Here is a 47,127-nt window from a genome sequence, read left to right as displayed (position 1 = left end):
GAACCGCTTCGACGCCAAAACAGAAGCGGACAGATCATGTGCTACCAAACCGGACAACTTGATTAGCTACCGACAGGCAAACGGCCAGATTCTCAGGGCAACGAATCCGGGCTAACGGGTTCCTTCGGAGCCTTCGTCGGGGCGCTGGTGATGGAGCCTTGAACGGAAAAACCCGCCTGTGCGGCGGGTCCCTGGCGCAACCCAGCACCATGACCAGATATCTACCATAGTTGCCTTCACCCCGTCAAGAAAAAATTCCTATTAGGAGGTCGCCGGCACTGCCGGACTGGCGTCCTCAGGCCTCGTTAACCCGAGTTCGAAATCTTGGCCGGATTGCTGGCCGGCGAAGTGGCTGACATTGTCTACCGCGGTCGGGACCGCGTCGCTCCGGGCCAGCCTCTGACGCAAGCTGACTTTCCGGCGGATTTGGCCTTGTAACCTGCCCGTTCAGCCGTTATCTAGTGCGCCGCGCCGGCAACGGCCGACCATGACCGCGGAGAGGTGGCAGAGTGGTCGAATGCACCGCACTCGAAATGCGGCATGGGTGCAAGCCCATCGGGGGTTCGAATCCCTCCCTCTCCGCCATCCTGCTTCTGTATAGCCCGGAGACATGGGTAACAGTTTGCCCGCTGTAGCCAAGGCGTGACGCGCCAACCGGTTCAGCTCAATTCGGATGATGTCCCGCGATTGCGCCCAGAAAAATTTCCCCGAATTCCCTAAGCTTTGCCGCTCCCACGCCATTCACCTCGGCGAACGCGTCGAGATCGCGCGGGCGGCGTTCGGCCATGTCGATCAGCGTGCGGTCGGAGAACACGACATAGGCCGGCACCTGCCGCTCCTTGGCCAGCCGCAGCCGCAGCGCCTTGAGCGCGCCCAGCAGCGATGCATCCACACCCTCGGCGCCGGCGGCGGAGCCTTCCCCGGATCGCTTCCTGCCGCGCGCGAGAGGGTCCCGCATCTCGACGCGATAATGGAACGCAACCTCGCCGCGCCCGAGGGCGCGGCCGCTTTCGGAAATGGCGAGGCCGCCATGGCCGTCCGGATCCGGCACAAGGAATCCGCCGGCGACCAGTTGCCGGATAAGCGACAGCCAGACCGTTTTCCTATGCGCCGCGCCGGCCCGGAAACTGGTCAGCGTTTGATGGCCTCTCGCCAGTACTTTCTCCGTCTCGTGGCCGAGCAGTATGTCGATGACATGGGCGGCGCCGAAGCGCTCGCCGGTCTGCGCGACGGCCGTCAGGATGATCCGCGCTTCCGCTCCGCCATCGGCGCGCGGCGCCTGGTCGAGGCAGTTGTCGCAATTGCCGCAGGGCGCTGCCTGTTCGCCGAAATAGCCGAGCAGGATCTGCCGACGGCACTGTACCGCCTCGCAATAGCCGATCAACGTATCGAGCCGGCGATGCCCGCGCCTCTTGTGCTCAGGTGATGATTCTTCGTCGTCGATGAACAGGCGCCGCATGCGGATATCGCCGAGCCCGTAGAGCATATGCGCCTCGGCTGCCCGCCCGTCGCGGCCGGCGCGGCCGATCTCCTGATAGTAGGCTTCGAGGCTGCCCGGCAGGTCGGTGTGGAAGACATAGGCGACGTCGGGCTTGTCGATGCCCATGCCGAAGGCGATGGTCGCCACCATGACGACGCCGGAGAGCGTCATGAAAGTGTTTTGGTTCGCCTCACGCGCCTCCTTGCTCATCCCGGCGTGATAGGCGAGCGCGGTCACGCCGTTCTTCTCGAGAAAAGCCGCCATCTCCTCGGTCTTCTTGCGCGACAGGCAGTAGACGATGCCGCTTTTGCCCGCGTGACGCTCGACGAAGCGCAGCAACTGGCGCTTGCTGTCCTGCTTGGCCTCAAGGGCAAGCTTGATGTTCGGCCGGTCGAAACCCAGCACCACGGTTTCGGCGCGCCCGGCGAACAGACGCGCTTCGATATCGGTGCGGGTAGCCTCGTCCGCCGTCGCCGTCAGCGCGATGATCGGCACTCGCGGGAAAATGGAGCGCAGCCGCGACAGATCCTCATATTCGCGCCGGAACGCCGGGCCCCATTGCGAGATGCAATGCGCCTCGTCGACGGCGATCAGGCTGACGTCGAGCCTGGCCAACGCCTCGAGCATCCGCTCCGTCATCAGCCGCTCCGGCGCGAGGTAGAGCAGGCGCGTCTGGCCGGAGGCGACACGGCGCCATGCCGCGACATTGGCCTCGCGCTCGATCGAGGAGTTGATCGTATCGGCCGCCACGCCGGCAAGGCGCAACGCCGCGACCTGATCCTGCATCAGCGCAACCAGCGGCGAGACAACGATGGCAAGGCCGCCCAGGACCAGCGCCGGAACCTGGTAGCAGAGCGATTTGCCCGCACCCGTCGGCATGACGGCCAGCACATGGCGTCCGCCCAGCAGCGCGTCCATGATTTCGGCCTGGCCGGGACGAAAATCGTCGAAGCCGAACACGTCCTTCAACACGCGTTGCTTGGGGTCTGGTGCATCCGGCGGAACGCTCGCCGTCGATATTGGCATCTCGCAGTGGTCCCCGTTTGGCTGAGGCAACGTTCTTAAAGCGAAGATCGCCGGAACGCTATCCGCGGATGCGCGGGGTGGCATGTCCACCGGCCCCAATTCGTGCCTTCCCTTGCGACATCAGCACCCCTGCTGGATTCTCTCACGTGCTGCGATGTAAGCTTGCCCGGGACGACCAGGGAGAGAGCGATGCTGCAGACCAGACAGGATGCTCTCGGCGAACGCTTCAAGCAGCAGCGCGCCGCCTTCGAGGCGCAGCCCTTTCCGGGCCTCGATGTCCGCAAGGATCACCTCGCCCGGCTGCTGGCGCTCACGGAGAGGCATGAGGCCGACATCTGCGCGGCAATCGACACCGACTTCGGCGGCCGCTCGGCGCATGAGACCCGCCTTGCCGAACTGTTCGTGGTGCGGGCCGGCATCCGCCACGCACTGTCCCACCTAAAAGGCTGGATGCGGGAACGCGGCGTCGCCACCACCTTGCCGTTCCTACCGGGCAGGAACCGGCTCGTCGCGCAGCCGCTCGGTGTCGTCGGCATCGTATCGCCCTGGAATTACCCTTTCCAGCTCGCCGTCGCGCCGGTCATTGCGGCGCTCGCCGCCGGCAATCGCGTGCTGGTCAAACCATCCGAATTGACGCCCGCCTTTTCAGCACTGCTGGCGCGCCTGGCCGCCGAGCATTTCGCGCCGGACGAACTCAGCGTCATCACCGGCGACGCTGAGGTCGGCAAGGCATTCGTGTCGATGCCTTTCGATCACCTGCTGTTCACCGGCTCGACGGCCGTCGGCCGCCAGGTCGCATTGGCCGCCGCGGCCAACCTGACCCCGGTCACGCTGGAACTCGGCGGCAAGTCGCCGGCGATCTTCGACCCCTCATGCGACCTCGATGCGGCGGCGGCCAGCGTCGCCTATGGCAAGCTCCTCAATGCCGGGCAGACCTGCATCGCGCCGGACTACCTGCTGGTGCCCAAGGGACAGTCAGGCATCGTGGCAGAGAAACTCGCGGCGGCTATGGCGAAGCTCTACCCCAGCCTGCGCGACAATCCGGACTATACCGCCATCGTCAGCGACCGGCATTATCAGCGCCTGCGGGCCATGATCGCGGAGGCCCGAGACGCCGGCGCCGATGTCATCGAAATCAACCCGGCCGGCGAGGCGTTCGGCGCCGCAGACCGCAAATTGCCGCCGACCCTGGTCAGGAACGCCGATCCCGACCTGCGGCTGATGCGCGAAGAGATTTTCGGGCCGGTGCTGCCGATCCTCGAATATGCCGGGATCGACGACGCCATCGCCCATGTCAACCGGGCCGACCGGCCGCTGGCGCTCTACTGGTTCGGGCGAGACGGCGGCAACCAGCAACGCATCCTGCACGAGACCATCGCCGGCGGCGTCACCATCAACGATTGCATGCTGCATCTGGTGCAGGAGAACCAACCCTTCGGCGGCGTCGGCGCCAGCGGCATGGGCGCCTATCACGGGGAATGGGGCTTTCGCACCTTCAGCAAGGTGAAGCCGGTTTTCCTGCAGTCGCGCTTGAGCGCGGGGAGCCTTCTGCGTCCGCCCTATGGCAGGACCTTCGAACGGCTTTTCGGCCTGCTCAGGCACATCACTTGAACGCCGTGCGGCGCCCGCCGCCGGCGACGCGATCACATGGCGGCGCTATCACATGGCGTCCGCGCGTTAAGCCTATCTTCACCATGATTCGGCAGGCTCCATTTCCTGCGGCCACGTTTCGAGTACCGCGGCGCGCAAGCGCCCAGGCAACAGACCCGCGCCTCTCCGGAGGCGCGGGTTTTTCATTTGGAAACAGCGCGCCGAAACGAGCGTCCATCGCTCATCGCATGGCCGGCCCTCAGGCGAGGAAATCGGCGCGGTGCGGCGTAAAGCTGTCGACCAGCCGGCCGGCTTCGAGCGCCTTGACGCCATGCACCAGGCCTGACGGCACGATGAAGCTGCCGCCTGTCTCGATGATTTCGGTCCGGCCGTCGATGGTCACCTCGAAGCGGCCCTCGGCGACGTAGCTTGCCTGTACATGCGGATGCGAATGCAGGGCGCCGACGCCGCCCTTGTCGAAGGCGAACTCGACCATCATCAGTTCATCCGTGTGCAGGAGAACGCGCCGCCTGTTGCCATCCGGCGTCGCCGTCCAGGCGCCCGCGCCGGCCTGGGAGAAGATTTTCGTTTCGCTCATCGCAATATCCTCATCGCGCCAGCCAGCCGCCGTCCACTGGCACCACCGCGCCATGCATATAGTCCGACGCCGACGCCAGCAGGAAGGCCGCCGCATCGCCAATGTCTTCCGGCCGGCCCCAGCGGCCGGCCGGAATGCGCGCCAGGATCGAGGCGCTGCGGTCGGGATCGGCGCGCAGCGCCTGCGTATTGTTGGTTTCGATATAGCCCGGCGCGATGCCGTTGACGTTGATACCTTTCGCTGCCCATTCGCAGGCGAGCAGCCGGGTGATGCCGAGCACGCCGTGCTTCGAGGCGGTGTAGGACGCGACGCGGATGCCGCCCTGGAAACTCAGCACCGAGGCGATGTTGACGATCTTGCCCCTGCGTCCGCCGGCAAGGACGCGCCTGGCGAAGCCTTGGCAGAGCAGAAAAGCCGTCTTCAGGTTGAGGTCGAGCACCTCGTCCCAATCGGCTTCCGAGAGATCGACGGCGTCGGCGCGCCGGATGATGCCGGCATTGTTGACCAGCCCGTCGAGCGGCCCGCTTTCGTCCCAGACGCGCTCCAGCATCGGACCTGCGGCGGATGTGTCGGCAAGGTCGGCCGCGACCGCCTCGAACCGACCGCCCGCCGCGGCGATCCTTGCGGCCGTCTCATCCATCGAGGAGCGGCCGACGCCGACGACCATGCCGCCGGCGCGCGCGATCGAGACGGCAATGCCTTGGCCGATTCCGGTGTTGGCGCCGGTGACGAGGATGCGCCGACCGGTCAGGCTGAAGGCGGAGAAATCGCTCACCGCAGGTCTTCCATCGCAACCGGATCGACATCGGTGTAGTCGACATTGTCGCCGGCCATCGCCCAGATGAAGGCATAGCTGGAGGTGCCGGCGCCTGAATGGATCGACCAGCCGGGCGACAGCACGGCCTCCTCGTTGCGCATGACGATATGGCGGGTCTCGTCCGGCTCGCCCATGAAATGGAAGACGCGCGCCGCCTCCGGCAGGTCGAAATAGAGATAGGCCTCCATGCGCCGGTCGTGCACATGGCACGGCATGGTGTTCCAGATGGAGCCCGGCGCGAGTTGCGTCATCCCGACGACGAGCTGGCAGGTCCTGGCCCCGTCGGCATGGATGAACTGGAAGATCGAGCGTTCATTGCAGGCCTCCTTGCTGCCGAGATCGAGACGCCTGGCGTCACCGATGCGGATCAGCCGGCTGGGAAAGGTTTGATGCGCCGGCGCGCTGAGCAGATAAAACTTTGCCGGCGCCGCCTTGTCGACTGAGGCAAACGACACATCCTGCGTGCCCATGCCGAGATAGAGCATGTCGCGTACCTGCAACTCATGGAGCTGGCCTCCGGCTTCGATCGTGCCGGCGCCGCCGATATTGACGGCGATCAACTCGCGGCGCTCGAGAAAGCCTTTCGTTCCAGTCGGCTTGATTGCCTCCAGCCGAAGCGGCGCGCCGGCCGGCATCGCGCCGCCCACGATCATGCGGTCGTAATGTGTGTAGGTCAGGCTGACGCGGCCGGGCTGGAACAGGTCTTCGATGTGGAAATTGTGGCGCAACTCGTCGGTCCCCATGGCCGCGGCGGCGGCGGGGTCGATGGCAAAGCGCGATGTGTAGTCGGTATGGTTCTGGCTCATTGCTGTCCTGACTTGAGATGGATCATTCGCCGCCGGCCGCCTTGACCGAGTCGGAATAATAGACCTGCCGCGCATGCAGGCGCTCGCGATAGCGCTGCTGGCTGGCCGAGAGGTGCGTGCGCATCGCCTCGCGCGCGGCTTCGGCATCGCCCGATGTGATCGCGTTCAGGATCACCAGGTGCTCACGCTGCAGCCCGCGCTGATAGCTGTCGGACTGCACAAGCTCGGTCGACCAGGGCGAGGTCACATCGCACGGAATGGCGCGCCGGCCGAGCACGTCGAGCATCTCGACATAGAACGGGTTATTGGTGGCGCTGGCGATGGCGCGATGGAAGGCGAGATCGGCCGGACCGGTCGGCTCGCTGGCGAGCAACAGCCGCTCGAACTCGAAGAAGGCTTCCTGGATCGCCGCTTCCTGGGCCGCGTTGCGGCGGATAGCGGCGAGCCCGGCCGATTCGATCTCGATGGCGAGCCGCACTTCGAGCACGTTGAGTGCGATCGAATCCTTGCTGCCCATATCGGCCGCGAGCGCCCCGAACATCGTCGAGATGTGCTCTGTGACGAAGACGCCGGCGCCCTGCCGCGGCTCGACCAGGCCATCGGCGGCGAGCTTGGCCAGGGCTTCGCGGATGACGGTGCGGCTGACGCCGAAGGTTTCGGTCAACTGGCCCTCGGTCGGCAGTTTGTGGCCGGGCAGGATCTCGCCTGCCTGAAGCTGCCTGCGAATTGCCGCGACGACGGTCTCCGACAGTTTGGGTTTTCTCTCGACCCTGAGGTCGGTTGCGCTATCCAATGCCATGTCGTCCTCTATTTGAACACGCTCGGCAACCAGAGCGAGATGGCCGGAATATACGTCACCAGCCCGAGAACCACGATACCGGCGCCATAGAACGGCCAGATCGAGCGCATCGCTTCCCAGACCGTGATCTTGCCGACGGCGCAGGCGACGAACTGCACCGTGCCGACCGGCGGCGTGTTCAGCCCGATGCCGAGATTGAGGATGGTGATGACGCCGAAATGCACGGGATCCACGCCATAATGCGTGACCAGCGGCAGGAAGATCGGCGTGCAGATGATGATCATCGGTCCCATGTCCATGAAGGTGCCGAGCACCAGCATCAGGACATTGAGCAGCAGCAGCACGACGAGCGGATCGGTGGAGATCGCATTCATGCCGGCGATCAGCAGCACCGGCACTTTGAGATAGGCCATCAGCCAGCTGAAAGAAGCCGCCGTACCGATGATCAACAGCACCATCGAAGTGGTGCGCACGGCGCCCTTGGTGGCGTGGACGAAATCGCTCCAGCCCATCGAACGGTAAACGAGGACGGTAACAAGCAAGGCGTAGAGAATGGCGATGCACGAACTCTCCGTCGCTGTGAAGATTCCGGAGCGGACGCCGCCGAAGATGATGCCGATCAGGAGCAGTCCGGGAATAGCGATGAGCGCCAGCTGCCCGACGCGCGAAAAACCGGGGAAGGCCTCGACCGGATAGCCGCGGCTGCGGGCGACGAAATAGGCGGTGACCATCAGCGAGGCGGCGAACAAAAGGCCCGGTAGTATGCCGGCGGTGAACAGGTCGGCGATCGAAATCTTGCCGCCCCCGGCGATCGAATAGATGATCATGTTCTGCGATGGCGGCAAAAGCAGCGCGATCAGCGCCGCCATCGAGGTGACGTTGACGGCATAGTCGGCGCCATAGCCGCGTGCCTTCATCTGCGGGATCATCAGCCCGCCGACGGCCGCGGCCTCGGCCACGGCCGAGCCGGAAATGCCGCCGAACAGCGTGCCGGCGATGATGTTGACCTGGCCGAGACCGCCTCGGACATGGCCGACCAGGGAGCCGGCAAAGGAAACGATGCGCTGCGCGATGTCGCCGCGCACCATCAGATCGCCGGCATAGATGAAGAACGGGATCGCCATCAGGGAGAACGCGCTCATGCCCGACTTCATTTGCTGGAACACGACCAGGGGCGGCAGGCCGAGATAGAGCACGGTGGCGAAGGAGGCCGCACCGAGGCAGAACGCGATCGGCGTGCCGCCGAACATCAGCAGCGTGAAGACGCCGAACAGGATCCAGAGCTCCATCTAGGCCTCCTGCACCGCCGGCATCTCCGGCACGTCCTCGAGATTGATGTCCTTGTCGATATCGACGCCCGACCAGCGCAGCGCGATGCGCTCGGCCGAGAACAGGCAGATCAGCACGCCGCCGGCGACCAGCGGCAGATAGTCGAAGCCGCCCGGCAGCTCGAGCGCCGGGATGATGGTGTGCCAGGTCAGGCCGACAAGCTTGCAGCCGTACCAGACCATGCCGAATCCGAAGCCGAGCACGATCAGGTCGGACAGCGTGCGCAACGCTCCCTTGCTGCCTTTCGGCAGGACATAAAGCAGCACGTCGAACCCCATATGGTAGTTCTCCCGCACGCCGACGGCGGCGCCGAGGAAGATGAACCAGTTCATCAGCATGATGGCGCTGGTTTCGGTCCAGCTCGGCGACGAATTGAGCACGAAGCGGAAGAAGACCTGATAGGCGACGAGCGCGGTCATGGCGACCAAGCCGATGCCGGCCAGGTAGAGTGCCCCGTCGCAGATCCTCGAAAGCACGACGCTGAACCGTGGCGGCGCCGCGCTGCTTGTCATTGTCGCCATCTGATCCTCCCGATCGCCGGCCGGTCACGAAGGCGCGGGACGGCGTGCATTGCCCGCCCCGCGGCCGACTTCACTTGGTTGCCTGGACGCGGGCGGCGAGGTCCTTCAGCGCCGGCGTCGACAGGTATTTGTCGTAGACCGGCTTCATCGCGTCGATCAGCGGCTGCTTGTCGATCTCGCTGACCTTGACGCCTGCCTTTTCGACGATGTCGCGGGATTTCTTCTCCTGCGCGTCCCACAGTTCGCGCATCTTGACGACGCTGTCCTTGGCCGCCTGGCGCACGATCGCCTGGTCTTCCGGCGAGAGCTTGTCCCAGCTCGCCTTCGCCATCACCAGCACTTCCGGAACGATCTGGTGCTGGTCGAGCGTGTAGTGCTTGGCGACCTCATAGTGCTTGGCGGATTCGAAGCTCGGCCAGTTGTTTTCCGCGCCGTCGATGACGCCGGTCTCAAGTGCCGAATAGACTTCGCCATAAGCCATTGGCGTGGCGTTGGCGCCCAGTGCGTTGACCATGTCGACGAACACGTCCGACTGGATGACGCGGAATTTCATGCCCTTCAGATCGGCGATCGAGGCGATGTCCTTCTTGGTGTTGTAGAAGGAGCGCGCGCCGGAATCGTAGAAGGCCAGACCGACCAGGTCATGTGCCTCGAAAGCTTTCAGGATGTCGTCGCCGATCGGCCCGTCCATGACATGGCGCATATGTTCGACCGAGCGGAATATGTAGGGCAGCGACGGCACCGCGGTTTCCGGCACGATGCCGTTGAACGGCCCCATCGAGACACGGTTGAGGTCGATGACGCCGGTCTGGGTCTGCTCGATCGTGTCCTTCTCCTCGCCGAGCTGCGCCGAATGATAGACCTCGACCGAATAGCGGCCATCGGTGCGCTGCTTGATCAGCTCGCCCATGTATTTCACCGCCTCGACCGTCGGATAGCCGTCGGGGTGCGTGTCGGCCGACCGCAGCACGGTTTGCGCGTTGGCGATGCCAATCAGCAGCGAGCCGAACGCGAATGTAGCCGCCGTCAATTTCGAAAAATGCAACATGCTTTCCTCCCTTTTTCAAAAATCAAGGCGCCGGCTCAGAGCCGGCGCATCACCAGCCCGTCATCCCTGCTCAATCTTGGCCATTTCGGTCAGCATCCGGTGCGGGCGAGCGAGCGTGGACGCGCGTCGGTGCTAAGCAGCAAATCCGCATCTGTCAGTGCCACGGTGATCCTCCCAAGAGGCGCTATCGGTAGGGTCGCAAGGAAATAATGTCAACATACAAAAAATGGATTGTTGTATGATGACTTTGGATCGGCAACCGGCCATTGTGTGGGACGGCAGTGGATGTTACGCCGCTGCCGTTTCTCCTTCGCCGACCTTACGGGGCGGCTCCCAAAGGCCAATCGGGGACTTCGCACAGCAATGAACAGGCGTCTTTCGAAGGATACGATCACGACGTTGCCGGCGAGGATCGCCGTGCCGCGTTTTGATCGCGCATCGGTCACGCAAGGCATCGTGCATCTGGGGGTCGGCGCCTTTCATCGCGCCCACCAGGCAGCCTATGTCGACGATTGCCTGGCTGCCGGAGAAACGGATTGGGGCATCGTCGGCGTGTCGCTGCGCAGTGCCGAGACGCGCGATGCGCTGGCGCCGCAGGACGGGCTCTACACGCTGGCGATCCGCAGCGGGGGCGAGGAAAGTCTTCATGTCATCGGCTCCATCGGCGCGATGCTGGTGGCGCCGGAAGATCCCGCCGCCGTGCTGGCCGCGCTGACCGATCCGCGCACCCGCATCGTGACGCTGACCATCACCGAGAAAGCCTATCTGCGGGCCGCCGGCGGCGGGCTCGACGCAGCCCACCCTGATATCGCCCACGATCTGGCGAACCCGCATCTGCCGAAGACCGCGCACGGTTTTCTGGCCGAGGCGCTTGCACGCCGTCGCGCGACCGGCTTGCAGCCCTTCACCGTGCTCTGCTGCGACAACCTGCCTGCCAACGGGGCGACCTTGCACAGGCTGCTGGTGGAATTCGCCACGCTGCGCGATGCCAGCCTCGGTGAGAAGGGCGCTACCAGGCTTGCCGGCCATATCGCCGACGAGGTCGCGTTTCCCTCGAGCATGGTCGATCGCATCGTGCCGGCCACGACCGATGCCGACCGGGCGCGGATCGCTCTCGAGCTCGGCGTCGACGACGCCTGGCCGGTCATGACCGAGCCGTTCCGCCAGTGGGTGGTCGAGGACAATTTTCCGGCAGGCCGCCCGGCCTGGGAAAAGTTCGGCGTCACCATGGTCGGGGATGTCAGGCCCTTCGAGGACATGAAGCTGAGACTGCTCAATGGAGCGCATTCGGCCATTGCCTATCTCGGCCTGCTCAGCGGACACGCCACCGTCGACCGCGCCTTCGCCGATCCGGCGATCAGGCGCTTTGTCGATGCGCTGTGGGCCGAGGCAATCCCGACGCTGCCCACCGATGCCGGGCTGGATACCGCGAGCTATACGGCAGAGCTTGCCCAGCGTTTCTCCAACACAGCACTTGCCCACCGCACCGCGCAGATCGCCAATGACGGCAGCCAGAAACTGCCGCAGCGCATCATGGCCTCCGCGATCGAGCGCCTCCATTCAGGCGCCGCGCCCGGACATCTCATGCTGGCGGTTGCCGCCTGGATCGCCGCCTGCGAAGCGCGCGGCAAATCCCTGCCCGACGGCCATTTTACCGATCCGCTTGACATGCCGATGACGGCGATCATTGACCGGAATCTGCCCGCTGCCGAAACCGTCGCGGCAGTGTTCGATCTCGCCGGCTTCGCGACCGGGGCGCCTGAGCGGCCAGGATTGATGGACCTTGCGGCCGTCCATCTCGAGCAGTTGCGCCGTGGCGGACCGGCTCAGGCCTTCGCGGCATTGGGCATTTAAAAACAAAAAAGCGAGGCAAGGCCCCGCTTTTCAGTCGACTACTGGTGCCAGCCTCAAGCCGGCAGGATGGCGCCTTCCAGCGTGGTGAGCTGGCTGAGGAATTGTTCGGCCTTCGTGCGCGACCGGTCGTCCTTGGCGTCGGCGGCGTCTTCCCTGGCTTCCTGGATGCGGCGCGCGAGATCGGCGCGGTCGACATCCTTCACCGCGACAGCCGATTCCGCCAGCAGCGTGCAGCCGGCCGGAACGATGTCGGCGAAACCGCCGAAGACGACGTAACGCTCTTCACCGCCCGATGCGGCCTTCACCGTGACGACCCCCGGCTTGATCGTGGTCATGACCGGTGCGTGATGCGCCATGACAGTCATCTCGCCTTCCGCACCCGGAATGACGACTGCCTCGACCTCTGCGGAAACCAGCAGGCGCTCCGGCGAGACCAGTTCGAACTTGAAAGCTTCTGCCATGATCAATTTAGCGAGTAGGGAATAGTGAGTAGGGAAGTAGGGAGAAAGGGCAATTGCCCCCGGTCACCTGCCTGCCATTCACTACTGACTACTGACTACTCCCTATTCCCTTGATTAAGCCGCTTCAGCCGCGAGACGCTGTGCCTTCTCGACCGCTTCCTCGATGCCGCCGACCATGTAGAAGGCGGCTTCCGGCAGGTGGTCGTAGTCACCGTTGCAGAGGCCCTTGAAGCCCTTGATGGTGTCGGCGAGGTCGACCAGCTTGCCCGGCGCGCCGGTGAACACTTCGGCGACGAAGAAGGGCTGCGACAGGAAGCGCTCGATCTTGCGGGCGCGGGCCACCGTCTGCTTGTCCTCTTCCGACAGCTCGTCCATGCCCAGGATGGCGATGATGTCCTGCAGCGACTTGTAGCGCTGGAGGATCGACTGCACCTGGCGCGCGACGGCATAATGCTCTTCGCCGACCACCAGCGGGTCGAGCATGCGCGAGGTCGAATCCAGCGGATCGACGGCCGGATAGATGCCCTTTTCGGCGATCGAGCGGTTGAGCGTCGTCGTCGCGTCGAGGTGGGCGAACGAGGTCGCCGGCGCCGGGTCGGTCAAGTCGTCGGCCGGCACGTAGATGGCCTGCACCGAGGTGATCGAGCCCTTGGTGGTGGTGGTGATGCGTTCCTGCAGGGCGCCCATGTCCGTGGCGAGCGTGGGCTGGTAGCCCACGGCCGACGGGATACGGCCAAGCAGCGCCGACACTTCCGAACCGGCCTGCGTGAAGCGGAAGATGTTGTCGACGAAGAACAGCACGTCCTGGCCCTGGTCGCGGAAATATTCGGCGACCGTCAGGCCGGTCAGGCCGACGCGGGCACGCGCGCCCGGCGGCTCGTTCATCTGGCCATAGACCAACGCCGCCTTGGAGCCTTCGCCGCCGCCCTTCTTGTTGACGCCGGATTCGATGAACTCGTGATAGAGGTCATTGCCCTCGCGGGTGCGCTCGCCGACGCCGGCGAACACCGAATAGCCGCCATGCGCCTTGGCGATGTTGTTGATCAGTTCCTGGATCAGCACCGTCTTGCCGACGCCGGCGCCGCCGAACAGGCCGATCTTGCCGCCCTTGGCGTAGGGCGCGAGCAGGTCGAGCACCTTGATGCCGGTGATCAGGATCTGTGCTTCCGTCGACTGTTCGATATAGGCCGGGGCCGGCTGGTGGATCGAGCGCAACTCGACCGCGTCGACCGGGCCTGCTTCGTCGACCGGCTCGCCGATGACGTTGATGATGCGGCCGAGCATGCCCGGACCGACCGGCACGGCGATCGGGCCGCCGGTGTCGCGTACTTCCTGGCCGCGCACCAGGCCTTCGGTGGAATCCATGGCGATGCAGCGCACGGTGTTTTCACCCAGATGCTGGGCAACTTCGAGAACCAGGCGGTTGCCGACATTGGTGGTCTCGAGCGCATTCAGGATCGGCGGCAGGTGATCGCCGAACTGCACGTCGACCACGGCGCCGATGACCTGCCGGACCTTGCCGACGATGCCGGTGGCCTTGCTGGCCACGGCCGGGGTTTTTACCGCGGCGGCCCTGGTCGGCGCTGCCGCTTTCTTGGCCGGAGCCGCCTTCGCTGCTGCGGCCGGAGCCTTTGCCGGTGCCGCCTTGGCCGGGGCTGCCGCCTTGGGAGCCGCCGTCTTGGGGGTCGCTGCTTTCGCCATCGTCTTTACCCTTTTCGTCCTTTGTTTCTCGCGCGGTCGGATCGAGGTCGTTGACCCCGGGAAACCGCGCCTAGAGCGCCTCGGCGCCCGAAATGATTTCGATCAGTTCCTTGGTGATCTGCGCCTGGCGCTGGCGGTTGTAGGTGATCGACAGCTTGTTGATCATCTCGCCGGCGTTGCGCGTGGCGTTGTCCATCGCACTCATCTTGGCGCCCATTTCGCCAGCCGCGTTTTCGAGCAGCGCGCGGAAAATCTGCACCGCGATGTTGCGCGGAATGAGCTCGGACAGGATTTCACCCGGCTCGGGTTCGTATTCGTAGACGGCGCTGGCGCCGTCAGCAGCCTCGGCCGGAGCGGACGAAGCAGCGGCCGGAATGATCTGCTGCGCGGTCGGAACCTGGCTGATCACCGACTTGAACTGCGAATAGAACAGCGTGCAGATGTCGAAGCCGCCCTCATTGAACAGGTGGATGACCTTGCGGGCGATCGTGTCGGCATTGACGAAGCCGAGCGTCTTGACCTCGCGCAGGTCGATCCGGTCGAGGATCATCGACGCATAGTCGCGGCGCAGGATATCGAAACCCTTCTTGCCGACGCAGATGATCTTGACCTGCTTGCCGTCGGCCAGGAGCCTGCGGATGTGGTCGCGGGCAAGACGGGCGATCTGAGAATTGAAGCCGCCGCACAGGCCGCGCTCGGCCGTGCAGACAACGAGCAGGTGCACGTCGTCCTTTCCGGTGCCGGTCATCAGCGCCGGGGCATCGCCACCGCCGCCGATCGCCTGGGTGATGTTGGCCAGCACGGAACCCATGCGCTCCGAATAGGGGCGCGCCGCTTCCGCGGCCTCCTGTGCACGGCGCAGCTTCGCCGCGGCGACCATCTGCATCGCCTTGGTGATCTTCTGCGTCGCCTTGACCGAGGCGATACGGTTACGAAGGTCTTTTAATGAAGGCATGCTTCAAACCTGATCCCGTCTTGTCTCATCCGGACTGGCGCTTCGCTCAGGCGAAGGTCTTGGCGAAAGCGTCGATCTCGGCCTTCAGCTTGCCGCGCAGATCGTCCGACAGCGCCTTTTCCTTGCGGATGGCGTCGAGGACGTCCTTGCCGGCCGAACGCATGTGGCTGAGCAGGCCATGCTCGAACTTGCCGACCTGGTTGACCGGCAGCTTGTCAAGATAGCCGTTGACGCCGGCGAAGATCACCGCGACCTGCTCTTCCGTCTTCAGTGGCGAGAACTGCGGCTGCTTCAGGAGCTCGGTCAGGCGCGAACCGCGGTTGAGCAGGCGCTGCGTGGCGGCATCGAGATCCGAGCCGAACTGCGCGAAGGCCGCCATTTCGCGGTACTGCGCGAGCTCGCCCTTGATCGAGCCGGCAACCTGCTTCATCGCCTTGATCTGCGCCGAGGAGCCGACGCGCGACACCGACAGGCCGACATTGACGGCTGGACGGATGCCCTGGAAGAACAGGTTGGTTTCGAGGAAGATCTGGCCGTCGGTGATCGAGATCACGTTGGTCGGGATATAGGCCGACACGTCGTTGGCTTGGGTTTCGATGACCGGCAACGCCGTCAGCGAACCGTTGCCCATGTCGTCATTGAGCTTGGCGGCGCGCTCGAGCAGGCGCGAGTGCAGGTAGAAGACGTCGCCCGGATAGGCTTCGCGGCCCGGCGGGCGGCGCAACAGCAGCGACATCTGGCGATAGGCGACGGCCTGCTTCGACAGATCGTCGTAGCTGATCAGCGCATGCATGCCGTTGTCGCGGAAATACTCGCCCATGGTGCAGCCGGCGAACGGCGCCAGGAACTGCATCGGCGCCGGATCGGAAGCGGTGGCGGCGACGATGATCGAATATTCGAGCGCGCCGCGCTCTTCCAGCACCTTGACGAACTGCGCCACGGTCGAGCGCTTCTGGCCGACGGCGACATAAACGCAGTAGAGCTTTTCCTTCTCGGGGCCGTTGTCGTGCACCGACTTCTGGTTGAGCATCGTGTCGAGGATGATGGCGGTCTTGCCGGTCTGGCGATCGCCGATGACCAGCTCGCGCTGGCCGCGGCCGACCGGGATCAGCGCGTCGATGGCCTTGAGGCCCGTCGACATCGGCTCATGCACCGACTTGCGCGGAATGATGCCGGGCGCCTTGACGTCGACGCGCTTGCGTTCGGTCGCCTTGATCGGGCCCTTGCCGTCGATCGGGTTGCCGAGCGCGTCGACGACGCGGCCGAGCAGGCCCGGACCGACCGGAACGTCGACGATCGCGCCGGTGCGCTTGACGGTGTCGCCTTCCTTGATGTCGCGGTCGGCGCCGAAGATGACGACGCCGACATTGTCGGCTTCGAGATTGAGCGCCATGCCGCGGATGCCGCCGGGGAATTCGACCATCTCGCCGGCCTGGACATTGTCGAGGCCGTAGACGCGGGCGATACCGTCACCGACGGACAGCACCTGTCCGACTTCGGAGACCTCGGCCTCCTTGCCGAAATTCTTGATCTGGTCTTTCAGAATTGCGGAAATTTCCGCGGCGCGGATGTCCATCAGCCGACCTCTTTCAGTGCAAGCTTGAGCGAATTGAGTTTGGTTTTGAGCGACGTATCGATCTGGCGCGAGCCCATCCTGACCACCAGCCCGCCGAGCAGCGACGGATCGACGGTGACGGAGATGGAAACGTCCTTGCCGGCAACGCTCTTCAGCGCCGCCTTGAGTTCAGTCTGCTGGGCAGCGCTCAATTGGTGAGCCGATGTTACCTCGGCGGTCGTCTCGCCACGATGCTCGGCGGCGATCTGGCGGAATGCCCTGATCATGCCGGGCACGGCGAACAGCCGGCGGTTCTTGGCGACGACGCGCAGGAAATTGCCGGTCAGGCCGGTGATCCCGGCCTTGTCGGCGATCGCCGCGATGGCCTTGGCCTGGTCCTCGCTGGAGAACACCGGGCTGTTGATCAGCCGGGTCAAGTCGGCGCTGCCCGCGAGCATCGCCTCGAAACTGTTGAGGTCGGCTTCGACCTTGGCGACGGAATTCGCCTGCGATGCCAGTTCGAACAGCGAACCCGCATAGCGTTCTGCGACACCTGAGATTGGCGATGACGATTGGGCCACGGACCGTCTTTTCTCTTGTCTGACAGGCCGCAGATTGTTGGCGCGAGCGAAAACTCTGGCTAAATCTTTGACCTTACTGCATTTTTTCAAGCACGGAGGCGCGGCTTCCGCTATCCCCGGCCGAAAGTCGATTGCCGTCTAGCACAGGCCTTTTAAGACCGCAATGCGTCGTTCCGCATGGTTTTCAGGCACTATTGTCGCATCCGGGGACGAAGTCCCTGGATTGCCTGCGGATTCAGGGCAGGAAGCCGAAGGCAAAGGCAAGCGGCAACGCCGCCAGCGCCAGTTCCACGACGATGGAAACCCAGTTGAAGGGCGTGTTGGCGCCATCCGACATCATCGACAGCAACCGGCCGAAGGCGGTGAACAGCCAGGAGAAGCCGAGCGCCATGTAGATCAGCGGCTGCGCCAGCAGGATGCAGCACAGGCCGACGCCGAGATAGAAGCCCGACATGCGGCCGCGCCCTTCGGCGATCGCCGCCGCCTTCTCCGGCTTGACCTGCAAGCGCAGAATGCGGAAGGCAAGCCCCGGCGCCAGGAAAAGCACCAGGCCTAGCAGCACCGTGACGACGGCGCTCGACCAGGCCAGCCATTCGCCCTGGCTCACCGGCCATGGAAACGCAAAATCCATAGTGTCCCCTCGTAAATGCCGCTCTGAAATCGCGGGCATTCTAGCGGAGGAAAAGCCGCGCGCCAGATGGCGGCCGGCACTTTAGGCCAAACGCATCAGGAGAGCGCGAAGGCGACCGCCGCTTCAGCATGGATGCGCGTCGTGTCGAAGACCGGAATGTCGAAATCCTGCTGGCCGATCAACATCGTGATTTCGGTGCAGCCCATGATCACGCTGTCGACATTTTCATCGCGCCGCAGGCGGTTGATCTCGGCGATATAGGCGGTTTTCGATGGCTCGGTGACGATGCCCTGGCAGAGCTCGTCATAGATGATGCGATGGACCATGTCGCGTCCTGCCTGGTCCGGCACGATCGGCTGCAATCCATATGTGTCGGCAAGCCGGCGCTTGTAGAAATCCTGCTCCATGGTGAACCGCGTTGCGAGCAGCGCCGGGCGCCGCATGCCGGCCGCCTTGACAGCGGCTGCGGTGGCGTCGGCGATGTGGGTCAGCGGGACCGATACCGAGGCCTGCACCTGGTCGGCGAGCTTGTGCATGGTGTTGGTACACAAAAGCAGGCCTTCCGCGCCAGCTGACTCGAGCTTGCGCGCGGCATCGACCAGAAGCGCGCCGGCGCCGTCCCAGTCCCCGTGATGCTGCAGCTCGGCGATCTCGGCGAAGTCGAAGGACCACAGCAGCAATTTCGCCGAATGCAGCCCGCCGAGACGCTGCCTCACGAGATCGTTGAGCAGGCGATAATAGATCGTCGTCGATTCCCAGCTCATGCCGCCCAGAAGGCCAAGGGTTTTCAAAACGGTTTCCTTTCCTTGCAGCGACTTATGATACAGTCCAAGGCGATGTTGAGGGCTACTCGATGAAAACAAAATCCAGCAGCAAAGCACGCAGCGAACTGTGCGCCGTGGTCGCTGAAGCCAGCAAAGGCAGCCCGACAACAATCACCAAGCGGGGACGCCCCGTGGCCATAGTGATATCGATCGAGGACGCCCGTCGACTCTATCCTGAAGAGTTTAGGCAACGAACTGAAGGACACGACCAGCAATCCGCGCGAAAGCTGAGCGACCTTACAAAAAGCTCTGCGGATCAATGTCGACCTGCACCCGGACCGAGCCGCGCTGCTTCGGCCCGTTGGCGAGCATGGTCCGGATAAACCCTTGCATGTCGGCGCGGCGCTCGCCCTGGATCAGCAGGCGGAAACGGTGACGGCCGCCGAGCAGCGACAGCGGCGCTTCGGCCGGCCCGAGCACGAACAGGTCGGATGCCTCCGGCGCGGCACGGCGCAGGCCGCGTGCATGGCCCTCGGCTTCCGCCCGCGTCACCGCGCTGACGATGACGCCGGCGAGCCGGCCGAAGGGTGGCAGAGCCGCCCGCTCGCGCTCGGAAATCTCGCGCTCGTAGAACGCATCGGCATCGCCGGAGACGATCGCCCGCATCACCGGATGGTCGGGCTGGAAGGTCTGCAGCAGGCCGAGGCTCTTCTTGCCGGTGCGCCCGGCGCGGCCGGTCACCTGGCTGAGCAGCTGGAAGGTGCGCTCGGCGGCGCGCGGATCGCCATTGGCAAGGCCGAGATCGGCATCGACGACACCAACCAAGGTCATGTTGGGGAAATTGTGCCCCTTGGCGACGAGCTGCGTGCCGATGACGATGTCGGCCTCGCCATTGGCGATGGCTTCCAGCTCCAGCCGCAGCCGCCGCACGCCGCCCATCAGATCCGACGACAAAACGATTGTGCGCGCATCCGGGAAATGGGTGACGACTTCCTCCGCGATGCGCTCGACGCCCGGCCCGCAGGCGACCAGATGATCGAGCGTGCCGCATTCCGGACAGGCTTCCGGACGGCGCTCATTGTGCCCGCAATGGTGGCAGACGAGCTGGCCGCGAAAGCGGTGCTCGACCAGCCAGGCCGAGCAGACCGGGCAACCGAAGCGGTGACCGCAGACGCGGCACAGCGTCAGCGGCGCATAGCCGCGCCGGTTGAGGAACAAAAGCGATTGTTCCTTCCTCTCCAGCGTCCGTCGCATATGGTCGAGCAGCACCGGCGACAGGAAGCCGCCGCGCGCCGGCGGCGCGCGCCGCATGTCGATCGCTTTCAGGTCGGGAAGTGCCGCCTCGGCGAAGCGGGCGGACAGCACCGCCCTGGCGTAGCGGCCCTGGCTGGCATTGACGCGGCTCTCGACCGATGGCGTCGCCGATGCCAGCACCACGGGGAAGCCACCTATATGGCCGCGCACGACAGCCATGTCGCGGGCATTGTAGAAGACGCGGTCTTCCTGCTTGTAGGCGGGGTCGTGCTCCTCGTCGACGACGATCAGGCCAAGCTCCTTGAACGGCAGGAACAGCGCCGAGCGTGCGCCGGCCACGACCCGCACGCCGCCTTCCGCCACCTGCCGCCAGACGCGTTCGCGCATCCTCGGCGGCAGGTCGGAGTGCCATTCGGCGGGCTTGGCGCCAAAACGCTGCTGGAACCGTTCGAGGAAAGCGTGGGTCAATGCGATTTCGGGCAGCAGGATCAGCACCTGCTTGCCCCGGTCGAGTGCCGCCGCCACCGCCTCGAAATAAACCTCCGTCTTGCCCGAACCAGTGACGCCGTCGAGCAGTGCGACGTTGAAGCCGCTGCCCGCGACATTGGCGCGCAGCAGCCGCGCGGCTTCGTTCTGGTCGGGCATCAATTCCGGCGCGGCGTAGGCTGGGTCGGGCTCCGCCACCACGGGCCGCGGCGGGATCATCACCGTTTCGAACACGCCTTGCGCCTTCAGCCCTTCGATTACCGTCGACGACACGCCGGCCGCATGGGCAAGGCCGGATCGCGTCCAGGCCAGTCCGCCTTCGGCCGTCTCCAGCACGCGGGCCCGCGCATCCGTCATCCGGTCCGGAACGGCCGCGGTTCGCTGCAATCCCTCGATCCACGGTTCCGGATCGAAGGCCTCCGGCGCCCTCAGCAGCATGCGCGCCACCATGCCCGGCGCCGACAGCGTATACTGCGCCACCCAGTCGACGAAACGGCGCATCGCCCGATCGATCGGCGGACAGTCGAAGACCTGTTCGATCGGGCGCAGCTTTTTCGCGTCGACCGTCTCGACCGCGCCGTCCCACACGATGCCGGCGACCTGGCGGGGGCCGAGCGGCACGCGCACGATCGAGCCCGGCACCACCCGCATGCCGGCGGGCACGGCATAGGTGTAGGGGCGTTCGGCCGGCATCGGCACCAGCACCGGTGCGGCTGCGACAAAGGGCGAATCTTCGATCATGAGGCGTGACCTTGCCCCGACTTTGCTCTAGATCAAAGGGCAACGCTGAACGTGCCTTCCCAAGCACGAGGAAATCGTCAGGAGACCGCCATGAAATTTTTTGCCGACACCGCCGACATCAAGGAAATCCGCGAACTGATTGATCTGGGGCTGCTCGACGGCGTCACCACCAACCCGTCGCTGATTCTCAAATCGGGCGGCAAGATCTCCGAGGTCACCAAGCAAATCTGCGACATCGTCGAAGGTCCGGTTTCGGCCGAGGTCGTAGCCACCGAATACAAGCAGATGATGGCGGAGGCCGAGGTGCTGGCCAAGATCGCGCCGAATGTCGCCATCAAGGTGCCGTTGACGCTGGATGGATTGAAGGCCTGCAAGACGATCCGCACCCAGATGAACCGCATGGTCAATGTCACGCTCTGCTTCTCGGCCAACCAGGCGCTGCTCGCCGCCAAGGCAGGCGCCTCCTTCATCTCGCCCTTCGTCGGCCGCATCGACGATACCGGCTCGGACGGCATGGAAGTGATCCAGGAGATCCGTCAGATCTACGACAATTACGATTTCCAGACCGAGATCCTGACGGCTTCCGTGCGCACCGTGAACCACGTCAAGCAGGCGGCGCTCATCGGCGCCGATATCGTCACCGCGCCGCCCGCGACACTGAAGGCGCTGGTCAATCACCCGCTGACTGACAAGGGTCTTGCCGCCTTCCTCGCCGACTGGGCCAAGACCGGCCAGAAAATCGGCTGAGCGAGCTTATATCCGACACGAAAAAAGGCCGGGCAACCGGCCTTTTTTCGTGCGCTGCGGATCAAGAGGCCGGTCAGTCCGTGCCGTCATCCTCAGCTGCGGTTACCGGCGGGCGCCGGCCCATGATGATCTCGCGCTTGCCGACATGGTTTGGTGCACCGACCAGACCCTCCTTCTCCATGCGCTCGACCAGGGACGCGGCGCGGTTATAGCCGATGCCGAGGCGGCGCTGAATGTAGGACGTCGAGCACTTCTTGTCGCGCAACACCACCTTGACCGCCTCGTCATAGCTGGTATCGCCGTCCTCCGACGCAACGGCGCCCTTGTCGAAGACCGCGCCCTCATCGCCTTCGTCTTCCTCTTCATCCTCGTCGGCCGTCACGGTTTCCAGGTATTCGGGGCGACCCTGCGCCTTCAGATGCGCCACAACATGCTCGACCTCCACGTCGGAGACAAACGGGCCGTGCACGCGGGCGATGCGCCCGCCGCCCATCATATGCAGCATGTCGCCCTGACCCAGCAGCTGCTCGGCGCCCTGCTCGCCAAGGATGGTGCGGCTGTCGATCTTGGAAGTGACCTGGAAGGAAATCCGGGTCGGGAAATTGGCCTTGATCGTGCCCGTGATGACATCGACCGAGGGGCGCTGCGTCGCCATGATCAGGTGGATGCCGGCCGCGCGCGCCATCTGCGCCAGGCGCTGGATGGCGCCTTCGATCTCCTTGCCGGCGACCATCATCAGGTCGGCCATCTCGTCGACGATGACGACGATGTAAGGCATTGGCGCGAGGTCGATTTCCTGCTCCTCGAAGAGCGGCTCGCCGGTGCCTTTTTCGAAGCCCGCCTGCACGGTCATGACGACCGTCTCGCCGTTTTCGCGGGCAGCGGCGGCGCGCTGATTGTAGCCGTCGATATTGCGCACGCCGAGCCGCGCCATCTTGCGATAGCGGTCCTCCATCTCGCGCACCGCCCATTTGAGCGCGGTAACGGCCTTTTTTGGATCGGTGACGACCGGGGTCAGAAGATGCGGGATGCCGTCATAGACGGAGAGTTCGAGCATCTTGGGATCGACCATGATCAGCCGGCATTCCTCCGGCTTCAGCCGGTAGAGCAGCGACAGGATCATCGTGTTGATGGCAACCGACTTGCCGGAACCGGTGGTGCCGGCAACGAGCAAGTGGGGCATCTTTGCCAGTTCGGCGATGACAGGCTCACCGCCGATCGTCTTGCCGAGGCAGAGCGCCAGCTTGCAGCCGGTCTTGCGGAAGCCCTCCGATTCGATCAGCTCGCGGAAATAGACGGTTTCGCGCGCCTCGTTCGGAAGCTCGATGCCGATGACGTTGCGGCCCGGCACGACGGCGACGCGCGCCGAGATCGCCGACATGGAGCGGGCGATGTCGTCGGCGAGACCGATGACGCGGGAGGATTTGACGCCCGGCGCCGGCTCGAATTCATAGAGAGTGACGACCGGACCGGGGCGAACATGGATGATCTCGCCGCGCACGCCGAAATCCTCGAGCACGCTTTCCAGAAGATCGGCATTCTGCTCGAGCCGCTCCTGCGACATGTAGAAGCCTTGTCCCTCCGGCGGCTGCTGCAACAATTCTTCTGAGGGGAGTTCGTACGTCTCGCCCGTCGCGGTCGGCACGATCCTGCCGACCAGTGGCGCTCGCGACGATGCGCGCGCAGCCGGAGCCGGTACGGCTTGCTCCAAACTTTGCGTGACCAGTGCCGGAACGGCATTGCTTGCGACGGCGGGAATTGCGGCCGGAGCCCGGGCTTGCTGCGGCACGCGGTTCGCCGCCGGCTGAACCGCGGCCTGGTTGGAGTTGGCCGGACGGACATCCGGCACGGCGGACGGAGCTGGCGACCCGGGAAGGCATTCGATGACACGGAACAACGCGGTCGGATCGGCCGTTGGCGCGGGGCGGTTGTCGATCCGCTCGGTGACCACAGGCGCGGTCGTGCGTGCAACCGAAACGGCCCGAGGCGCGGGTGACGGGCCTTCGACCAAATAGGGCGCCATGACCTCGAAAAAGACGTGATCCGACAGATAGGGCCAGCGCACATTTTCGCGCGCCGTCGTCTTGACCGGGGCTGTCGCTGCTTGGGCGGACGCTGCCGGTGCGGACGCCCGCGCCGCCGCAGTCATCCTGTGGCCCGCAGGCGTAGCGGCGGCCCGCGCCTTTTCGCCGGCATGCCCTGACGGAACGGGGGCCGGGGCCGGTTGCACCACCGCTCTGTTGCCGACGGGCGGCCTGGCGGCGCCCGAAGAAAGGTTTCGGCTTGGTATCGGCGCCGATGAAGACGTCCCAGCCGCGGTGGATTGGCCAGGTGCCTGCGGTGCTGGTGATTCGCTTTGCTCGACGGCAATCGCCTCGTCCCGCGGACGGCGCGTGCTGGCTTCATAGTCCGGCGTGCGCGTAAACCGCACATTGGGCGCCAGGAAGAAATAGTCTTGCCAGGCAGGGCTTTCGTTGCCGCCGAGATCGACAGGGGATGGGGAAGGGCCGGCTCCTGCTGCTCTTGCCCGCTGGCTGTCCGCCTTGTTGTCCACACCCGTGAAACGCTTCACCCCGGGGTCATCGGGCGACGCTGCCTTCAATGAACTGACCCGAGGAAAACGCTTGGATTCCATGCTCAAGACTCACGCTGAAATGTCTGCTGAGCAATAGAGAGCGAGTGGTTAACAGTTGCTTCCCGTCGGCCCCCCAAGAGCGGCGAAGCGTGACTTTCACAGCGGTGTCGGACGATCGGATCCGTGCGGCCGATCGTCATCCCACGATCGTCAACACACCCGCGCGCTTCGGCTAAAGGCGAACGGAGAACCGGCTCCGGAGCCGTGGCAAAGGCGGCCTTCAGGCACCAGATTGTTATGCCACCATGAAACGGAGAGCGGCGCTAACCGGCCGTCTTGCCGTGCCGTGCGAGATCCTGGGCGATGGACAGTTGCAGCGCGTTGGCAAGCTCGCGCGCGGCGCGGTTCTCGGCATCGATCTGTGCCCGGTACGCGGCGAATTCCTGGCGCGGCCTGTCGAAGGACGAAGTGATCGCCCGCTTGCCGGTCGCGATCACCGCCCCGGTTTTGGCATCGGTCAGCCTGTAGCCGGCGGTCAGCGTCACCGAACCGGCGGTCGGCTCGTCCTGGTCGGTTCCGACCTGCACGAGCGCCGAGGATTCAACGGCTTCGGTCACGCCGAGGTCGAGCGAGTAGGCCGGCGATGCCGGTTCGCCGGCGCCGCGCCCAAATCCGAAGATCAAATTGTTGCGCACCTGCTGGCCGTAACGCGTCCTGACCGGTTTGATGGCGATCGACGCCAGTTCGGCATTGGCGCTCGAGCCGGTCGACAGCGGCGCGCTCGAGTAGAGCGGCCGCACCTGGCAGGCCGAAACGAGCGCAAGCGAGCCGACAAGGCCGGCAAGCGCGGCACGGCGCAGCAAACGGCTCAGCTCTGTCTTTTCCCGATCAGGCAACGACATTGACGATCCTCTGCGGCACGATGATCACCTTGCGCGGAGCCTTGCCTTCGAGCGCCTTCTGCACGAAGTCGAGAGCGAGCACGGCTTTTTCGACCGCACCTTGGTCCGCGTCGCGGGCAATTGTCAAATCCCCGCGCTTCTTGCCGTTGACCTGGACCGGATAGGTGACCTCATTGTCGACGACCAGCGCCGGGTCGAAGATCGGCCACGGCCGTTCGGCGACCAGATCGGCACCGCCGAGCGCCTCCCAGCATTCCTCGGCCAGATGCGGCATGATCGGCGCGATCAGGTGCACGAGCACCTCCACGGCCTCCCGGCAGGCGCCTTTGAGCGCGGCATCGGCCTTGCCTTCGGCCACCTCATTGAGCGGCGTGGTCAGCGCGTTGGCGAGTTCGTAGATGCGGGCGATGGCGCGGTTGAATGCGAGTTTCTCGATGTCCTCGCCGACCGCTTTCAGGATCTTGTGCGTGGCCTTGGAAACCGCCCCGGCTTCACCGCCACCGCCCGCTATGGGTGCGATGCCGGCCAGCGATTCGGCCGCGGTCGAGACCAGGCGCCAGATGCGCTGCATGAAGCGATGCGCGCCGGCGGCGCCATCGTCGGTCCATTCGACGTCGCGTTCGGGCGGCGAATCCGACAGCATGAACCAGCGCGCGGTGTCGGCGCCGTAGCCGTCGGTGATGTCTTCCGGGCTGACCGTGTTCTTCTTCGACTTCGACATCTTTTCCAGGGAGCCGATCTCCGCCGTCTCGCCCGTGGCGATTTCGACGGCGCGGCGCTTGCCGTCGACGTCCTCCAGCCGCACCTCGGTCGGCGCCAGCCAGCGCCCGTTCGATGCCGATCCCACGCGATAGGTCTCGTGCACCACCATGCCTTGCGTGAACAGGCCCTTGAACGGCTCGGCCAGGTCGAGATGGCCGGTCTCGCGCATGGCCCGGGTGAAGAAGCGCGAATAGAGCAGATGCAGGATCGCGTGCTCGATGCCGCCGATATACTGGTCGACGGCCAGCCACTCGTTCGCCGCCTTCGGGTCGGTCGGCTCGTTCGCCCAGGGCGCGGTGAAGCGGGCGAAATACCAGGACGAATCGACGAACGTGTCCATCGTGTCGGTTTCGCGCCGCGCATCCTTGCCGCATTGCGGGCATTTGACATGCCGCCAGGTCGGGTGGCGGTCCAGCGGGTTGCCTGGGCGGTCGAACTCGACATCGTCGGGCAGCTTCACCGGCAGGTCTGCCTTCGGCACCGGCACCACGCCGCAATCCTCGCAATGGATCATCGGGATCGGGCAGCCCCAGTAGCGCTGGCGCGAAATGCCCCAGTCGCGCAGGCGGAAGTTGACCTTGCGCTCGGCCATCGGCCGGTTGCCGATCGTCTTCTGCTCCAGCAGCTTCGCCACCTCGTCGAACGCCCGCTCTGGCTTCATGCCATCGAGGAAGCGCGAATTGATCATCACGCCGTCGTCGACATAGGCTTCGTCGATGACCTGGAAGGTCTTGGGATCAGCCCCTTCCGGCATCACCACCGGGATCACCGGCAGGCCGTATTTGTTGGCGAAATCGAGGTCGCGCTGGTCGCCGGACGGGCAGCCGAAGATGGCGCCGGTGCCGTAGTCCATCAGCACGAAATTGGCGACGTAGACCGGCAGCGTCCAGTTCTCGTCGAACGGATGCACGACGCGGATGCCGGTGTCGAAGCCCTTCTTCTCGGCCGTCTCCAGCGCCGCCACCGAAGTGCCCATATGGCGGACTTCGTCAATAAAGCTCGCCAGCGCCGGATTGGTCTCGGCGGCCTTCCTGGCCAGCGGATGGTCGGCGGCGACCGCCATGAAGGAGGCGCCGAAGATGGTGTCGGGCCTCGTCGTATAGACTTCCAGCTCCTGCTCGCCGGCGACGGGAGCCGCCAGCGGCCAGCGGATCAGCAGGCCTTCCGAACGGCCGATCCAATTGTGCTGCATCAGCTTGACCTTCTCGGGCCATTCGTCGAGGCGATCGAGCGAATCCAGGAGATCCTGCGCAAAATCGGTTATCCTGAAGAACCATTGCGTCAGCTCGCGTTGTTCGACCAGCGCGCCCGAGCGCCAGCCGCGCCCGTCGATGACCTGCTCGTTGGCGAGCACCGTCATGTCCTCCGGATCCCAATTGACCTTCGAGGATTTGCGCGTCACCAGGCCTTTCTCGACAAAGTCGAGGAACAGCATCTGCTGGCGGTGGTAGTAGTCGACATCGCAGGTCGCGAATTCGCGCGCCCAGTCCAGCGACAGGCCCATGACCTTGAGCTGCTCGCGCATGGTGGCAATGTTCTGATAGGTCCATTCCTTGGGATGGACCTTGTTCTGCATCGCCGCGTTCTCGGCCGGCATGCCGAAGGCGTCCCAGCCCATCGGATGCAGCACGTTGAAACCCTTGGCCCGCTTGTAGCGCGCCACCACGTCGCCCATCGTATAGTTGCGCGTATGCCCGATATGGATGCGTCCCGATGGATAGGGGAACATCTCCAGCACGTAGTATTTCGGGCGCGGATCATCGTTGTGCGCCTCGAACAGCTTCCTGTCGGCCCAGGCCTTCTGCCATTTGGGCTCTGACGCGCGCGGATTGTATCGTTCGGTTGCCATGGGACGTTTTTCACTTAAAAAGCATGCGGACTGCGGGCGACAGCTCGGCAGTCCATTGGATGTGGTCCGGGTGTTCACCATGGTTTGGCAAACCCGTCAACCATATGGGTATCGCGTCTGGAAAAAACGCGGTCAAAACAGCGGGATTTGGACATGGGCGACGCCGTTCAGCAGTTTTTAGCGGTCAAGGCGAAGATCGCCGCCGCCGAGCGCGAAGCCCGGCGCGACGCTGGCGCGGTGACGCTGGTCGCGGTTTCCAAGACCTTTGACGCCGCCGACATCAGGCCCGTCATCGAGGCAGGCCAGCGCGTCTTCGGCGAGAACCGGGTGCAGGAAGCGCAGGGCAAGTGGCCGGCGCTGAAAGAGGCTTTCCCCGATGTCGAACTGCATCTGATCGGCCCGCTGCAATCGAACAAGGCCAGGGAAGCCGTGGCGCTGTTCGACGTCATCGAGACGGTCGATCGTGAGAAGATTTCCGCCGAACTCGCCAAGGAGATCGCCCGGCAAGGCCGGGCACCGAAACTCTACGTCCAGGTCAACACCGGCTCCGAGCCGCAGAAGGCCGGCATCGAGCCGCGCGACGCCGTGACCTTCGTCGCCCGCTGCCGCGATGTCCACGGCCTCGCCATCGAAGGCCTGATGTGCATTCCGCCGGCGGACGAGAACCCCGGCCCGCATTTCGCCCTGCTGGAAAAATTGGCGCGGGAGGCAGGCGTCGCCAAACTGTCGATGGGCATGTCCGGCGATTACGAGACGGCCATCGCCTTCGGCGCCACCAGTGTCAGGGTCGGTTCGGCGATCTTCGGCAGTCGATAAAACCGTCCGCCCTGGGTTGGCCCTGTCGTCTGTGAGTTCTAAGCCTATGATACACAGACGGACTGAACACATCTTGCGAGTCAAGCGAGGAGTAGTCTTCTTGAGCTGGCAGCTGCGGGACGCAAGAAACAACCTCTCGAAGCTGGTAAGACAGTCGCGCGAAAAAGGGCCGCAAACCATTACGGTGCGAGGGCAGCCATCTGCCGTGGTGCTAGCGGTTGAGGACTACGAACGGTGGGTTGGCGCAAAGCCCTCCCTTGCGCAATATCTTCTCTCCGTCCCCGTCTGGGATGACGAATTTGTCGAGGAGGTCAATCGCCGCCCGAACACAATGATCCGAGCGGTCCATCTCTGACAAGTTTCTGTCACCGGCAAGATGGTCCAGTTCTACCGGCTGATTACGCCAGCGCTGGAAACGAAACGTACCGTTCCTATTTGATCTGTGTCATCACGAATCTCTGGAGCTTTCGCCATGCATTACAACCAGCTTGGAAATACGGGGATGTTCGTCTCCCAACTCTGCCTCGGCACCATGACCTTCGGTGCAGCCGGCCAGAATGCCCAATGGGGCCTGATCGCCAGTCTCGACCAGAAAGGCGTCAACGAGATCGTCGGCCGCTCGCTCGCCGCCGGGGTCAATTTCTTCGACACGGCCGATGTCTATTCCTTCGGCGAATCCGAGCGCCTGCTCGGCCAGTCGCTCAGGGATCTCGGCGTTGACAGGTCGAGCGTGGTCATCGCCACCAAGGTTCACGGCGCCATGGGCGAGGGCCCGAACCAGCGCGGCTCCTCGCGCGGCCACATCATGGATTCGGTCGATGCCAGCCTCGAGCGGCTGCAGCTCGATCACATCGATCTCTATCAGCTGCACGGAACCGACGCGGTGACGCCGATCGACGAAACGCTGCGGGCACTGGACGATCTCGTTGCCAGCGGCAAGGTCCGCTATGTCGGCGTATCCAACTGGCAGGCCTGGCGCATCGCCAAGGCGCTTGGCATAGCCGACCGCAAGGGCTTTGCCCGCTTCGAGACCATCCAGTCCTATTACTCGATCGCCGGTCGTGATCTCGAGCGCGAGATCGTGCCGCTGATCAACGAGGAGAAGCTCGGTCTTATGGTCTGGTCGCCGATGGCCGGCGGACTGCTGTCCGGCAAATACGGCCCTGGTGCGCCCGGCAATGGCGAGGGCCGCCGCGCCTCCTTCAACTTCCCACCGGTCAACGAGGACCGCGCCTGGGCGGCGGTCGCGGTCATGCGCGAGATCGCCAAAAAGCATGACGTCAGCGTCGCTACCGTGGCACTAGGCTATGTCCTGGCCAAGCCCTTCGTGATGAGCGTGATCATCGGCGCCAGCCGCATGGATCAGCTCGAACAGAACCTTGCCGCCACGAACCTCAAACTTGATACCGATGATCTCGCCAGACTGGACGAGGTGAGCGCGCTGCCGGCCGAATATCCCGGCTGGATGCTGGAGCGGCAGGCCGCCGGCCGGCGTCCGGCGCCGTTCGTGCCGAAGGCCTGATCGCTTTTCTAGCCTGCTTCGAAGCCGCGTGCCTTAGGTACGCGGCTTCTCAGTTAGAGCAATTCCAAGAAAAGTGTGTGCGGTTTTCTGTCCAGAATTGCGTCAAAACAAAGAGTTAGAGCGGTTCGCCGTTTCCATGAAACGGTGAACTGCTCTAGAGGCGAACGGCCTCTGAGAGAAAATCGAGAAAGGCCCGCACCCGCGCAGGCAGATGCTTGCCCTGGCCGACATAGACGGCATGGGTGGCCTCCTCGTCGCCCGGGTTGAATTCCTCCAGCAACGGGACGAATGCCCCCGCGTCCATGTCCGGCTGGACATGCCAGCGCGCCAGCCGAGCGATTCCGCCTCCCGCCAGCGCCATCCGCCGCATCGCCTCGCCGTCGGTCAGCGTTGCGTTTCCGACAACCGGGACGATGACCGGCGCACCTGCCGCATCGACAAAAGGCCAGCCGTCTATATGCCGCGCAAAGCCGAAGGCCAGCATATTGTGACGCCCGAGATCGGCCAGCGTGCGCGGCGTCCCACGCGCTTCGACATAGGAGGGTGCCGCGACCAGCACCATCCGGCTCTGCCCCAGTTTGCGCGCTACCAGCCGTGACTCGCGCAAGGGCCCGGCGCGTATCGCCACATCGGCGCGCTCCTCCAGAAGGTCGATCACGCTGTCTGTCAGCACGGCGTCGACGGAAATCTCGGGATAACGCTCCAGAAACCGAGGCAGCAGCGACATCAGCCGGTGGTGGCCGAACGGCACGTAGCTGTTGACCCTCAACCGGCCGCGCGGCGCCGCCCCGGCGGCCGCCTCGCGCTCGGCCGCGTCCATGTCGGCGAGGATGCGCATGCCGCTGTCGTAGAAAGCAGTGCCTTCCGGCGTCAGTTGCAGCTTGCGCGTCGAGCGGGTGACCAGCCGCGCGCCGAGCCTGGCCTCCAGCCGCGCGATCAATTTGCTCACCGCGGACGGGGTCATGCGCAAGGCACGTGCCGCCGCCGAAAAGCTGCCCGCCTCGACGACGCGCACAAACACTTCGATCTCGCCGGAACGATTGATGTCGGATCGCGCCATCTGTGAATCTATTTCACAGAAAGTATGCCTGGAGCAAGTCTGGTTCACATCGCATGGCCACACGATCTTCCCGGTCGGGGCGCGGCCTGGACAGGGCGCCCGTCACCGCCGAAGTGGAAACATCATGCCTCTCGCTCTCTATGCTCTCGCCGCCGGCGCCTTCGGCATCGGCGTCACCGAATTCGTCATCATGGGCCTGCTCATCGACGTCAGCAAAGATCTCGGCGTCTCGATCTCGGCCGCCGGCCAACTGATTTCCGGCTATGCGCTGGGCGTCGTCATCGGAGCACCTCTGCTGACGATCGCCACCGGCAACTGGCCGCGCAAGACGGTGCTTCTGGCGCTGATGGCGATCTTCACCATTGGCAACCTGGCCTGTGCGCTGGCGCCTGATTATTGGACATTGATGGGCGCGCGCGTCATCACCGCCTTTGCCCATGGCACCTTCTTCGGCGTTGGCTCGGTGGTCGCCACCGGACTCGTCGCTCCCAACAAGAAGGCGTCGGCGATCGCGCTCATGTTCACCGGCCTGACCATCGCCAACATTCTCGGCGTTCCCTTCGGCACCTGGCTCGGCCAGGCTTTCGGCTGGCGCGCCACCTTCTGGGCGGTGACCGCGGTCGGTCTCGCGGCCTTTGCCGTCATCCTGGCACTGGTGCCGCGCAGCCAAGCAACTCCCGTGAAGAGCGACCTGCGCGCCGATCTCGCCGTGCTGCGCCGCACGCCCGTCCTGCTCGGCTTCGCCACCACCGTTCTCGGCTATGCCGGCGTCTTCGCCGTCTTCACCTACATCGCCCCGTTGCTGACCGAGATCAGCGGCTTCAAGGAAGCGGCCGTTTCGCCGATCCTGCTCGTCTTCGGCGGCGGCCTCATCGCCGGCAATATCGCCGGCGGCAAGATCGCCGACCGCTGGGTGGTGCCGGCGGTGCTCGGCAGTCTTGTGGTGCTCGCCCTGGTTCTGGCGACCATGAGCTTTGCTATCCACAGCCAGGTGTTGGCCGTGATCTATGTCGGCCTGCTGGGCGCCGCCGCCTTCGCCACCGTGGCGCCTTTGCAGATGTGGGTGCTGGAAAAGGCCCAAGGTGCTGGCCAGAGCCTCGCCTCGTCCTTCAACATCGCCGCCTTCAACCTCGGCAACGCGGCCGGCGCTTGGCTCGGCGGCGCGGTCATTGCCCAAGGTCTTGGCCTGGGTTCGCTCACCTGGGTCGCCGCGCTGCTGCCGGTCGCGGCACTCGCCGTGGCGGGACTGGCCCTGCGTCTCGACCGCGGCACCGCGCTCGGCGCGCCCGTCTGCGTTCGGTCGTGAAGCTCGCCGGCAAAGCCGGATCGATTCGACTTCTTTCAAAATCACAAGGAGTAAGAAAATGGACTATCGAAATCTTGGCGCATCGGGCCTGAAGGTGCCGGTGCTCTCGTTCGGAGCGGGAACCTTCGGCGGTTCCGGCCCGCTGTTCGGCGCATGGGGCAACAGCGACGCCAGGGAAGCGCGGCGGCTGGTCGACATTTGCCTCGAGGCCGGCGTCAATCTGTTCGACACCGCCGATGTCTATTCGAACGGCGCCTCGGAAGAGGTGCTCGGCGAGGCGATCAAGGGCCGGCGCGATGCCGTGCTGATCTCGACCAAGACCTCGCTGCCGATGGGCGACGGGCCGGCCGACTATGGTTCCTCGCGTTCGCGGCTGATCAAGGCCGTCGACGCCGCGCTGAAGCGGCTCGGCACCGATTACATCGACCTGTTGCAACTGCACGCCTTCGATGCCGGCACGCCGATCGAGGAAGTGCTATCGACGCTGGACGGCCTCGTGCGCGCCGGCAAATTGCGCTGTGTCGGGGTCTCCAATTTCTCCGGCTGGCAGGTGATGAAATCGCTCGGGCTGGCCGACAGGCACGGCTATCCGCGCTATGTCGCGCATCAGGTCTACTATTCGCTGGTCGGCCGCGACTATGAATGGGAGCTGATGCCGCTCGGCCTCGACCAGGGCGTCGGCGCGCTGGTCTGGAGCCCGCTCGGCTGGGGCCGCCTGACCGGCAAGATCCGTCGCGGCCAGCCATTGCCCGACAAAAGCCGGCTGCACGACACCGCGAGCTTCGGACCGCCGGTCGAGGACGAGCATCTCTACCGGGTCATGGAGGCCCTCGATGCGGTGGCGCAGGAGACAGGCAGGACCGTGCCGCAGATCGCCATCAACTGGCTGTTGCAGCGCCCGACCGTGTCGTCCGTCATCATCGGCGCCCGCAACGAGGAGCAGTTGCGCCAGAACCTCGGCGCCGTCGGCTGGACGTTGACGCCGGAGCAGATCGGGAAGCTCGATGCGGCAAGCGAGGTCACCGCGCCCTACCCTTATTTTCCCTACCGCCGCCAGGAGGCCTTCGCCCGGCTGAGCCCGCCGGCGGTTTGAGCGTGTCCGACCGCTAGAGCCGAAGATTAGCGGGGCGGCGCCCGCCTCTGTCCTGCCGGACATCTCCCCCACGGGGGGAGATTGGATGTCACCTCGGCTTTCGCCAATTTCCAACGTGAAGGGATGGCGCTGTTAGCAAAGCTGCCGATCTCCCCCCACGTGGGGGAGATGTCCGGCAGGACAGAGGGGGGCGCCGTAGAGTGCCGACCTTACGGCCTCGGACAGCGGCCCCTAATGCAGCACGAACTCGCCGTCGACCTTGCGCCACTCGTTGGGCGCGATGAGCTTCTGGTGCGTGTAGCTGACCGAATGCAGCGGCCCCTCGAGCTTGGTCTTCCAGAACTCGATGAAGCGGATCAGCACCGGAAACTTCGGCGCGATGTCGTAGTCCTGCCATATGAAGCTCTGCAACAGATGCGGATGGTCTGGGAAATGATAAAGGATATTGGCCGTAGTCAGGCCATAGCCCCGCAGCATCAGGTCCATTTCAAGCTGGTCGCGCATTTTTGCTCCCCGGGTTGATTCTCCTTCCTCCCAACAATGGATTGTGCGCGCGGTTGCTTAACCGTCTATTGATTTTTTCTTGATCGAAACCGGCTTTAGCACGCGAAAACATGAAGTTAGCAGCGGTCCGGTGCAAGTGCTGACAGCAGCCGCGGACCCATGTGCGGCATCCCGCCGCGCAAACCCAACGTCTAATGTTGCCGTCATCGCGGAACTGTTAATAATGCGCGCGAATTCGCGGCCGCGTCGCCGCGATCCCGCTGGCGGTTCAAGCCGGCGTTAGTTTCGGGAGGAAAAGCAGGAAATGTCCGAGGTTCATGTCCACCGCGTTCAGCCGGCCTGGAAGAAGAATGCGCTGATCGACAACGACACCTATCTCAAATGGTACGCCGACAGCGTGAAGAATCCGGACAGGTTCTGGAGCAAGCACGGCAAGCGCATCGACTGGTTCAAACCCTTCTCCAAGGTCAGGAACGCCTCCTTCGACGGCAAGGTCTCCATCAAATGGTTCGAGGACGGCCAGACCAATGTTTCCTACAACTGCATCGACCGCCACCTGAAGAAGCGCGGCGACCAGACCGCCATCATCTGGGAAGGCGACAACCCCTACGACGACCGCAAGATCACCTACAATGAGCTCTATGCGCATGTCTGCCGCTTCGCCAACGTGCTGAAGAAGCACGGCGTCAAGAAGGGCGACCGCGTCACCCTCTATATGCCCATGATCCCGGAAGCGGCCTATGCGATGCTCGCCTGCACGCGTATCGGCGCCATCCACTCGGTCGTCTTCGGCGGCTTTTCGCCCGACGCGCTCGCCGGCCGCATCGACGATTGCAAGTCAACCATCGTCATCACCGCTGACGAGGGCCTGCGCGGCGGCAAGCCGATCCCGTTGAAGGAGAACACCGACAAGGCAATCGAGATCGCGGCAAAAGCCGGCACCAGGGTCGAAAAGGTAGTGGTGGTCCGCCGCACCGGCGGCAAGATCGGCTGGGCGCCGGGCCGCGACGTCTGGTACCACGAAGAGGCCGCGACCGTTAAGGCTGAGTGCAAGCCGGAGAAGATGAAGGCGGAGGATCCGCTGTTCATCCTCTATACATCGGGTTCGACCGGCAAGCCGAAAGGCGTGCTGCACACCACGGCGGGTTATCTCGTCTACGTCTCGATGACGCACCAATATGTCTTCGACTATCATGATGGCGACATCTACTGGTGCACCGCCGATGTCGGCTGGGTCACCGGCCACAGCTACATCGTCTACGGGCCGCTCGCCAACGGCGCCACCACGCTGATGTTCGAGGGCGTACCCAACTACCCCTCGCAGTCGCGCTTCTGGGAAGTCATCGACAAGCACCAGGTCAACATCTTCTACACCGCGCCGACGGCGCTGCGCGCCCTGATGGGCGCCGGCGACAACCACGTGAAAAAGGCGTCGCGCAAATCGCTGCGCGTGCTGGGCTCGGTCGGCGAACCGATCAATCCGGAGGCATGGGAGTGGTATTTCAACGTCGTCGGCAACGCCAAGGTGCCGATCGTCGACACCTGGTGGCAGACCGAGACCGGCGGCATCATGATCACGCCGCTGCCGGGCGCCACCGACCTCAAGGCTGGCTCGGCCACGCGGCCCTTCTTCGGTGTCAAGCCGCAACTGGTCGACGGCGAGGGCAAGGTGCTTGAAGGAGCCGCCGACGGCAATCTATGCATCACCGAGTCATGGCCCGGCCAGATGCGCACCGTCTATGGCGATCACGACCGCTTCGTGCAGACCTATTTTTCGACCTACAAGGGCAAGTACTTCACCGGCGACGGCTGCCGCCGCGATGCCGACGGCTATTACTGGATCACCGGCCGCGTCGACGACGTCATCAACGTCTCCGGCCACCGCATGGGCACGGCCGAGGTCGAATCCGCATTGGTCAGCCATGACAAGGTTTCGGAAGCCGCCGTCGTCGGTTATCCCCACGACATCAAGGGCCAGGGCATCTACTGCTACGTCACGCTGATGGCCGGCGAGACGCCGAGCGAGGACTTGCGCAAGGAACTCCTCGCCCATGTCCGCAAGGAGATCGGCGCCATTGCCACGCCCGACAAGATCCAGTTCGCACCCGGCCTGCCCAAGACCCGCTCGGGCAAGATCATGCGGCGCATCCTGCGCAAGATTGCCGAGGACGATTTCGGCGCCCTTGGCGATACCTCGACGCTCGCCGATCCGGCCGTCGTCGACGACCTCGTCGCCAACCGCCAGAACAAGAAAGGCTGACACCGGCCATGGCCGCGATAGGCAGCGTTGCCGAACTCTGGCGCTATCCGGCGAGTTCGCTCGCCGGCGAACGCCTGGAGACGATCGCGGTCGGCACCGAGAGCATCGAGGGCGACCGCATGTTCGGCCTGGTCGATGCCTCCGACAATGAGATCGCCCGGCCCGATCGCGAGCCGAAGTGGCACAAGGTGCCGCGCATCCGCACCCGGCTGACGGGCGACCGCGGGCTCGAGATCGCGATTCCCGGCGCGGATTGGCTGGCAGCGCCCGGCGCCGAAAGCGATCGTGCCGTTTCCGACTATCTAGGCTTTCCGGCCTCGATCCGTCCGTTCGGCCTGGAGAACGCCCCGCCGGCCTATACCGGCCCGTTGACCGAGGCGCGCTACCGCAAGGCGCCGATCCATCTGTTGACCACCGCCTCCCTGGCGCGCCTGAAGGCGCTGCATCCGCAAGGCACTCCCGACCCGCGCCGCTTCCGTCCCAACATCGTCATCGACATGGCGGCGGTCGAAGGCTCTTTCCCCGAAACCGAATGGATCGGCAGGAAGCTCGCCGTCGGCGACCTGCTGTTGACCATTTCCGAGCCGTGCCGCCGCTGCGGCTTCACCATCATCGCCCAGGACGGTTTCGACGACGACCCGGCGATCCTGCGCAATCTGGTGCGTCATAACGCGCACAATCTCGGCGTCTACTGCACCGTCGACCGCGCGGCCAGCGTCAAGGTCGGCGACGGGATGCGATTCGCCTGACTACCTGTAAAGATCCGCCCGCGTCGGCGGCAAACCGCTCGGGCCCCGCGTCCGCTTGGTGGCGACCGTCTGGAAAATCTGCGCCGAGGCATGATCGAAGGCGATCGAACAGCCGGTCAGGTAAAGCAGCCACAGCCGCGCCTTGGCTTCTCCCACTTCGGCGATGGCCTCGTCGAAGCGCGCATGCAGGCGCTCTGCCCACAGCCGGCAGGTGCGGGCGTAGTGCTCGCGCAGATTCTCGACGTCGTGGACGAGGAAGCCATGTGCTTCCAGATTGCCGCACGTCATGCCGATCGTGTCGATCTCGCCACCCGGGAAGATGTATTTGATCAGCGCCTTGTATTCCGAGCCCTTGCGCAAGGTCTTCTTCATGCTGCCCTTGCTGCGCCTGGTGATGGCATGATGCAGATAGATGCCGCCCGGCTTGAGCAGGCGATGGACGGTCGAGAAGTAGGCGCCGTGGTTGGCCAGCCCCAGATGCTCGAACATGCCGATCGAGGATATCTTGTCGAAACTTCCGGTGAGCTCGGCATAGGATTTTATCTCGATTGTGATCCGGTCCTCCAGCCCCTCGGCCCGAATGCGTTCGCGGGCGAGTCCGGTCTGGGCCTCCGACAACGAGACGCCATGGCCGACGACGCCATGATGCTTCGCCGCATGGATCAGCATCGCGCCCCAGCCGCAGCCGATATCGAGCAGGCGGTCGCCGGGCTTCAGCCGCAGCTTGCGGCAGATATGCTCGAGCTTGTCGGCCTGGGCCTGGTCGATGTCATTGGCGAAATCCTTGAAATACCCGCAGCTGTAGACCATGCGCTCGTCGAGGAAGAGCCGGTAGAAGACGTTCGATATGTCGTAATGATGCTGGATCGCCTGCTTGTTGGAGCCGCTGACAAAGGGATTTTGCCCGGCGAGGTCGGCGCGTTGCGTCATCTGCCTTCGCGAGAACAGCACGGCCGGCAGGTCGCGCATGATCGCGAGCTTCGGCAGCGCCTTGAACCGCAGCTTGCCTTGTGAAGGCAGCGCATAGAGGTCAAACAGCGACCCCTCCTCCACATCGACCGCCTTGGAAATCCACATCTCGACCAGCGTCGAGAAATTTGGCCGGCGGGCCAGTTGCCAGACGATGTCCTGGTCGTTGATGGCAAGCACCGGGCCGCCGGCCGGACCGATGCGCTCGCCGGTCCAAAGCCTGACGGCAAAGCCCGGCTTCAGCGCCTGGACGACCGTGCGAACGATGCGTGCTGCTCTTTCGGTAGCGTCCATGCCGTCCCCCACTACATTCGGTAGGCCGATCTTGTCCGCTTGAACCCCTGGCCGCAACCCGATTGCACGAAAGGACGCGGCCAAGCCGGAAAAACGTCTTTTTCCATCTGGCGTCTTGTCTTTTGCTGCAACGCACCCCATCATCAGTGCGTGTTCAACAAACTGAAAGGAGGTGATCCGATGTCGAGTGATTTCGTTTTCCAGAACGTGGCCTCAGCGGATTGCACTTTCGGGAAGCAGTCTTCCCGTTAAGGCGCGAGATGCGCGGCGGGCGACCCATCGGGTTGCCGCCAGGAGCCGCGCCATGGACGGAAACACGGAAGGCCGCCGGCTTCGAAAGAAGCGGCGGCCTTTTCCTTGTGCGGCTTACTGCGTCAGCGCGACCTTTTCGGTGTTGCGGATGATTTCCTGAAAGGCGGCGTCCAATTCCACCCCGGTCGACACCTCGAAATAGTGTTTTTGAGCGGTGGAGGCATCTTTCGACGAACAGTCCTTCAGCACCGCCTTTGCCTGATCCCGCTCGGTTGCCGACATGTCCTTGTTGTTCAGGTCGAAGCCGATGGTGAAAATTTCGATGCCGTCATTTTTCATGTTGCCGCACAGCGTTTCGGCGTTGCCGCGCGCAAGATTGCCCTGGCTGTTGTAGCGGCCCCCGGCGCCGGCGAAGGCGGTATTGAACTGGCCATCGGTCATCAGGATCGCGACCTTGGCGATCTTCTTCGCGTTGACGTCCGAGGCGCCGTTGCCGAGGCCGGCATTCTTGATCGCTGCGCGCCATTGCGGCGACAGCATATAGTAGGTCCACTGAATGGCGATCGCGCCGGCGGTATAACCGTCAGCCTGGAAGTCGTCGATCGAACCAAGCAATGCGCCGGAATCGGCGGTCAGCGGGATCACTTCCGCATCGGGACACTTGTTCATTCCGCCGCCATTGAGATGATCATCCCGGTTGACCAGGGCATAGTACTTCTTGCCGTTCTTATCCATGCGAACAGCATCTGGGCCGTCGGCGCTTAAATCCGCGTCGCCATTTTTGTCCTTGCGCTCCGTGGCGCAATTATCGGGGCGTGGCATCGCCGCGCCGACAATGGAGATGTAGTCGCTGAAGGACGGCAGCAAATTTTTGCCCGTCTTGGCGACGAGAAGCGAACTGCCGGCGACGGGTGGCAGCTCAGAGCTCCCTGGCTTCTCGGCATAGACGTTTTCGGCCAGCTTGCCGGCGTTCACGCCGGATGCGTAAGGCACAATCGCGACGCGGATGCGGGGGTTCTTCGGATCCTGGTTCCGGAGCATCGTCCGAACGGCGTTTTTCGCTGCTGCTTTCAGATCGCCGATCTTGTCGACCTTGCCCCGCTTCGCCATCGAGCCTGTTATGTCGAGCATCATGGCCACCTCGATCTGCTTGTCCGAATAGAGCGCTGTCGTCGAGGCGGGAACGCGCTGCATGTCGCGCGTGCCAAACAGCGGGAAATAGAAGGCGACGTCGGCATGGGCCTCCGCCTGCACCGTCCTGGCGGTCCTGTCGACCGTCAGCCTGTCGAGCACGATCTGGTTGGCCTGCAGGATGCCGGCCGTACTGTTGGCGTCGAGGAAGGCCTGCACCGATTTGTTGGCGTCGGCCTCCTTGATCACGCCGGTCGTCAGATCCCGCGCCGTCGACGTCACTGCGGCGTCGACCACGCTCTGCAGGCTCGATTTGGCGTTGTAGAGCTGGGTGATGTTGACGGCGAAGCCGACGCCCAGCGCCAAGACCGAGGCGGCGAATCCGAACAGGATGGCGAAATTCCCGCCGCGATGCCTGGCAAAGTCGCCGGCCGCGTCCACAAGACCCCCGAAAATCCGCATCGTTCTCTCTCCGCTCGCCCCGGCCTCGTCGCCGGGCAAACGGATCGATGCAGGATTCCGGCCGGGCGCGGCCAGCGGCCGCGCACCAGGGACTAGACTCTTGTTTTTGCTTCGCTTTCAAGGATGGAAAGGTGAATGACCAGTAAACGCCGATGCTGCGTTCGGGTGGCATTTACCAAGCGCTTACCACGATCTTGCACGTCGCGGCACAGGGCGCGCGGCCGTGTCCCGCCACGGCACAGCGGCTCGTGTGCCAGAGCGAGGCAGTATGGGGATGCATGGAAACCCGGCTCAGGCCAGCATCTGCGCGGTGACCGTCCTGTCGATGGCGTGGTAGGGCGGGTTGAACAGATTGTTCTCCTGTTCGTAGGTCCATACCTTGAACAGGCTGAGCCGATGCGGCCCGAAACTGTGCAGCAACGGCACGTCGGTGGCATCGCGGCCGCGCGCGATGACGATGCGGCCGATCCTCGGAACATTGTGGCGGGGGTCGAACGTGTACCACTTGCCGTCGAGAAACACTTCCATCCAGGCCGAGAAATCCATCGGCGCCGGATCGGCCGGCACGCCGATGTCGCCGAGATAGCCATTCACATAGCGTGCCGGAATGTTCATGCAGCGGCAGAGCGTGATCGCCAGATGGGCGAAGTCTCGGCAGACGCCGACCTGCTCCTCATGCGCCTGCGCCGCGGTGCGGGTCGAGCGGGCATAGCCATAGCCGAAGGACAGCCGGTTGTGGACGTAATCGACGATCGCCTGCACCCTCGCCCAGCCGGACGGCAAACGGCCGAAAAGCTCCCAGGCGAACTGGCTCAGGTGATCGGTCTCGCAATAGCGGCTGCCCAGCAGATAAAACAGCACCTCGTCGGGCAGCTCGGCCACCGGCACCTCGCGTGCCAGCGTGTTGACCTCGTCCGTCTCGCCGCTGTCCTCGACCACGGCATCGTAGAGGATGCGAAAAGTGCCGGCGGGTGCGGTAAAGCGGCGGCACGAATTGCCATGCAAATCGCTGTAGAGCCTGGTCGGAACCGCGGGCGACGTCAGCATGCGCGTCTGCCGCTTGATGTCGGCCTGCCTGTCCCTGTGGATCTCGAGCATTGAAATCACCGGCGTGGCTCCAGCGCATTCAATGGCCATTTCGTAGCCGAGCCGAATCAGCATCGCGTCCCCCTTCGATGGTCGTGGAAAAGCAGCGAAGTTGAAACGCCGGAGGCGGATCGCGGTTCCCTGACTTACGGAAAAGGGGACTGGCCGAAAAGGTGGCCGCGCGGCTTCCAATGCCGACGCCGGGACGTTACCATCGGCGCTCCCTCGAAAGACCTCCCCGAAATCAAGGAAAATCATGTACGCGGGCAGAAAATTCGCCGCCTTCCTCTTCGACATGGACGGCACGCTCATCAATTCCATTGCCTCGGCCGAACGGGTGTGGAGCGACTGGGCGCGGCGGCAAGGGCTCGACGTCGCCGCCTTCCTGCCGACGATCCATGGCGTGCGGGCGATCGAGACGATCGCCGGTCTGGCGCTCCCGGGCGTCGATCCGGCGCATGAGGCCGACCTCTTGCTCAAGGCCGAAGCCGCCGATCTGGAGGGCATTGTTCAGATCGCCAGCGCCGCCGCGTTTCTCAACGCGCTCCCGCCGGGGCGCTGGGCGATCGTAACCTCGGCACCGCGCGAACTGGCGCTCTTGCGCATGAAGGCCGCCGGCATCCCCGTCCCTGCCGTCCTGATCGCGGCGGAAGATGTTTCACGCGGCAAGCCGGCGCCCGACTGCTTTCAGCTCGGCGCAACGCGGCTCGGCGTTGATGCGCGTGATTGCCTCGTGTTCGAGGATGCCCCGGCGGGCATCACGGCGGCCGAGGCGGCGGGCGCAGCGGTCATGGTCATAAACGCCACGCACCGACATCCCCTGGCGACGCAGCATGCCGCGATCGCTGGCTACGACGCCATCGGCGTCACCGTCGACGAGCGCGGCTGGATCGCGCTCCAGCCGCAGCGGGCGGCGGCAACGGCCTTCTAGGCTCTGGCGACAATCAAACACCCGATTGCCAGCAAATTAGCTGTTTGCTGGGCCGGCATATTAGAAATCGCTGGTCAGGCCCTTGATCTCCCAGTCGCCGTAGCGGCCGGGCTCCTTGCCGCCGCGGCCGCCGACTTCCTTCGGCACCGCGGCTTCCTTGCGGCGGTAGTCCTCGCGCCGCGCCGCGGCCTCTTCAAGCGCGCGGCGGGCGGCGGGCGTCAGCGTCTTCAGCCGCGCTTCGTCATCAGTGGCAGGTGTTTTACTGGTCTCGTCGTTCATGCGATATTCCGGCGGATTGAAACAGGCCGATTGAAACGGGTACCGGCGTTTCCCATCATATAGCGATGAGCCCACGAGGATCGACCCCCTTACATCACGACCAGGACGGGAGCAGACGATGAACACACTTCGCACCGCCATGCTTCTTGCCGCGATGACCGCGCTGTTCATGGGCGTCGGCTTCCTGATCGGCGGCACGGGCGGCATGATGATCGCCTTCCTGATCGCCGCCGCCACCAATCTGTTCAGCTATTGGAACGCCGACAAGATGGTGCTGTCGATGAACCGCGCCGTCGAGGTCGACGAGAAGAACGCGCCCGAATATTACGCCATCGTGCAGGCACTGGCCGAGCAGGCAGGCCTGCCGATGCCCAGGACCTACCTGATCGACAATCCGCAGCCCAACGCCTTCGCCACCGGCCGCAATCCGCAGAACGCGGCTGTCGCCGCTTCCACCGGCCTTTTGCAACGGCTGACGCATGAGGAAGTGGCCGCAGTGATGGCGCACGAGCTCGCCCACGTCCAGCACCGCGACACCTTGACCATGACGATCGTCGCCACCTTCGCCGGCGCCATCTCGATGCTTGGCAATTTCGCCTTCTTCCTCGGCGGCAACCGCGACAACAACAGCCCGTTCGGTTTTGTCGGCGTGCTGGCGGCGATGATCGTGGCGCCCTTTGCGGCGATGATCGTGCAGATGGCGGTCAGCCGCACCCGCGAATACGAGGCCGACCGGCGTGGCGCTGAAATCTGTGGACACCCGCTGTGGCTGGCCTCGGCGCTTGACAAGATCGCCCGGGGCGCCGAACGCATACCCAATCCGGATGCCGAGCGTAACCCGGCGATGGCTCATCTCTTCATCATCAACCCGCTGCACGGCGAGCGCATGGACAGTCTGTTCTCCACCCACCCGAGCACCGAGAACCGCATCGCCGCGCTGCAAGCGATGGCGCAGCGCATGGACGGTGGTGTATCGCGGTCCCCGCAGCGCCAGGCGCCAGTGCCGCCGCAGGCCGACGAGCCGCAATCGGCAGGACCGTGGGGCAAGCCGGCCGCGCCGGAACCGCCGGCAGAGCCCAAATCCAATCCATGGGGTCGCAATCCGACCGGGCCCAAGGGCCCGTGGTCGTGAGCGCGGCGGGCAGAGCACCTCGACGCACAGGTGGTCAGGAACACAAAAAGGACGGCGAGTTCGTTGCCGGCCTTGCCGCCCGCAAGGCGGCTGCGCGGCTGCTGGCCGCCGTCATCGATGCCAGGACGCCGCTCGACGGCCTGACCGACCATGAAAACGGCCATCCGCAGTACAAGGCGCTGGACCTGCGCGATCGCGGTCTCGTGCGCGCCATTCTGGTCACCGCGCTGCGCTATCGCATGACCATTGCCGGGCTGCTGGCGCGGCGTTTGGAAAAACCGCTGCCGGCCAATGCCACCGCGCTGTCGCATATTTTGCATGTGGCGGCCGCGCAGATCCTGTTCCTCGACATTCCCGACAGCGCCGCGGTCGACCTCGCCGTCACCCATGCCAAGTCCGATCCCCGCACATTGCGCTTTGCCGGCCTGGTCAACGGTGTGCTGCGCACGCTCGCGCGGATCAAGGAGGCTGAACTTCCAGAGGCCCTTGCTACCACCGACGAAGCGCCGAAATGGTTTTCCGACCGTTTGAAGGCCGCCTATGGCGTGGACGAGGCCGGACGGATACTCGCCGCCCACCGCCAGGAGGCCCCTGTCGATTTCTCGGTCAAGGCCGATCCGGAGCACTGGGCCGAAAGGCTCGGCGGCATTGCCCTGCCGACCGGCACGATTCGGGTGGAGAAGCTTGCCGGCCCGGTCACCGAACTGCCTGGCTTCGCCGAAGGCGCCTGGTGGGTCCAGGATGCCGCAGCCGGCCTGCCTGCCCGGTTGCTCGGTGATGTCGGCGGGCTTCGCGTCGCCGATCTCTGCGCCGCGCCCGGCGGCAAGACCGCCCAATTGATCGTGGCCGGCGCACGCGTCACCGCGATCGACACCTCGAAGAACCGGCTGGCGCGGCTGGCGCAGAATCTCGAACGCCTCCGCCTGTCGGCGGATATCGTGCAGGCCGACCTCCTCCAGTACGAGCCGGACGAGCTGTTCGACGCCGTCCTCCTCGACGCGCCCTGCTCCTCGACCGGCACGGTGCGGCGGCATCCCGACGTGCCATGGACCAAGACTGTGGCTGATGTCGAGAAGCTCGCCGATCTCCAGCGCCGGCTGCTCGCGCGCGCCGTCACCCTGGTTAAGCCGGGCGGAAGGATCGTCTTTTCGAACTGTTCGCTCGACCCACTCGAAGGCGAGGAGCTTTATCGTGGCTTCCTCGCCGCGACGCCTGGCGTCGTTGCCGACCCGCTTCGCGCCGGCGAGATCGTCGGCATCGATCCCTTCCTGACGCAGGAAGGCACGTTGCGCACCACACCTGCCGACCTCGATCTGGGCTCGCCGGAACGTTCCGGTCTCGACGGCTTTTTCGCCGCGCGCATGCGTCGCGCCGGCTAGGGCAATTCCACGAAAGCTGCGTGATGATTCTCCGTCCGGAATTGCGTGGAACAAGGATCTGGAGCGGAGTATGGATGCCCATCGGGCGCTGAACCGCTCAGGGGTTTAAGCATAGGAAGTTGCTGACTTTTTTGGGGAGCATCCGCGGCCAAGCCAGGCGCAGCGTCACCGCTCGCGGGAATTCGCCTTCGCATGAATCGTTGAATCAGATAAGCTTGCCCTTGGGATAGAGGACGATCAGGAGGGGTTTTGGCACTTGCTGCCGGCAACACGACGCGTCTGTGGGCGCTTGTCGCGAAGGAGTTTTGGCGCAAAACGCGCCGGCGCCTGCGTGCCGGACCGGTTTATCGCTGGCGCTATTCCGGCCGCACGCCCGAACGGGTGCTGATCGCGCCGCCGGACCTGCGGCTGGCCGACCCGCAGATCGCGCTCGAGATCTACTATGGCCGCTATCCCTTGTCGGGACATATGGTCGAGACCGGCGGCAAGTCGCCCTTCCAGATCAGCGTTCCCAATTACGGCTGGCAGAAGACGCTGCATGGCTTTCGCTGGCTGCGTCACATGCGCGCCGCCGGCACCGAGCTTGCCGCCGCCAATGCGCGTGCGCTGGTGTCCGACTGGATCGCCACGCATGGAAACAACATTTCCGGCATTGCCTGGGAGCCCGGCACGGCCGCCAAGCGCATTATCGCCTGGCTGCAGCATTCCTCGATCGTGCTGCAAGGCGCCGAATTCCCGTTCTACCGCGCCTTCCTGAAATCGCTGGCCGTCCAGATCCGCTACCTCAGGTCGATGGCACGCGAAATGCCTGACGGCAAGGACAGGCTGCGCGCCCGCATCGCCCTCGCCTTCGCCGCCCTGTCGCTGCCGGCGCCCGCATCGGCGCTGCGCGGCGCCACCCGCAATCTCGCCGAGGAACTGGACCGCCAGATCCTTCCTGATGGCGGCCACATCTCGCGCAACCCAATGGCGGTGCTGGAAATCCTCGCCGACCTTTTGCCGCTGCGGCAGACCTACGCCAACCAGGCGGAAGCGCCGCCACAGGCCCTGATCGGCGCCATCGACAGGATGCTGCCGGCGCTGCGCTTCTTTCGCCACCAGGACGGCAGCCTCGCCCGCTTCAACGGCATGGGCGCCACCATCCATGACCGCATTGCCAGCATCCTGCGCCACGACGACACCGCCGGCTCGCCGCTGCTGCATGCACCGCATTCAGGCTATGAGCGGCTGTCCATGGGTGGCGTCACCGTCATCGCCGACACCGGCCTGCCGCCGCCCGTCCACGTCTCCAATGCCGCCCATGCAAGCTGCCTTGCCTTCGAGCTGTCGTCGGGCCGCCAGCATTACATCGTCAATGCCGGCATCGACACCTATGGCGCCGCCGAATTCCGGCCCCTGGCCCGCGCCACCGCCGCGCATTCGACCGCCACCATCAACGACACCTCGTCGGCGCGGTTCAGCCATTCGCTGCGCATCAACGATCTTCTGGGGTCGCCTTTGATCGGCGGCCCGCAGCATGTGCAGTGCAAGCGTATCGACCAGAAGGGCGTTCAAGGCTTCATCGCCCGCCATGACGGCTATATCCAGCGCTTCGGTTTCCTGCACGAGCGCGAGCTGAAACTGTCATCGAACGGCAATGTGCTGACCGGCAGGGACCGCTTCCAGCGTCCTGGAGGTGCGGCGATCCGCAACAATGGCCGCGATTTCGTCACCGTGCGCTTCCACGTCCATCCCGACATCAACCTTTTGCAGGACGAGCATGACCGCCTGGTACTGACCGCCGAGCAGGCCGACAGCTGGGTGTTCACCTGCACCGAGATGGTGCCGGAGGTCGAGGAATCGATCTACTTCGCCGGTCTCGGCGGCCCGCGCCGCAGCCGGCAGATCGTGCTTGCCTTCAAGCCGTCCGACATCGCCGAAGTCCACTGGCAGCTCACCCGCACCTCTATCGCCGGCTATCCCGAAAACAACTGACCGCGCCGGCGCTGACCGAGCTGTCGGTAGCTAATCAAGTTGTCCGGTTTGGTAGCACATGATCTGTCCGCTTCTGTTTTGGCGTCGAAGCGGTTC

The 47,127-nt window shown here is 64.5% G+C and carries 39 protein-coding genes and 1 tRNA gene; 15 read left to right on the top strand and 25 right to left on the bottom strand.

Translation table 11 applies throughout. The features are described from left to right. Positions 1-495 precede the first annotated feature (495 nt). A tRNA-Ser gene (locus FJ951_RS27690) sits at positions 496-585 on the top strand. A gap of 79 nt (positions 586-664) precedes the next feature. Here the strand turns inward: FJ951_RS27690 and recQ are convergent. After that, positions 665-2,506 (bottom strand): DNA helicase RecQ, encoded by a 1,842-nt coding sequence (gene recQ, locus FJ951_RS27685; RefSeq protein WP_140518253.1) that lies wholly within the window; start codon positions 2,504-2,506, stop codon positions 665-667. A gap of 189 nt (positions 2,507-2,695) precedes the next feature. On the opposite strand from recQ, the gene FJ951_RS27680 reads away from it, so the two are divergent. Further along, the gene (locus FJ951_RS27680; RefSeq protein WP_140518252.1) at positions 2,696-4,117 is read left to right on the top strand and encodes a coniferyl aldehyde dehydrogenase; all 1,422 of its coding nucleotides are present in this window, start codon (positions 2,696-2,698) and stop codon (positions 4,115-4,117) included. A 238-nt stretch (positions 4,118-4,355) separates the two neighbouring features. Here the strand turns inward: FJ951_RS27680 and FJ951_RS27675 are convergent, their stop codons facing one another. The 7 genes from FJ951_RS27675 to FJ951_RS27645 all read right to left on the bottom strand — a co-directional run bounded on the left by FJ951_RS27675 (position 4,356) and on the right by FJ951_RS27645 (position 10,014). Further along, positions 4,356-4,694 (bottom strand): cupin domain-containing protein, encoded by a 339-nt coding sequence (locus FJ951_RS27675; RefSeq protein WP_140518251.1) that lies wholly within the window; start codon positions 4,692-4,694, stop codon positions 4,356-4,358. Positions 4,695-4,704: 10 nt separating this feature from the next. Beyond that, positions 4,705-5,469: a 2-dehydro-3-deoxy-D-gluconate 5-dehydrogenase KduD gene (gene kduD / locus FJ951_RS27670; RefSeq protein ID WP_140518250.1), complete on the bottom strand. Its 765-nt coding sequence runs from the start codon at positions 5,467-5,469 to the stop codon at positions 4,705-4,707. After that, positions 5,466-6,317 carry a 5-dehydro-4-deoxy-D-glucuronate isomerase gene (gene kduI / locus FJ951_RS27665; RefSeq protein ID WP_140518249.1) on the bottom strand — a complete coding sequence of 284 codons (852 nt, stop codon included), beginning with the start codon at positions 6,315-6,317 and terminating at the stop codon, positions 5,466-5,468. The genes kduD and kduI overlap by 4 nt, the downstream gene beginning before the upstream one ends. Before the next feature lie 22 nt (positions 6,318-6,339). After that, positions 6,340-7,116 carry a FadR/GntR family transcriptional regulator gene (locus FJ951_RS27660; RefSeq protein ID WP_140518248.1) on the bottom strand — a complete coding sequence of 259 codons (777 nt, stop codon included), beginning with the start codon at positions 7,114-7,116 and terminating at the stop codon, positions 6,340-6,342. 8 nt (positions 7,117-7,124) lie between these two features. Further along, positions 7,125-8,405, bottom strand: coding sequence for a TRAP transporter large permease (locus FJ951_RS27655; protein WP_140518247.1), 1,281 nt, complete (start codon positions 8,403-8,405; stop codon positions 7,125-7,127). Then, complete coding sequence (locus FJ951_RS27650) at positions 8,406-8,957, bottom strand: TRAP transporter small permease (protein ID WP_140493500.1); 552 nt, start codon at positions 8,955-8,957, stop codon at positions 8,406-8,408. A 79-nt stretch (positions 8,958-9,036) separates the two neighbouring features. Further along, positions 9,037-10,014, bottom strand: coding sequence for a TRAP transporter substrate-binding protein (locus tag FJ951_RS27645; protein WP_140492983.1), 978 nt, complete (start codon positions 10,012-10,014; stop codon positions 9,037-9,039). Positions 10,015-10,377: 363 nt separating this feature from the next. Here FJ951_RS27645 and FJ951_RS27640 point away from each other — a divergent pair, with 363 nt between their 5' ends. Beyond that, the gene (locus FJ951_RS27640) at positions 10,378-11,868 is read left to right on the top strand and encodes a mannitol dehydrogenase family protein (protein ID WP_140518246.1); all 1,491 of its coding nucleotides are present in this window, start codon (positions 10,378-10,380) and stop codon (positions 11,866-11,868) included. A 53-nt stretch (positions 11,869-11,921) separates the two neighbouring features. On the opposite strand, the gene FJ951_RS27635 is transcribed toward FJ951_RS27640, so the two are convergent. The 8 genes from FJ951_RS27635 to FJ951_RS27590 all read right to left on the bottom strand — a co-directional run bounded on the left by FJ951_RS27635 (position 11,922) and on the right by FJ951_RS27590 (position 20,997). Continuing rightward, positions 11,922-12,329 carry a F0F1 ATP synthase subunit epsilon gene (locus tag FJ951_RS27635; RefSeq protein ID WP_140492977.1) on the bottom strand — a complete coding sequence of 136 codons (408 nt, stop codon included), beginning with the start codon at positions 12,327-12,329 and terminating at the stop codon, positions 11,922-11,924. A 114-nt stretch (positions 12,330-12,443) separates the two neighbouring features. Further along, positions 12,444-14,030: a F0F1 ATP synthase subunit beta gene (gene atpD / locus FJ951_RS27630; RefSeq protein WP_181165201.1), complete on the bottom strand. Its 1,587-nt coding sequence runs from the start codon at positions 14,028-14,030 to the stop codon at positions 12,444-12,446. Between the two features lie 70 nt (positions 14,031-14,100). Next, a complete protein-coding gene (locus tag FJ951_RS27620; RefSeq protein ID WP_140492974.1) occupies positions 14,101-14,985 on the bottom strand; it encodes a F0F1 ATP synthase subunit gamma in 885 nt (294 codons plus the stop codon). Positions 14,986-15,031: 46 nt separating this feature from the next. After that, entirely contained in the window at positions 15,032-16,561 is a 1,530-nt protein-coding gene (gene atpA, locus FJ951_RS27615) for a F0F1 ATP synthase subunit alpha (RefSeq protein WP_140492971.1), read from the bottom strand. Beyond that, the gene (locus FJ951_RS27610) at positions 16,561-17,121 is read right to left on the bottom strand and encodes a F0F1 ATP synthase subunit delta (RefSeq protein ID WP_140492968.1); all 561 of its coding nucleotides are present in this window, start codon (positions 17,119-17,121) and stop codon (positions 16,561-16,563) included. The genes atpA and FJ951_RS27610 overlap by 1 nt, the downstream gene beginning before the upstream one ends. Before the next feature lie 235 nt (positions 17,122-17,356). Then, positions 17,357-17,752 (bottom strand): DUF4345 family protein, encoded by a 396-nt coding sequence (locus tag FJ951_RS27605; protein ID WP_140518245.1) that lies wholly within the window; start codon positions 17,750-17,752, stop codon positions 17,357-17,359. A gap of 95 nt (positions 17,753-17,847) precedes the next feature. After that, complete coding sequence (locus tag FJ951_RS27600) at positions 17,848-18,543, bottom strand: aspartate/glutamate racemase family protein (RefSeq protein WP_140518244.1); 696 nt, start codon at positions 18,541-18,543, stop codon at positions 17,848-17,850. Between the two features lie 270 nt (positions 18,544-18,813). Then, positions 18,814-20,997: a primosomal protein N' gene (locus FJ951_RS27590; protein WP_140518242.1), complete on the bottom strand. Its 2,184-nt coding sequence runs from the start codon at positions 20,995-20,997 to the stop codon at positions 18,814-18,816. A gap of 90 nt (positions 20,998-21,087) precedes the next feature. On the opposite strand from FJ951_RS27590, the gene fsa reads away from it, so the two are divergent. Beyond that, positions 21,088-21,744: a fructose-6-phosphate aldolase gene (gene fsa, locus FJ951_RS27585; RefSeq protein ID WP_140518241.1), complete on the top strand. Its 657-nt coding sequence runs from the start codon at positions 21,088-21,090 to the stop codon at positions 21,742-21,744. Positions 21,745-21,817: 73 nt separating this feature from the next. Here fsa and FJ951_RS27580 read toward each other — a convergent pair whose 3' ends face one another. The 3 genes from FJ951_RS27580 to leuS all read right to left on the bottom strand — a co-directional run bounded on the left by FJ951_RS27580 (position 21,818) and on the right by leuS (position 27,832). Next, entirely contained in the window at positions 21,818-24,379 is a 2,562-nt protein-coding gene (locus FJ951_RS27580) for a DNA translocase FtsK (protein WP_140518240.1), read from the bottom strand. A gap of 263 nt (positions 24,380-24,642) precedes the next feature. Continuing rightward, positions 24,643-25,221: an LPS assembly lipoprotein LptE gene (gene lptE, locus FJ951_RS27575; protein WP_140518239.1), complete on the bottom strand. Its 579-nt coding sequence runs from the start codon at positions 25,219-25,221 to the stop codon at positions 24,643-24,645. Next, positions 25,208-27,832: a leucine--tRNA ligase gene (gene leuS, locus FJ951_RS27570; protein WP_140518238.1), complete on the bottom strand. Its 2,625-nt coding sequence runs from the start codon at positions 27,830-27,832 to the stop codon at positions 25,208-25,210. The genes lptE and leuS overlap by 14 nt, the downstream gene beginning before the upstream one ends. 153 nt (positions 27,833-27,985) lie before the next feature. On the opposite strand from leuS, the gene FJ951_RS27565 reads away from it, so the two are divergent. The 3 genes from FJ951_RS27565 (at position 27,986) to FJ951_RS27555 (ending at position 30,170) form a co-directional block, all read left to right on the top strand. After that, complete coding sequence (locus tag FJ951_RS27565) at positions 27,986-28,648, top strand: YggS family pyridoxal phosphate-dependent enzyme (protein ID WP_140518237.1); 663 nt, start codon at positions 27,986-27,988, stop codon at positions 28,646-28,648. Positions 28,649-28,748: 100 nt separating this feature from the next. Then, positions 28,749-29,003: a type II toxin-antitoxin system Phd/YefM family antitoxin gene (locus FJ951_RS27560; protein WP_140518236.1), complete on the top strand. Its 255-nt coding sequence runs from the start codon at positions 28,749-28,751 to the stop codon at positions 29,001-29,003. A gap of 117 nt (positions 29,004-29,120) precedes the next feature. Then, the gene (locus FJ951_RS27555) at positions 29,121-30,170 is read left to right on the top strand and encodes an aldo/keto reductase (RefSeq protein ID WP_140518235.1); all 1,050 of its coding nucleotides are present in this window, start codon (positions 29,121-29,123) and stop codon (positions 30,168-30,170) included. Positions 30,171-30,324: 154 nt separating this feature from the next. On the opposite strand, the gene FJ951_RS27550 is transcribed toward FJ951_RS27555, so the two are convergent. Beyond that, positions 30,325-31,230: a LysR family transcriptional regulator gene (locus tag FJ951_RS27550; protein ID WP_140518234.1), complete on the bottom strand. Its 906-nt coding sequence runs from the start codon at positions 31,228-31,230 to the stop codon at positions 30,325-30,327. A 124-nt stretch (positions 31,231-31,354) separates the two neighbouring features. Here FJ951_RS27550 and FJ951_RS27545 point away from each other — a divergent pair, with 124 nt between their 5' ends. Together FJ951_RS27545 and FJ951_RS27540 are read left to right on the top strand one after the other, a co-directional pair. Further along, on the top strand, positions 31,355-32,536 hold the full coding sequence (locus FJ951_RS27545; RefSeq protein ID WP_140518233.1) for an MFS transporter: 1,182 nt from the start codon (positions 31,355-31,357) through the stop codon (positions 32,534-32,536). 58 nt (positions 32,537-32,594) lie between these two features. Beyond that, the gene (locus FJ951_RS27540; RefSeq protein ID WP_140518232.1) at positions 32,595-33,629 is read left to right on the top strand and encodes an aldo/keto reductase; all 1,035 of its coding nucleotides are present in this window, start codon (positions 32,595-32,597) and stop codon (positions 33,627-33,629) included. Between the two features lie 231 nt (positions 33,630-33,860). Here the strand turns inward: FJ951_RS27540 and FJ951_RS27530 are convergent, their stop codons facing one another. Next, positions 33,861-34,133, bottom strand: coding sequence for an usg protein (locus FJ951_RS27530; RefSeq protein ID WP_140492921.1), 273 nt, complete (start codon positions 34,131-34,133; stop codon positions 33,861-33,863). 304 nt (positions 34,134-34,437) lie between these two features. Between FJ951_RS27530 and acs the strand changes: the two genes are divergently transcribed. Continuing rightward, positions 34,438-36,393 (top strand): acetate--CoA ligase, encoded by a 1,956-nt coding sequence (gene acs / locus FJ951_RS27525; RefSeq protein ID WP_140518231.1) that lies wholly within the window; start codon positions 34,438-34,440, stop codon positions 36,391-36,393. Positions 36,394-36,401: 8 nt separating this feature from the next. Continuing rightward, positions 36,402-37,142, top strand: a complete 741-nt coding sequence (locus FJ951_RS27520; protein ID WP_140518230.1) for an MOSC domain-containing protein — start codon at positions 36,402-36,404, stop codon at positions 37,140-37,142. On the opposite strand, the gene FJ951_RS27515 is transcribed toward FJ951_RS27520, so the two are convergent. From FJ951_RS27515 to FJ951_RS27505, 3 genes are all read right to left on the bottom strand, one after another. Beyond that, positions 37,143-38,405 (bottom strand): cyclopropane-fatty-acyl-phospholipid synthase family protein, encoded by a 1,263-nt coding sequence (locus FJ951_RS27515; RefSeq protein WP_140518229.1) that lies wholly within the window; start codon positions 38,403-38,405, stop codon positions 37,143-37,145. A gap of 366 nt (positions 38,406-38,771) precedes the next feature. Beyond that, entirely contained in the window at positions 38,772-40,250 is a 1,479-nt protein-coding gene (locus FJ951_RS27510; RefSeq protein ID WP_140518228.1) for a TadE/TadG family type IV pilus assembly protein, read from the bottom strand. Between the two features lie 291 nt (positions 40,251-40,541). Continuing rightward, entirely contained in the window at positions 40,542-41,411 is an 870-nt protein-coding gene (locus FJ951_RS27505) for a transglutaminase family protein (protein WP_140518227.1), read from the bottom strand. A gap of 181 nt (positions 41,412-41,592) precedes the next feature. Here FJ951_RS27505 and FJ951_RS27500 point away from each other — a divergent pair, with 181 nt between their 5' ends. Then, on the top strand, positions 41,593-42,267 hold the full coding sequence (locus FJ951_RS27500) for an HAD-IA family hydrolase (RefSeq protein ID WP_140518226.1): 675 nt from the start codon (positions 41,593-41,595) through the stop codon (positions 42,265-42,267). 60 nt (positions 42,268-42,327) lie between these two features. On the opposite strand, the gene FJ951_RS27495 is transcribed toward FJ951_RS27500, so the two are convergent. After that, positions 42,328-42,546, bottom strand: coding sequence for a DUF1674 domain-containing protein (locus FJ951_RS27495; RefSeq protein WP_140518225.1), 219 nt, complete (start codon positions 42,544-42,546; stop codon positions 42,328-42,330). 118 nt (positions 42,547-42,664) lie between these two features. Here FJ951_RS27495 and htpX point away from each other — a divergent pair, with 118 nt between their 5' ends. From htpX to FJ951_RS27480, 3 genes are all read left to right on the top strand, one after another. Then, a complete protein-coding gene (gene htpX, locus FJ951_RS27490; RefSeq protein WP_140518224.1) occupies positions 42,665-43,678 on the top strand; it encodes a zinc metalloprotease HtpX in 1,014 nt (337 codons plus the stop codon). Then, positions 43,675-45,057 (top strand): RsmB/NOP family class I SAM-dependent RNA methyltransferase, encoded by a 1,383-nt coding sequence (locus FJ951_RS27485; RefSeq protein WP_224618097.1) that lies wholly within the window; start codon positions 43,675-43,677, stop codon positions 45,055-45,057. Before htpX ends, FJ951_RS27485 begins: the two co-directional genes overlap by 4 nt. Before the next feature lie 249 nt (positions 45,058-45,306). Beyond that, positions 45,307-47,031: a heparinase II/III family protein gene (locus FJ951_RS27480; protein ID WP_140518222.1), complete on the top strand. Its 1,725-nt coding sequence runs from the start codon at positions 45,307-45,309 to the stop codon at positions 47,029-47,031. The last annotated feature ends 96 nt before the right edge of the window (positions 47,032-47,127 follow it).

This window comes from Mesorhizobium sp. B2-2-3 (genome assembly GCF_006442405.1).
In the GTDB taxonomy this organism is placed as follows: domain Bacteria; phylum Pseudomonadota; class Alphaproteobacteria; order Rhizobiales; family Rhizobiaceae; genus Mesorhizobium.
The sequence above is the reverse complement of the archived record's forward strand: the minus strand, read 5'-3'. Positions and strand labels throughout refer to the sequence as shown.

Bases quoted from the DNA above. Each gene is read 5' to 3' on its own strand.
- FJ951_RS27565 (WP_140518237.1), top strand. From the start codon at position 27,986: ATGGGCGACGCCGTTCAGCAGTTTTTAGCGGTCAAGGCGAAGATCGCC.
- FJ951_RS27515 (WP_140518229.1), bottom strand. From the start codon at position 38,405: ATGGACGCTACCGAAAGAGCAGCACGCATCGTTCGCACGGTCGTCCAG.
- acs (WP_140518231.1), top strand. From the start codon at position 34,438: ATGTCCGAGGTTCATGTCCACCGCGTTCAGCCGGCCTGGAAGAAGAAT.
- FJ951_RS27505 (WP_140518227.1), bottom strand. From the start codon at position 41,411: ATGCTGATTCGGCTCGGCTACGAAATGGCCATTGAATGCGCTGGAGCC.
- leuS (WP_140518238.1), bottom strand. From the start codon at position 27,832: ATGGCAACCGAACGATACAATCCGCGCGCGTCAGAGCCCAAATGGCAG.
- FJ951_RS27645 (WP_140492983.1), bottom strand. From the start codon at position 10,014: ATGTTGCATTTTTCGAAATTGACGGCGGCTACATTCGCGTTCGGCTCG.
- FJ951_RS27550 (WP_140518234.1), bottom strand. From the start codon at position 31,230: ATGGCGCGATCCGACATCAATCGTTCCGGCGAGATCGAAGTGTTTGTG.
- FJ951_RS27650 (WP_140493500.1), bottom strand. From the start codon at position 8,957: ATGACAAGCAGCGCGGCGCCGCCACGGTTCAGCGTCGTGCTTTCGAGG.
- FJ951_RS27655 (WP_140518247.1), bottom strand. From the start codon at position 8,405: ATGGAGCTCTGGATCCTGTTCGGCGTCTTCACGCTGCTGATGTTCGGC.
- fsa (WP_140518241.1), top strand. From the start codon at position 21,088: ATGAAATTTTTTGCCGACACCGCCGACATCAAGGAAATCCGCGAACTG.
- FJ951_RS27510 (WP_140518228.1), bottom strand. From the start codon at position 40,250: ATGCGGATTTTCGGGGGTCTTGTGGACGCGGCCGGCGACTTTGCCAGG.
- FJ951_RS27675 (WP_140518251.1), bottom strand. From the start codon at position 4,694: ATGAGCGAAACGAAAATCTTCTCCCAGGCCGGCGCGGGCGCCTGGACG.
- recQ (WP_140518253.1), bottom strand. From the start codon at position 2,506: ATGCCAATATCGACGGCGAGCGTTCCGCCGGATGCACCAGACCCCAAG.
- atpA (WP_140492971.1), bottom strand. From the start codon at position 16,561: ATGGACATCCGCGCCGCGGAAATTTCCGCAATTCTGAAAGACCAGATC.
- kduI (WP_140518249.1), bottom strand. From the start codon at position 6,317: ATGAGCCAGAACCATACCGACTACACATCGCGCTTTGCCATCGACCCC.
- FJ951_RS27635 (WP_140492977.1), bottom strand. From the start codon at position 12,329: ATGGCAGAAGCTTTCAAGTTCGAACTGGTCTCGCCGGAGCGCCTGCTG.
- FJ951_RS27555 (WP_140518235.1), top strand. From the start codon at position 29,121: ATGCATTACAACCAGCTTGGAAATACGGGGATGTTCGTCTCCCAACTC.
- FJ951_RS27500 (WP_140518226.1), top strand. From the start codon at position 41,593: ATGTACGCGGGCAGAAAATTCGCCGCCTTCCTCTTCGACATGGACGGC.
- FJ951_RS27495 (WP_140518225.1), bottom strand. From the start codon at position 42,546: ATGAACGACGAGACCAGTAAAACACCTGCCACTGATGACGAAGCGCGG.
- htpX (WP_140518224.1), top strand. From the start codon at position 42,665: ATGAACACACTTCGCACCGCCATGCTTCTTGCCGCGATGACCGCGCTG.
- FJ951_RS27605 (WP_140518245.1), bottom strand. From the start codon at position 17,752: ATGGATTTTGCGTTTCCATGGCCGGTGAGCCAGGGCGAATGGCTGGCC.
- FJ951_RS27540 (WP_140518232.1), top strand. From the start codon at position 32,595: ATGGACTATCGAAATCTTGGCGCATCGGGCCTGAAGGTGCCGGTGCTC.
- atpD (WP_181165201.1), bottom strand. From the start codon at position 14,030: ATGGCGAAAGCAGCGACCCCCAAGACGGCGGCTCCCAAGGCGGCAGCC.
- FJ951_RS27640 (WP_140518246.1), top strand. From the start codon at position 10,378: ATGAACAGGCGTCTTTCGAAGGATACGATCACGACGTTGCCGGCGAGG.
- FJ951_RS27545 (WP_140518233.1), top strand. From the start codon at position 31,355: ATGCCTCTCGCTCTCTATGCTCTCGCCGCCGGCGCCTTCGGCATCGGC.
- FJ951_RS27590 (WP_140518242.1), bottom strand. From the start codon at position 20,997: ATGATCGAAGATTCGCCCTTTGTCGCAGCCGCACCGGTGCTGGTGCCG.
- FJ951_RS27620 (WP_140492974.1), bottom strand. From the start codon at position 14,985: ATGCCTTCATTAAAAGACCTTCGTAACCGTATCGCCTCGGTCAAGGCG.
- lptE (WP_140518239.1), bottom strand. From the start codon at position 25,221: ATGTCGTTGCCTGATCGGGAAAAGACAGAGCTGAGCCGTTTGCTGCGC.
- FJ951_RS27680 (WP_140518252.1), top strand. From the start codon at position 2,696: ATGCTGCAGACCAGACAGGATGCTCTCGGCGAACGCTTCAAGCAGCAG.
- FJ951_RS27660 (WP_140518248.1), bottom strand. From the start codon at position 7,116: ATGGCATTGGATAGCGCAACCGACCTCAGGGTCGAGAGAAAACCCAAA.
- FJ951_RS27580 (WP_140518240.1), bottom strand. From the start codon at position 24,379: ATGGAATCCAAGCGTTTTCCTCGGGTCAGTTCATTGAAGGCAGCGTCG.
- FJ951_RS27530 (WP_140492921.1), bottom strand. From the start codon at position 34,133: ATGCGCGACCAGCTTGAAATGGACCTGATGCTGCGGGGCTATGGCCTG.
- FJ951_RS27520 (WP_140518230.1), top strand. From the start codon at position 36,402: ATGGCCGCGATAGGCAGCGTTGCCGAACTCTGGCGCTATCCGGCGAGT.